The sequence below is a fragment of the Lysinibacillus sp. UBA6686 genome (assembly GCF_002455205.1).
In the GTDB taxonomy this organism is placed as follows: domain Bacteria; phylum Bacillota; class Bacilli; order Bacillales_A; family Planococcaceae; genus Lysinibacillus; species Lysinibacillus pakistanensis.
This window is the reverse complement of the sequence record NZ_DKJS01000023.1, coordinates 1-57,671: the sequence shown is the minus strand read 5'-3', so window position 1 is coordinate 57,671 and position 57,671 is coordinate 1. Positions and strand designations below refer to the sequence as shown.

At 38.3% G+C, this 57,671-nt stretch carries 62 protein-coding genes (1 of these 62 running past the window's edge); 55 read left to right on the top strand and 7 right to left on the bottom strand.

The annotated features are described in order from the left end of the window. Nucleotides 1–366 carry the 3' portion of a Tet(L)/Tet(K)/Tet(45) family tetracycline efflux MFS transporter gene (gene tet / locus B2R82_RS06110; protein WP_286924007.1) on the top strand. It extends 1,011 nt beyond the left edge of the window, so only the last 366 of its 1,377 coding nucleotides appear in the window; its start codon lies off the left edge, out of view; its stop codon occupies nucleotides 364–366. A 138-nt stretch (nucleotides 367–504) separates the two neighbouring features. Here the strand turns inward: tet and B2R82_RS06105 are convergent, their stop codons facing one another. Beyond that, on the bottom strand, nucleotides 505–1,050 hold the full coding sequence (locus tag B2R82_RS06105) for a GNAT family N-acetyltransferase (protein WP_286924006.1): 546 nt from the start codon (nucleotides 1,048–1,050) through the stop codon (nucleotides 505–507). Between the two features lie 17 nt (nucleotides 1,051–1,067). Then, on the bottom strand, nucleotides 1,068–1,892 hold the full coding sequence (locus B2R82_RS06100) for a methyl-accepting chemotaxis protein (protein ID WP_283871501.1): 825 nt from the start codon (nucleotides 1,890–1,892) through the stop codon (nucleotides 1,068–1,070). Nucleotides 1,893–2,190: 298 nt separating this feature from the next. On the opposite strand from B2R82_RS06100, the gene B2R82_RS06095 reads away from it, so the two are divergent. The 3 genes from B2R82_RS06095 (at nucleotide 2,191) to B2R82_RS06085 (ending at nucleotide 4,894) form a co-directional block, all read left to right on the top strand. Next, entirely contained in the window at nucleotides 2,191–3,396 is a 1,206-nt protein-coding gene (locus tag B2R82_RS06095; RefSeq protein ID WP_286924005.1) for an MFS transporter, read from the top strand. 25 nt (nucleotides 3,397–3,421) lie between these two features. After that, nucleotides 3,422–4,150 carry a sulfite exporter TauE/SafE family protein gene (locus B2R82_RS06090; protein ID WP_286924004.1) on the top strand — a complete coding sequence of 243 codons (729 nt, stop codon included), beginning with the start codon at nucleotides 3,422–3,424 and terminating at the stop codon, nucleotides 4,148–4,150. A gap of 72 nt (nucleotides 4,151–4,222) precedes the next feature. Beyond that, nucleotides 4,223–4,894, top strand: coding sequence for a peptidylprolyl isomerase (locus tag B2R82_RS06085; RefSeq protein ID WP_286924003.1), 672 nt, complete (start codon nucleotides 4,223–4,225; stop codon nucleotides 4,892–4,894). Between the two features lie 66 nt (nucleotides 4,895–4,960). Here the strand turns inward: B2R82_RS06085 and B2R82_RS06080 are convergent, their stop codons facing one another. The 3 genes from B2R82_RS06080 to B2R82_RS06070 all read right to left on the bottom strand — a co-directional run bounded on the left by B2R82_RS06080 (nucleotide 4,961) and on the right by B2R82_RS06070 (nucleotide 6,633). After that, nucleotides 4,961–5,278 (bottom strand): BRCT domain-containing protein, encoded by a 318-nt coding sequence (locus tag B2R82_RS06080; protein ID WP_283871505.1) that lies wholly within the window; start codon nucleotides 5,276–5,278, stop codon nucleotides 4,961–4,963. Between the two features lie 103 nt (nucleotides 5,279–5,381). Further along, nucleotides 5,382–6,164 carry an enoyl-ACP reductase FabI gene (locus tag B2R82_RS06075; RefSeq protein ID WP_283871506.1) on the bottom strand — a complete coding sequence of 261 codons (783 nt, stop codon included), beginning with the start codon at nucleotides 6,162–6,164 and terminating at the stop codon, nucleotides 5,382–5,384. A 220-nt stretch (nucleotides 6,165–6,384) separates the two neighbouring features. After that, nucleotides 6,385–6,633: a ferredoxin gene (locus B2R82_RS06070; RefSeq protein ID WP_054771236.1), complete on the bottom strand. Its 249-nt coding sequence runs from the start codon at nucleotides 6,631–6,633 to the stop codon at nucleotides 6,385–6,387. Between the two features lie 107 nt (nucleotides 6,634–6,740). Here B2R82_RS06070 and B2R82_RS06065 point away from each other — a divergent pair, with 107 nt between their 5' ends. The 7 genes from B2R82_RS06065 to B2R82_RS06035 all read left to right on the top strand — a co-directional run bounded on the left by B2R82_RS06065 (nucleotide 6,741) and on the right by B2R82_RS06035 (nucleotide 14,232). After that, nucleotides 6,741–7,766 (top strand): helix-turn-helix domain-containing protein, encoded by a 1,026-nt coding sequence (locus tag B2R82_RS06065; protein WP_286924002.1) that lies wholly within the window; start codon nucleotides 6,741–6,743, stop codon nucleotides 7,764–7,766. Then, nucleotides 7,767–9,209, top strand: coding sequence for a RecQ family ATP-dependent DNA helicase (locus B2R82_RS06060; RefSeq protein ID WP_286924001.1), 1,443 nt, complete (start codon nucleotides 7,767–7,769; stop codon nucleotides 9,207–9,209). Between the two features lie 85 nt (nucleotides 9,210–9,294). Continuing rightward, the gene (locus B2R82_RS06055; RefSeq protein WP_286924000.1) at nucleotides 9,295–10,047 is read left to right on the top strand and encodes a LysM peptidoglycan-binding domain-containing protein; all 753 of its coding nucleotides are present in this window, start codon (nucleotides 9,295–9,297) and stop codon (nucleotides 10,045–10,047) included. 158 nt (nucleotides 10,048–10,205) lie between these two features. Continuing rightward, nucleotides 10,206–10,961, top strand: a complete 756-nt coding sequence (locus B2R82_RS06050; protein ID WP_286923999.1) for a metallophosphoesterase — start codon at nucleotides 10,206–10,208, stop codon at nucleotides 10,959–10,961. Nucleotides 10,962–11,070: 109 nt separating this feature from the next. Continuing rightward, the gene (locus B2R82_RS06045) at nucleotides 11,071–12,036 is read left to right on the top strand and encodes a YpdA family putative bacillithiol disulfide reductase (protein ID WP_286923998.1); all 966 of its coding nucleotides are present in this window, start codon (nucleotides 11,071–11,073) and stop codon (nucleotides 12,034–12,036) included. Nucleotides 12,037–12,110: 74 nt separating this feature from the next. Further along, on the top strand, nucleotides 12,111–12,686 hold the full coding sequence (locus B2R82_RS06040) for a glycerol-3-phosphate acyltransferase (RefSeq protein ID WP_286923997.1): 576 nt from the start codon (nucleotides 12,111–12,113) through the stop codon (nucleotides 12,684–12,686). Between the two features lie 4 nt (nucleotides 12,687–12,690). After that, nucleotides 12,691–14,232 carry an aminotransferase class V-fold PLP-dependent enzyme gene (locus B2R82_RS06035; RefSeq protein WP_286923996.1) on the top strand — a complete coding sequence of 514 codons (1,542 nt, stop codon included), beginning with the start codon at nucleotides 12,691–12,693 and terminating at the stop codon, nucleotides 14,230–14,232. 27 nt (nucleotides 14,233–14,259) lie between these two features. Here the strand turns inward: B2R82_RS06035 and B2R82_RS06030 are convergent, their stop codons facing one another. Continuing rightward, nucleotides 14,260–15,228 (bottom strand): asparaginase, encoded by a 969-nt coding sequence (locus tag B2R82_RS06030; protein WP_286923995.1) that lies wholly within the window; start codon nucleotides 15,226–15,228, stop codon nucleotides 14,260–14,262. 313 nt (nucleotides 15,229–15,541) lie between these two features. On the opposite strand from B2R82_RS06030, the gene prsW reads away from it, so the two are divergent. From prsW to B2R82_RS05840, 38 genes are all read left to right on the top strand, one after another. Continuing rightward, nucleotides 15,542–16,216: a glutamic-type intramembrane protease PrsW gene (prsW, locus tag B2R82_RS06025; RefSeq protein ID WP_283871515.1), complete on the top strand. Its 675-nt coding sequence runs from the start codon at nucleotides 15,542–15,544 to the stop codon at nucleotides 16,214–16,216. 98 nt (nucleotides 16,217–16,314) lie between these two features. Next, complete coding sequence (gene sleB, locus B2R82_RS06020; protein WP_286923994.1) at nucleotides 16,315–17,139, top strand: spore cortex-lytic enzyme; 825 nt, start codon at nucleotides 16,315–16,317, stop codon at nucleotides 17,137–17,139. A 15-nt stretch (nucleotides 17,140–17,154) separates the two neighbouring features. Next, nucleotides 17,155–18,438 carry a PepSY1/2 domain-containing protein gene (locus B2R82_RS06015; RefSeq protein WP_286923993.1) on the top strand — a complete coding sequence of 428 codons (1,284 nt, stop codon included), beginning with the start codon at nucleotides 17,155–17,157 and terminating at the stop codon, nucleotides 18,436–18,438. An 84-nt stretch (nucleotides 18,439–18,522) separates the two neighbouring features. Beyond that, nucleotides 18,523–19,182, top strand: a complete 660-nt coding sequence (locus tag B2R82_RS06010) for a flagellar brake protein (protein WP_286923992.1) — start codon at nucleotides 18,523–18,525, stop codon at nucleotides 19,180–19,182. Nucleotides 19,183–19,311: 129 nt separating this feature from the next. Next, on the top strand, nucleotides 19,312–19,986 hold the full coding sequence (gene cmk / locus B2R82_RS06005) for a (d)CMP kinase (RefSeq protein ID WP_286923991.1): 675 nt from the start codon (nucleotides 19,312–19,314) through the stop codon (nucleotides 19,984–19,986). Between the two features lie 102 nt (nucleotides 19,987–20,088). After that, entirely contained in the window at nucleotides 20,089–21,225 is a 1,137-nt protein-coding gene (gene rpsA, locus B2R82_RS06000; RefSeq protein ID WP_286923990.1) for a 30S ribosomal protein S1, read from the top strand. A 604-nt stretch (nucleotides 21,226–21,829) separates the two neighbouring features. Then, entirely contained in the window at nucleotides 21,830–23,140 is a 1,311-nt protein-coding gene (gene der / locus B2R82_RS05995; RefSeq protein WP_286923989.1) for a ribosome biogenesis GTPase Der, read from the top strand. A 120-nt stretch (nucleotides 23,141–23,260) separates the two neighbouring features. Continuing rightward, nucleotides 23,261–24,274 carry an NAD(P)H-dependent glycerol-3-phosphate dehydrogenase gene (locus tag B2R82_RS05990; RefSeq protein ID WP_286923988.1) on the top strand — a complete coding sequence of 338 codons (1,014 nt, stop codon included), beginning with the start codon at nucleotides 23,261–23,263 and terminating at the stop codon, nucleotides 24,272–24,274. A gap of 201 nt (nucleotides 24,275–24,475) precedes the next feature. After that, complete coding sequence (locus B2R82_RS05985) at nucleotides 24,476–24,688, top strand: DUF2768 domain-containing protein (protein ID WP_286923987.1); 213 nt, start codon at nucleotides 24,476–24,478, stop codon at nucleotides 24,686–24,688. Between the two features lie 22 nt (nucleotides 24,689–24,710). Next, on the top strand, nucleotides 24,711–25,502 hold the full coding sequence (locus B2R82_RS05980) for a hypothetical protein (RefSeq protein ID WP_286923986.1): 792 nt from the start codon (nucleotides 24,711–24,713) through the stop codon (nucleotides 25,500–25,502). Between the two features lie 94 nt (nucleotides 25,503–25,596). Then, nucleotides 25,597–27,075, top strand: a complete 1,479-nt coding sequence (gene spoIVA, locus B2R82_RS05975; RefSeq protein ID WP_286923985.1) for a stage IV sporulation protein A — start codon at nucleotides 25,597–25,599, stop codon at nucleotides 27,073–27,075. 199 nt (nucleotides 27,076–27,274) lie between these two features. Then, entirely contained in the window at nucleotides 27,275–27,547 is a 273-nt protein-coding gene (locus B2R82_RS05970) for an HU family DNA-binding protein (RefSeq protein WP_054770292.1), read from the top strand. Between the two features lie 332 nt (nucleotides 27,548–27,879). Then, nucleotides 27,880–28,449 (top strand): GTP cyclohydrolase I FolE, encoded by a 570-nt coding sequence (folE, locus tag B2R82_RS05965; protein WP_286923984.1) that lies wholly within the window; start codon nucleotides 27,880–27,882, stop codon nucleotides 28,447–28,449. Nucleotides 28,450–28,512: 63 nt separating this feature from the next. Further along, nucleotides 28,513–28,731 carry a trp RNA-binding attenuation protein MtrB gene (gene mtrB / locus B2R82_RS05960; RefSeq protein ID WP_008180408.1) on the top strand — a complete coding sequence of 73 codons (219 nt, stop codon included), beginning with the start codon at nucleotides 28,513–28,515 and terminating at the stop codon, nucleotides 28,729–28,731. A gap of 246 nt (nucleotides 28,732–28,977) precedes the next feature. Then, nucleotides 28,978–29,745 (top strand): heptaprenyl diphosphate synthase component 1, encoded by a 768-nt coding sequence (locus B2R82_RS05955; RefSeq protein ID WP_286923983.1) that lies wholly within the window; start codon nucleotides 28,978–28,980, stop codon nucleotides 29,743–29,745. Nucleotides 29,746–29,760: 15 nt separating this feature from the next. Continuing rightward, entirely contained in the window at nucleotides 29,761–30,465 is a 705-nt protein-coding gene (locus tag B2R82_RS05950) for a demethylmenaquinone methyltransferase (RefSeq protein WP_286923982.1), read from the top strand. Nucleotides 30,466–30,484: 19 nt separating this feature from the next. Continuing rightward, nucleotides 30,485–31,459: a heptaprenyl diphosphate synthase component II gene (gene hepT / locus B2R82_RS05945; protein WP_286923981.1), complete on the top strand. Its 975-nt coding sequence runs from the start codon at nucleotides 30,485–30,487 to the stop codon at nucleotides 31,457–31,459. A gap of 86 nt (nucleotides 31,460–31,545) precedes the next feature. Continuing rightward, complete coding sequence (gene ndk / locus B2R82_RS05940; RefSeq protein ID WP_286923980.1) at nucleotides 31,546–31,962, top strand: nucleoside-diphosphate kinase; 417 nt, start codon at nucleotides 31,546–31,548, stop codon at nucleotides 31,960–31,962. A gap of 428 nt (nucleotides 31,963–32,390) precedes the next feature. Continuing rightward, complete coding sequence (locus B2R82_RS05935; protein WP_286923979.1) at nucleotides 32,391–33,278, top strand: SH3 domain-containing protein; 888 nt, start codon at nucleotides 32,391–32,393, stop codon at nucleotides 33,276–33,278. 342 nt (nucleotides 33,279–33,620) lie between these two features. After that, nucleotides 33,621–34,769, top strand: a complete 1,149-nt coding sequence (locus B2R82_RS05930) for a thiolase family protein (protein ID WP_286923978.1) — start codon at nucleotides 33,621–33,623, stop codon at nucleotides 34,767–34,769. A 15-nt stretch (nucleotides 34,770–34,784) separates the two neighbouring features. Then, on the top strand, nucleotides 34,785–35,552 hold the full coding sequence (locus B2R82_RS05925; protein WP_286923977.1) for a 3-hydroxyacyl-CoA dehydrogenase: 768 nt from the start codon (nucleotides 34,785–34,787) through the stop codon (nucleotides 35,550–35,552). 87 nt (nucleotides 35,553–35,639) lie between these two features. Beyond that, nucleotides 35,640–37,265, top strand: a complete 1,626-nt coding sequence (locus B2R82_RS05920; RefSeq protein ID WP_286923976.1) for a long-chain fatty acid--CoA ligase — start codon at nucleotides 35,640–35,642, stop codon at nucleotides 37,263–37,265. Nucleotides 37,266–37,427: 162 nt separating this feature from the next. Then, nucleotides 37,428–37,658: a hypothetical protein gene (locus tag B2R82_RS05915; protein WP_283871531.1), complete on the top strand. Its 231-nt coding sequence runs from the start codon at nucleotides 37,428–37,430 to the stop codon at nucleotides 37,656–37,658. An 84-nt stretch (nucleotides 37,659–37,742) separates the two neighbouring features. After that, nucleotides 37,743–38,513, top strand: coding sequence for a CheR family methyltransferase (locus B2R82_RS05910; protein WP_283871532.1), 771 nt, complete (start codon nucleotides 37,743–37,745; stop codon nucleotides 38,511–38,513). 409 nt (nucleotides 38,514–38,922) lie between these two features. Continuing rightward, entirely contained in the window at nucleotides 38,923–40,104 is a 1,182-nt protein-coding gene (aroC, locus tag B2R82_RS05905; protein WP_286923975.1) for a chorismate synthase, read from the top strand. A 3-nt stretch (nucleotides 40,105–40,107) separates the two neighbouring features. Beyond that, a complete protein-coding gene (gene aroB, locus B2R82_RS05900; RefSeq protein ID WP_286923974.1) occupies nucleotides 40,108–41,199 on the top strand; it encodes a 3-dehydroquinate synthase in 1,092 nt (363 codons plus the stop codon). Next, a complete protein-coding gene (aroH, locus tag B2R82_RS05895) occupies nucleotides 41,196–41,564 on the top strand; it encodes a chorismate mutase (RefSeq protein ID WP_054770299.1) in 369 nt (122 codons plus the stop codon). The genes aroB and aroH overlap by 4 nt, the downstream gene beginning before the upstream one ends. Before the next feature lie 18 nt (nucleotides 41,565–41,582). Beyond that, the gene (hisC, locus tag B2R82_RS05890) at nucleotides 41,583–42,683 is read left to right on the top strand and encodes a histidinol-phosphate transaminase (protein ID WP_286923973.1); all 1,101 of its coding nucleotides are present in this window, start codon (nucleotides 41,583–41,585) and stop codon (nucleotides 42,681–42,683) included. After that, a complete protein-coding gene (locus tag B2R82_RS05885) occupies nucleotides 42,680–43,777 on the top strand; it encodes a prephenate dehydrogenase (protein ID WP_283871537.1) in 1,098 nt (365 codons plus the stop codon). Before hisC ends, B2R82_RS05885 begins: the two co-directional genes overlap by 4 nt. An 83-nt stretch (nucleotides 43,778–43,860) precedes the next feature. Then, complete coding sequence (gene aroA / locus B2R82_RS05880) at nucleotides 43,861–45,147, top strand: 3-phosphoshikimate 1-carboxyvinyltransferase (protein ID WP_286923972.1); 1,287 nt, start codon at nucleotides 43,861–43,863, stop codon at nucleotides 45,145–45,147. A 96-nt stretch (nucleotides 45,148–45,243) separates the two neighbouring features. Then, nucleotides 45,244–46,512 (top strand): tetratricopeptide repeat protein, encoded by a 1,269-nt coding sequence (locus B2R82_RS05875; RefSeq protein ID WP_286923971.1) that lies wholly within the window; start codon nucleotides 45,244–45,246, stop codon nucleotides 46,510–46,512. A 14-nt stretch (nucleotides 46,513–46,526) separates the two neighbouring features. Beyond that, nucleotides 46,527–47,084 carry a ReoY family proteolytic degradation factor gene (locus B2R82_RS05870; RefSeq protein ID WP_283871540.1) on the top strand — a complete coding sequence of 186 codons (558 nt, stop codon included), beginning with the start codon at nucleotides 46,527–46,529 and terminating at the stop codon, nucleotides 47,082–47,084. Between the two features lie 144 nt (nucleotides 47,085–47,228). After that, complete coding sequence (locus B2R82_RS05865; RefSeq protein ID WP_286923970.1) at nucleotides 47,229–47,678, top strand: DUF2487 family protein; 450 nt, start codon at nucleotides 47,229–47,231, stop codon at nucleotides 47,676–47,678. Between the two features lie 154 nt (nucleotides 47,679–47,832). Then, nucleotides 47,833–48,339 (top strand): ubiquinol-cytochrome c reductase iron-sulfur subunit, encoded by a 507-nt coding sequence (locus tag B2R82_RS05860; protein WP_286923969.1) that lies wholly within the window; start codon nucleotides 47,833–47,835, stop codon nucleotides 48,337–48,339. 14 nt (nucleotides 48,340–48,353) lie between these two features. Next, nucleotides 48,354–49,028, top strand: a complete 675-nt coding sequence (gene qcrB / locus B2R82_RS05855) for a menaquinol-cytochrome c reductase cytochrome b subunit (RefSeq protein WP_054770303.1) — start codon at nucleotides 48,354–48,356, stop codon at nucleotides 49,026–49,028. A gap of 42 nt (nucleotides 49,029–49,070) precedes the next feature. Then, nucleotides 49,071–49,862, top strand: a complete 792-nt coding sequence (locus B2R82_RS05850) for a menaquinol-cytochrome c reductase cytochrome b/c subunit (protein WP_286923968.1) — start codon at nucleotides 49,071–49,073, stop codon at nucleotides 49,860–49,862. Between the two features lie 301 nt (nucleotides 49,863–50,163). After that, nucleotides 50,164–50,760 carry a DUF1405 domain-containing protein gene (locus tag B2R82_RS05845; protein WP_283871544.1) on the top strand — a complete coding sequence of 199 codons (597 nt, stop codon included), beginning with the start codon at nucleotides 50,164–50,166 and terminating at the stop codon, nucleotides 50,758–50,760. A gap of 60 nt (nucleotides 50,761–50,820) precedes the next feature. Beyond that, a complete protein-coding gene (locus B2R82_RS05840; RefSeq protein WP_286924084.1) occupies nucleotides 50,821–51,495 on the top strand; it encodes a zinc metallopeptidase in 675 nt (224 codons plus the stop codon). 134 nt (nucleotides 51,496–51,629) lie between these two features. On the opposite strand, the gene B2R82_RS05835 is transcribed toward B2R82_RS05840, so the two are convergent. Continuing rightward, nucleotides 51,630–52,499, bottom strand: a complete 870-nt coding sequence (locus B2R82_RS05835; protein WP_286923967.1) for a YitT family protein — start codon at nucleotides 52,497–52,499, stop codon at nucleotides 51,630–51,632. A gap of 114 nt (nucleotides 52,500–52,613) precedes the next feature. On the opposite strand from B2R82_RS05835, the gene B2R82_RS05830 reads away from it, so the two are divergent. From B2R82_RS05830 to B2R82_RS05805, 6 genes are read left to right on the top strand one after another with little or no spacing between them, the layout of a single operon-like run. After that, a complete protein-coding gene (locus B2R82_RS05830) occupies nucleotides 52,614–52,949 on the top strand; it encodes a nucleotide pyrophosphohydrolase (protein WP_286923966.1) in 336 nt (111 codons plus the stop codon). Beyond that, a complete protein-coding gene (gene dapB, locus B2R82_RS05825) occupies nucleotides 52,949–53,746 on the top strand; it encodes a 4-hydroxy-tetrahydrodipicolinate reductase (protein ID WP_286923965.1) in 798 nt (265 codons plus the stop codon). Before B2R82_RS05830 ends, dapB begins: the two co-directional genes overlap by 1 nt. 19 nt (nucleotides 53,747–53,765) lie before the next feature. Continuing rightward, nucleotides 53,766–54,170 carry a methylglyoxal synthase gene (mgsA, locus tag B2R82_RS05820; protein ID WP_283871548.1) on the top strand — a complete coding sequence of 135 codons (405 nt, stop codon included), beginning with the start codon at nucleotides 53,766–53,768 and terminating at the stop codon, nucleotides 54,168–54,170. A 33-nt stretch (nucleotides 54,171–54,203) separates the two neighbouring features. Next, complete coding sequence (gene bshA / locus B2R82_RS05815; protein ID WP_286923964.1) at nucleotides 54,204–55,349, top strand: N-acetyl-alpha-D-glucosaminyl L-malate synthase BshA; 1,146 nt, start codon at nucleotides 54,204–54,206, stop codon at nucleotides 55,347–55,349. After that, nucleotides 55,336–56,514 (top strand): CCA tRNA nucleotidyltransferase, encoded by a 1,179-nt coding sequence (locus B2R82_RS05810; RefSeq protein WP_286923963.1) that lies wholly within the window; start codon nucleotides 55,336–55,338, stop codon nucleotides 56,512–56,514. Before bshA ends, B2R82_RS05810 begins: the two co-directional genes overlap by 14 nt. Then, complete coding sequence (locus B2R82_RS05805; RefSeq protein WP_286923962.1) at nucleotides 56,492–57,475, top strand: biotin--[acetyl-CoA-carboxylase] ligase; 984 nt, start codon at nucleotides 56,492–56,494, stop codon at nucleotides 57,473–57,475. Before B2R82_RS05810 ends, B2R82_RS05805 begins: the two co-directional genes overlap by 23 nt. The last annotated feature ends 196 nt before the right edge of the window (nucleotides 57,476–57,671 follow it).

Sequence of the window (57,671 nt, the reverse complement as noted above, 5' to 3'; positions counted from 1 at the left end):
ATAGTAGCTGCCCTTTTTATAGAAACGACACCATTGCTTATCACAAGTATAGTTATTTTTGTTTTTGGGGGGCTTTCTTTTACGAAAACAGTTATATCAACCATTGTTGCAAGCAGTTTGGAACAAAAGGAAGCTGGTGCTGGTATGAGTTTGCTTAATTTCACAAGCTTTTTATCAGAAGGAATAGGCATTGCAATTGTAGGTGGATTATTATCGGTACGTTTGCTAAATCGGAAATTATTACCTCTAAATGCTGAGCCACCTGCCTATTTGTATAGTAATATACTATTGCTGTTTGCTGGGATTATCGTTGTTAGCTATTTTGTTACTATGAATATGTATAAGCGTTCCAGAATAAATATATAAAAGAGTCAAACTATAATTTTTAAATAACTGTATTTTTAACCCCGTCCTAAATGTAGAACGGGGTTATGCTTGTTTGAGCTTTTTAGATTAAGAAGCTTTAAATTTTATGATATACCCTGGTAGTATAAGCTCAAGTGGCTACTTTTTCTCCTGCCATTCACTTGCGAGCATTCCATAAACAACATGGTTTACATAATGATCGTAAAGCCATTCTGCAGCACGAATCGTACCTTCAGCAGTAAAGCCTAGTCGTTCAGGAATAGCGCGGCTTTTGGCATTGCCCTCAGCAGCACGAATTTCAACTTTATTGAGCTGTAAAACAACAAATGCATATTGTAGTAAAGCCTTAACGGTATTCGTCATAATTCCATGTCCTTGCGCCCCTTCACTGAGCCAATAGCCGATTGCCGCAATTTTATTACTAGGATTGATGGTATTAAAGCCTGCAATTCCAACAATTTCATCCTGAAAAACAATAACAAAAGAATGGCTTGTCTGTGCTTCCTGCCCCTTTATACACCCTTCAATATAGGCTGATGTATCAGCGACTTCTTTGGTGAAATCCAGCCATGGTAACCATTCACGTAAATAGGAGCGGGATTTGTCCGTTAATTCGAAAACGACATTTGCATCTTCTAGGGTAATAGTACGTAAGTATAAATTTGGTTTGATTTTGATAATCAATAACTTTCACCTCATTGTTATTTTAAGGCATCGTGCATAAAGTTCTTCATTTCATGACTAAGAACTGATAACTCTTCAATAATTTCACTGAAATCCTGAACAAGCTGGGCCTGCTCATTGGTAGCATCATTGATTTGCCCCATATTTTGTTTCAGATTTTCGAGATTCCGATTGATGTTTCTTAACGATGCTTCTATGTTTTCAGTGGCGCTAGAGGTTTCGAAGGAAAGCTTTCTAACTTCCTGTGCCACAATGTTAAAGCCAGCGCCATGCTGACCAGCACGAGCAGCCTCAATGGATGCATTTAAGCCAAGTAAATTCGTTTGGCGTGAGATGCTCTTTATTAAATCAGTGACTTCATTTGTTTTCTCAGAATCCTCAAGGGCATGCTGTGCTTGTTTGTTAATTTCTTCGCTTGTAGCAGCTAACTCTTCAGAATGTGAGGCAATTGTATGTACTTTGTCCTGTAAACTGTTCACGATAGTATCCATTGTGCTCATATAATCTTCGAGTTTAAGTTCATTGTCGATTGGCAGCCCAAATGCAAGAGCACCTACGACTTTACCATTTTCACGAATTGGGAATGAAAAAGCATTGATGGCAACGCCGTACACATCCTCTGGTATCACAACATCCGCATTTTGACCATTAAAAGCAATGAAAACATTTTGGTCGTTTGTATTTACTTTTTGACCATCTTTATAGCCTGAATCTACTCGCTTGCCTGCTAAATATTTCACAACTATTTGACTTTCTTTTTCAACAACAGCTACAATTGCTTCTTCTTTTAATGCAAGGTGGATATACGGTACTGAAAGGGATAGTGCTTCAATAATTTTCATAAAAATTCCTCCAAGTCTGTGCAACGAAAATAGTCTAGTCATCGGCTCATTTTGACAATGATAGCTAGATGATTACTTTCACTGTAGCACAATAATTGCCAACTCAAAATACTAAATCCAAATTTTTTATTTAGAAAAATAGAGAAATTATTTATAGTGAAAATGTCAAATAAAATATAACAATAAAAATAAAATTAGAAATAAATTTGTCGATTTTTTGACGGCCTATCGTGTGTTTTAATGAAAATTGTATTAGAATAAATAGTATTATTGGTTTGTATGTTAAGGAGCGAGACACATGGACTTTATTCAAAAGGGGACAAAGGCGTTTCATAAAGCAAATTGGGCTTTATTTTTAGCAGGCTTTATTACCTTTGCCAACCTCTATATAACGCAGCCTTTACTGCCAACGTTTGCAGCGGAGTTTCATGTATCACCAGCCGTTGCGAGCTTATCGCTATCAGTGACTACCTTTGCACTATCTATCAGCATGATTATTGTTGGCTCATTGTCTGAAGCTTGGGGAAGAAAATCACTAATGACTATTTCAATTTTTGCTGCATCGATCCTTACCCTAGCTCTTGCCTTTTCACCTAATTTTGAAATGATTTTAGTGCTCCGAGTATTACAGGGAGTCGTTTTTGCGGGTTTGCCTGCTATTGCCATGGCATATTTAGGAGAGGAAATCGACCCATCTAGTTTAGGTGTGGCTATGGGCTTGTACATAAGTGGAAACTCAGTTGGGGGACTTAGTGGACGGGTTATTATCGGAACATTAACGGATCTTTATAATTGGCAGGTGGGCATGATTGTGCTTGGTATAATTAGTCTACTCATTAGCCTGATATTTGTCTGGATGCTGCCGAATTCCAAGCATTTTACGGCTCGATCATTGCAAATAAAAGCATTAACGATCTCACTTTTACAACATTTAAAGGACCCATCAATGCTTTGTTTGTTCGGCATTAGCTTTGTTTTAATGGGAAGCTTTGTTACGCTGTATAACTATATAGGCTTTAAATTAATGGCATCGCCCTATAATTTAAGTGCTACAATTGTTGGGTGGATATTTATTATTTACTTAGTCGGTACATTCAGTTCTGCTTGGTTCGGTGGTTTAGCTGATCGATATGGACGTCAAAAAATGCTGCTATTGTCAATTGCTATTATGCTGATAGGGGCCATCCTTACATTACATAGCCTTCTGAGTTTGAAGATTATTGGCATTACCATTTTTACATTTGGCTTCTTTGCGGCACACTCGATTGCTAGTGGATGGGTTAGTAAAAGAGCCACTCATGATAAAGCACAAGCCTCCTCACTTTATTTATTTTTCTATTATTTTGGCTCTAGTGTTGGAGGGACAGTGGGAGGCATATTTTGGATGCATTTCGGCTGGATAGGTGTTATTACGATGATTGCTGTATTTTTAGCTGTTGCCTGCTTCCTATCTTTTTTATTAAAGAGCTTTATTAAAAAACAACATATAGCAGTGGGTCACTAGGAATTATTGATTGTGAGGTGCTATTTTGTTCGAACTTATTATCTTTTTTTTAATTATCTTGTTTGCCTCGATTTTGCAAACAAGCTCAGGTTTTGGCTTTTCTATTATCGCCACGCCATTATTGTTAGTGCTATTTTCGCCACAGGAAGCCATACAAATCAATATCCTTTTATCTTTAGTTATTTCATTTACATTAATATGGAAGATCAGACAGGATGTTGATTTTAGTTTATTGAAAAAAATTGTAATAGGTAGTTTAATTGGCGCACCATTTGGTAGTGTGATATTTTCAATTGTCAACATCATCACTTTTAAATTAATTATTGCTATCACTTTAATAGGATTAACAATTCTACTTATTAAAAATTTGTCTATTCAACCAACGACAAAAGGAGATTATGGAGTAGGCTTTTTATCAGGATTGTTAACTACAAGTATTGGGATGGCTGGACCCCCATTATTACTTTATTTTGCAGGTACAATGAAAAGTAAGGAAATGATTAGAGCTACAACTTTAGCCTACTATATTTTTATTTACCTAATTAGTTTACTCTTCCAATTAACAATGACAGGTACAAATAAAACAGTTTGGGTTAACAGTTTGTATGCATTGCCAATTTTACTAATAGGTTTAGTTGTAGGGCAAATTTTCTTTAATAGGCTTGACCAAAAGCTTTTTTCAAGGTTGATTAATATGATGCTATTCGCTGCAGGTGTTATTCTATTAATTCAAACTATATTTGCTATGTTTTAAGAGTTACTATTTGTTATAAGCGAACGAATCGGTATAATAAATAGACGAGCTAAAAAGAGGAGAGGAAATACTATGTTTACGCGTTTTAAAGGAATTTATCTTGTCTTTGCGTTGCTTACAGTGACTTTTATTGTGACAGGTTGCGGAGCAGCTAAAGAACAAGGACAACCTGAGGGTAAGAATGCACAGGAATCGGAAGAAAAAGTAGATTATTCTTCCGAAGTGAAGGAAAATCCAATTGTGACTATTACGATGGAAAATGGCGAAAAAATCGTCATCGAATTAGAGCCTTCTACAGCACCGAACACAGTAGCTAATTTTATTTCTTTAGTTAACAAAGGCTTTTATGATGGTCTTATTTTCCATCGTGTTATTCCTGGTTTTATGATTCAAGGGGGAGATCCTTCAGGTAATGGTACGGGTGGACCAGACTATTCGATAGAAGGTGAGTTTTCTTCTAATAGCTTTAAAAACGACTTGAAGCATGAACGTGGGGTTATTTCAATGGCACGTTCGGATGACCCGAATTCTGCGGGATCACAATTTTTCATTATGGTAGATACAGCATCACATCTTGATGGTCAATATGCTGCTTTTGGGAAAGTGATTGAGGGCATGGAAACAGTGGATGCGATTGTTGCTGTTGAACGAGATGGTGAAAAACCATTGGAAGATCAGCGAATGAAAAAGGTGGAAGTGGATACAAAGGGCTTTGATTACCCAGCTCCAAAAGTTTTAAAATAATAGAAGTGCTGCCCAATTAGTTTTTTGCACTAAATGATTGTGAACTTAATCGGTTTTTTAAGTTCTTTACATCGAAATAAGCCAAATAAAATCATCCTCAACAATCATTTGAATGTCTAGGCCGAGTCTAATCAATTGCTCGGCTTTTAATTGTTTTGTACTGAACCCTCGATGGTTCTTTCCAAGAATAACGAAATCTGTCTCCTTTGTAACAGCACCTTGTACTATCCCTCCACAAGCCCTCACTTTTTTCGCAGCTTCTGCACGAATCATCGTGGAAAGAGCCCCTGTAAAGACAATTTGTTTATTATAAAATGGATGCATGAAGCATTCAGATGGGTCAGAAAGATAAATGATTTCAGTGTTGTTGTTATTTTTGTCCATGTTGATTCTCCTTATGTGAATGCTAAAGGATTTCACTCTCGATCGTGCAAATTAAGAAAAGGAAGCATGAAAAATCAATGACGATTTTCCATGCTTCTTTGTATTATCCCATAATATTATAGCCAGCGTCGATGTAAATTGTTTCGCCTGTAACGCCTCGAGATAGGTGAGAAAGCATCACAATTGTCATATCTGCTACTTCGTCTTGCTGAACATTACGCTTTAATGGAGCTGTTTCTTCGATTTTGTGTAAAATTGTGTTGAAGGAAGGAACGCCTTTTGCTGCAAGTGTACGAATTGCTCCAGCTGAAATCGCATTGACACGAATATTATCCTTCCCGATATCTGCAGCAAGGTAGCGCATAGAAGCCTCTAATGCTGCTTTCGCTACACCCATTACATTGTAACCGTCAAGCACACGTTCTGCGCCTAAATAGCTCATAGTTACTATTGAACCGCCTTCAGTCATATAAGGATGTGCCGCTTTTGCTGCTGAGATAAGGGAATACGCACTAGTATCTTGTGCAAATGCATAGCCATCACGAGTTGTCTCTAAGAAACGATTGTGTAAATCTTCTGCATTGGCAAACGCTACAGAGTGTACAATACCATGAATAATGCCTACTTTTGAACCAATTTCATCAAAGGCAGCCTTTGTGCTATCATCGCTGTTTACGTCACATTGCACAATCAATGAATTAGATTGTCCGATATTTTCTAATTGCTTTTGTAATTTTTTTAATGAACGTTCTTGGCGATAGGTGAAAATAACATTTGCGCCGACATCAAATAAACGTTTTGCGATGCCCCAAGCAATACTACGATCATTTGCCACACCCATTACCACAATATTTTTATCTTTTAATTGTAATAAATTATCCATCATTTATAAGAACCCCTTTATGAAATAATATCTGTTATTAGTACCAACTACTAAAATCTTATCATACATAAAAAATGGTTGCAATAACAAGATGACAGGGAGACACAATTTTACAAAAAGGTACAAAAAAATTCATCTCTTGTTTAGTTAGAGACGAATTGAAGATTTTAAAAGCGTTTTAAAATAAGAAGGCACCCGGTTTTGGATGCCTTCAACGTTTCATCTATTCGAATTTTAATGCGTCACCTTCGAATGTTTCATCTGCAACTTTAATAGAGTCAGTTGGACACCCTTCGAAAGCATCTTGCATGTCTTCTAATAGATCTTCTGGAACTTCAGCAGTTCCCATGTTATCATCTAAAATAACGAAGGCAATACCTTCATCATCATAATCATAAATGTCTGGTGCTGCGGCTCCGCATGCGCCACAAGCGATGCATGTATCTTTATCAACGATTGTGAATTTAGCCATTATTATTCTCTCCTTTTACAATGTTCCTACAAAGCTTCATTCTCATTTTAAAGATGTTTATCTGACATTTCAACATAAATACTATGAAATTGGAGGAATTTGCGTCTATGTTTCATCAAATTCTATTGCAAATCTTTCAAAAGCTCAATAACGAAAGAACAATTTCTGCTGCTTATCATATATTAAGAGGAAAGCGCTCAGGTCAGACGATACAAGACATTGGGCTATTTCAGCTACATCCTTTCTTTGGGTTATTAGCAAAGCTACCGAGACCAACATTTGATAATGCTGTAAAGTTATTTTCGCAATATAGTTGGTTAGATATGCAGGAATCTGGTCACTATTCCCTGAAAAAGCTCGGTTTACAGCGAGCGGAGCAAACGCCTGCTTTTTTATTTGATGGGTGGCATTATCGAGGAAATGAACATATTTTTTTTGCAAGATTGTCTTTGATTGTACAAAGCCTCTCTTATCAAAATGCTGGAGTACGTTCTTTTTCCCCAATCAGTAGAGATGTAACGATTCAGTCATGGGTTCGCTCATTTTTACTAAAGCATAATTATCAGGATCGGCATTTACAGGAACAATTATTAGTAGAATGCGAAAGAGCGCTTGCAGGATTGCCTCAAGCAGATCCCAATAAACAGCTTGTCCTTTATCGATTAAGCGGTCATAATTTACCAGGATGGACGTGGCAGCAGCTTGCTAGTGAACGTAAGGAAGCCGTTTTAGATAGTCAATTGGCATTTATTGAACTTCTACATACATTATTAAATGAAGTGCATCAAAAGGGGTATCCTTTGCTTAGTGAAATTGCTGAAGGATTAAGGGTAAAGGCATTAATCACGGATTCTGCACAACAAACAGCATATTTATATGAGCAGGGCTATTCCATTGAGCAAATTGTGCAAATAAGAAAACTTAAACAAAGTACCATTGAGGATCATTTAGTAGAATTAGCCATGTATGAACCGAATTTTTCGATTGGTTCTTTCGTCTCTTATGAGGAAGCGGAAAAGGTTTGGCAAGCCTCAAAACAATATCAAACGAAGAAGTTAAAAACATTACATGAAGTAGTTGAAGGCATGAGTTATTTCCAGTTAAAACTTATCCTTGCGAAAGGAGAAGTGTAGATGGATCTTGAACAAGCATTGGCGAAATATTTTGGGTATACAACATTCCGTCCCGGACAAAAGGAGGTCATTGAAGCGATTCTGCAAGAAAAAGATGTGATCGCTCTATTGCCGACTGGAATGGGGAAGTCATTATGCTATCAATTATCGGGCTATATTTTGCAAAAACCAGTACTTATTGTTTCTCCCTTGCTTTCGTTAATGCAAGATCAGGTAGAGGAGCTAAAACGTTTTGGTGAAAAGAGAGTTGTTGCCCTAAACTCTTTTTTAACTATCACTGAAAAACGATATGCCCTGCATTTTTTAGAGCAATATCGTTTTATTTTTACTTCACCAGAAATGCTGCTTCAGCCGCAAGTGCAGGAAAAGCTATCGCAAATAAAGCTAGGTCTTATTGTTGTAGACGAAGCTCATTGTATTTCGCAATGGGGATTTGATTTTCGACCGGATTATTTACGGATAGGCCAATGGTTTTCTCAGGTAAATCGTCCCCCAGTTTTAGCCCTGTCGGCAACTGCAACTGAAAAGGTCGTTAAGGATATATCTAAAACATTGTCGTTAGATAACCCATTTGAATTTATGTACGATGTAGATCGTCCTAATATTCATATAGGGCGTGTTACCTTTGAAGATAAAGCGGATAAAGCGCAGTGGATATTGCAGCATATAAAAAAAACAGCAGGGCCAGGTATCTTATATCTGTCCTCAAGGAAGCGTGCAGAACAATACTGTGAGGTGCTGATTCAAGCAGGTATTCGCACAGCAGCTTATCATGCTGGCCACGGTGCAGAGGATCGTCAGTTTATCCAACAACAATTTATTGATGGTGAACTCGATTGGATTGTGGCGACAAATGCCTTTGGGATGGGGATTAATAAACCAGATATTCGACAGATTATTCATGAAACGATGCCTGCGAATGTAGAAAACTATATGCAGGAAATAGGTCGTGCAGGCCGCGATGGTCAGCCAGCGATTGCCATTTTACTGTATAGTGAAGGTGACGAGGAGCTTGCGAAATTTGTTGTAACAGGAGATTTACCGACTTCTGGTCATGTCGAACGCTATCAAGAATTACTAAATCAACGTCTTCAACCATCCCAAATGCTGAAAAATGGTGAGCTAAGTGAAACGGCCTATCGTGTGCTAAATTTTTGGTTACAACAAGAAAGTGTGGAACAGGTTAAGGCACGATTAAATCAATTGGCAGTAGAAAAATATAGGGCCGTTGATGAAATGAAAAAAGTTACTCAGACAAAAGACTGTATTCGCGCGCAACTAGTCGGGTATTTTGGGCAAAAATTGCAGAAAAAACCGGAAAACTGTTGTGAAAATTGTGGAATCCATTATGATGAAATCAATAAAGTACGCTTGGAGGAAGAAAGGAAAATAGAAATGATTTCATGGGAAAGCCGTTTAAAGCTACTCTTAATGGGTATTTAGGCTACAATTGACGGTCATTTACTTTTTTCGCAAAATTCGTCATAATAGAATGATAGAAAGCGTAGTAAGGTTGGGGGAAAGTCGAATGAGTAAAGAAGATTACCGCGATAAAATTGAAGAGCATCGACAATCATTTGAAGATGAGCAAAAGGATCAACAAAATTTATCAAGAGTTTCAAGAATGAATAAAAATGGAAGTCCTAATAAAAAGCCAAAAAAGACAAAACGGAAAATCCCTTTAATGACGATTCTCTTTGTAATCTTTATCTTAATTCCATTTTCAATTTTAATCTATTTTTTAAAATTTTACGAACCAGGTAAATCGATTGAAGAGGCTGAAAAAAATACTTCTGAACAAGTTTTAGAAATTGATAAATCAGGAAATAAAACGGATGCCACTGGGTCGACTGGCAATAAAAAAGAAGATGATAAAGCGAAAAAGGAAGCGGAGAATCAATCTAAAAAGGACGCTGAAAAATTAGCGGCGGAACAAAAGGCTGCTCAGGAAGCAAAGAAGGCTGAGGAAGCTAGAAAGGCTGAAGAAACTAGAAAGGCCGAGGAAGCTAAAAAAGCTGAGCAAGCTAAACTAGCACAACAGCAAGCAGAGGCAGCAAGAAAAGCGGAAGAGGCAAAAAAGGCGGAACAAGCACGTAAGGCTGAAGAGGCAAAGAATGCTGCAAAAGCAAGTACCCATACAGTGAAGGAAAATGAAAATTTATATCGTATTGCCTTGAATCATTACGGTGATGGAAGTGAAGCTACGCTTGCAAAAATTCGTGCAGCGAATGGCATGTCTTCGAATACAGTAATGGTTGGGCAAGTAATTAAATTACCATAAGAAAAATGGGTGTCATTCTTTGGCAATGAAGTTTTTCTAGTATAAAATAATGGACAAACGTTAACAACAAAAAGGTTGATGCGTTCGTCTGATTTAGTAAAAGGCGATTCTTCATATAAACGAATCGTCTTTTTGCTTTCGTAAGGAGATGTGAGAGAATGATTTATATTGGATTATTGATTTTAATAGTCATCGTGTTCCTGCTCTATATGTTGAAGGTAGCACATGAAAACAATGTCTTACATCATCAATTACCATTAAAGGGTAAACAGGAAAAAATTCGACTATTTTTTATTTCGGATACACATTTACGCAAAATTAATCGCCGTATGATTGAACAATTAGATGACCAGTTTGATGCGGTAATAATTGGTGGAGATTTTGCTGATGGACGTACACCGATTAAACGTATTCATGATAATCTAGAATTACTAACCCCTTTAGGACCGACTTATTTTGTCTGGGGAAATAATGATAGAGAAGTAGGTGAGCAACGGCTACGCGATATATTACAGGAGCATGGTGTTCAAATTATTGCGAATGATGCTGTTCTCTTACCGAAAAAAAATCGTTTTTGGTTAAGTGCGATTGAAGACACATCTACAAAAAAATATAGCTTTGATAAAGCATTTGAAAAAGTTGATGAGAATGATTTAGTTGTATTTATTTCTCATAATCCTGGTGTTTTTGCGAGAGTACGAGCAAAATTTAGAGCGGATTTAATGATTGGAGGACATTTACATGGTGGGCAAATTAGAATTGGTCCTTATGGTGCCCATCCAAATGGCTCTTATCGAGAGCGAGAAGGTGTCATGACGTTAGTGAGTAATGGCTATGGGACAACATTATTACCCTTAAGACTTGGTGCAAAACCGCAGTGTCATATTATTGACATTGAAATTTCGGGTAAATAAACAACCAAATTCTGATAGAAGGCGTATAATGAGAATGGATCTAATTTTTATTATGTAAAAGAGAGGATTAGCACCTTTCGCTAATCGAATTTGATAGGAGTGTCAAGAAATGCAGCAAGCAGATGCCATAATTGTTGGAGGCGGCCCATGTGGTTTAGCAGCAGCAATAGCTTTGCAAAATATTGGATTACAGCCAATTGTGATTGAAAAGGGGAATATTGTAAATTCGATTTACAATTATCCTACACATCAAACTTTTTTTAGTACAAGTGAACGTCTAGCTATCGGAGATGTACCTTTTATTATTGAAGGACGCAAGCCAAAACGAAATCAAGCACTTGTGTATTATCGAGAAGTTGTGCGTTTGAAAAATATTCAGGTAAATCGCTTTGAAAAAGTAAATAGCGTGAAGAAAAATGATGCTTTATTTACAGTAACAACAGATAAAGAAGTATATGAAACGCCCTATGTCGTGATAGCAACTGGCTATTATGACCATCCTAATTATTTAAAGATAAAGGGAGAACAATTACCGAAAGTCTTCCATTATTTTAAAGAAGGACATGAATTTTTTGATACAGATGTATTAGTGATAGGTGGAAAAAATTCAGCGGTGGATGCAGCGCTTGAGCTAAATAAAGCTGGTGCTCGAGTGACGGTAGTTTATCGTGGCAATGAGTATTCACCTAGCATCAAACCATGGGTATTACCAGAATTTGATGGGGTAGTACGAAATGGAGAAGTGAAGATGCACTTCAATACAAATGTGCTAGAAATTCGTGAGCATGAGGTGGTTTTAGAGATAGATGGACAAGAAGAAGTTTTACAAAATGATTTTGTATTTGCAATGACTGGCTATCATCCAGATCATTCGTTTATTCGTGCTATGGGTGTAACTATTGATGATGAAACGGGGCGTCCGTTTATTACACCAGAGACGATGGAGACGAATATAGAGGGTTTGTTTATTGCTGGTGTGATTGCAGCAGGAAATAATGCCAATGAGATCTTTATCGAGAATGGCCGCTTCCATGGCGATTGTATTGCACAAACTATTGCTAAAAGAACAAAATAAATGAAAGCTGTATAGGCATGTGGCTTATACAGCTTTTTTTAAGTAAATGAAGGTGAAAGCAACGTGAAAAATGAATGGAGGGTGCGCATTTGAGTGGGGTGTACTGGCTCTTAAGTTATATAATAGGAAACTTTATGACGGCTTTTTTCGTTGGAAAAGCATATGGGGTTAACCTTCAAGATGAAAGAAGTAAAAACTTGGGAGCCCGTAATGCAGGGAGTGTAATTGGCAAAGCTGCATTCGTTTGGACATTTTTTGGCGACTCACTGAAGGGTGTAGCAGTCGTTCTTTTGGGACGTATATGGCACCTTGAAGAGTGGGTTATAAATGTGGGAGCTACCTGTGTTATTTTTGGTCATTTATTCCCTGTTTGGTTGAAATTTAACGGTGGAAAAGGCGTAGCTACATTTGTTGGAGTTGGACTTGCCCTTTCAACAGGTCTATTTTTTTGGATGATCTTAGGAAGCGCACTTGTGTTTGGTCTTACTAGAAGTCTTACTCTAGGTATGGTTGGTGGCTTTGTTTTATATAGTGTGGCTCTTATCCAAACAGGAAATTTTCAGCTATACATACCGATACTCATAGCAATGCTTTGTATGCTAATCAAGCATATGCCAAATATCAAGGAAACATTAGAAAAAAGGAAGTGACAAGATGTACTGGTGCAAAATAGCGCAAACTGATAAAGAGTTTGAAGCGATTGCTCGTTTGAATTATGAAACCTTTGTGGAGGAAATTCCGCAGCATAAGCCTAATCCTACAAAAAAGAAGATCGATCGCTTTCATCAGGAAAATACATATCTCGTTGTCTATAAAGGAATTGAATTAATTGGAATGATAGCCTTTCGAGATCAGCGACCATTTTCCATTGATGAAAAGATTGGAAAGGTGGAACAATATTTATCACAAGAACAATGTGCCAAGCTTTGCGAAATTCGTTTACTTGCTGTAAAGAAGGCTTATCGAACAGGGCGAGTTCTTTTAAGATTATCACAAGCGTTGAATGCCTTTGCCTATGAAAAGGGGTATACGGCAGCTGTCATTTCTGGCACAACTCGTGAAGAGAAGCTTTATAAGCAAATAGGATTCAAGCAATTTGCCCCTGCTATCGGTACGAAGGATGCTATGTTTTTGCCAATGTTATTAACTAGACAGCAATTTGAACAGTCCTTCCAGCATAGACTTGTAACGGGAGGTCATACATTTTATCCAGGTCCAGTAAAGCAGAGGGTGGCGATAGAATATTCAGATTTATCCCATCGTACTGCTACATTTGGATCCCTTTATGGACGTGTGACTTCTAAGCTACTACAACTATCGGAGGCTCACCATGTTGCCCTTGTTGTTGGGACTGGTACGTTAGCAAATGAAGTAATGCTTGGGCAAATAAAGGCACAGCAATTAGGACAAGGCATTATTTTAACAAATGGAGAATTTGGGGAACGTTTACGTAAGCAGGCAGAGCGTTGGGCATTGGATTTTAATGTTGTAGAGCAGAGATGGGGGCAAGCTTTTGATTTTGTGAGTATAGATACAATGCTACAAAAGGGAAGTTATCAGTGGTTGCTTGCTGTGCATGGTGAAACCTCAACAGGCACTTGTAATAACTTAGAGCAGCTTGTGCAGCTAACAAAACGCAACAATATGAAGCTCTGCGTTGATTGTATTAGTACTTTTGGCGCATTGCCATTCTCTTTAAAGGATTGTTATCTAGCAACAGCTGTGAGTGGTAAGGCAATAGGTGCATTAAGCGGTCTAGCATTTGTCTTTTCACAAAAGCTTGCGAAACCATCAACTTCAATACCAGCTTATATGGATTTAGCGAACTATCAGCAAGGAGCCATTCCATTCACATTACCTGCGAGCCTGGTTAGAAATGTAGAGGTGGCACTTCAGGCATATCCAGCCCGCTATGAACTGCTACAGCAGCGCTTTGATACTCTACTGCAGCTACCGTTCATGCACTATAAACTATTAACAACCTATTATCCGATGCTCATCACGTTAAAATGTCCAAAGGCTCTGTCTCAATTACATACGGATTTAACATTAAATCAACTATTTGTCCATGGAGACAGCCGTTATTTACGTGAAAATAATTTCATTCAGCTATCAGTAATACAACCAGATTTTGAACAAGCTATTGTTCGTCTCCAAGAGATTTTGTGCTACTATCAACAGATTGTTGAAGCATAAGATGCTAGGAGAAGGGAATATATTGTTTTACATGAAAAAATCCTTTAAATGAAGTGGAGTACCTGATTTATTGAGCCCTATTAATAATTTTAAACGTGCCTTTTGGCCATTAATACCAGTGGCAAATATTGCACCTAGGTCTTCCAGCATTTTGCCGCCGCCTACATAGCCATAGACACCTTCTGCAATACCGTTAAAACAACGGGAAACGAGTACAACAGGAATACCACGTTCTATTAAACTCTCAATTCCTTTTACAACGGTTGGGGGTACATTGCCCTGTCCAAGTCCTTCTAATACTACGCCATCATATTTACATGCGAGGACAACATCAAGTAAATCGACTTCCATGCCTGCATAGACTTTCAGCATGGCCACTCGTTTTGATAATTCTTTTATGTCAACATATTGCCGGCGGATAGGAGCGTGATGAAATAATATTCTTGATTTTGTAATAAGTCCGATGGGTCCATATTGAGGAGATTGGAAGGTGTTGACTGAACTAGTGCTTGTCTTTGTTGTATTGACAGCAAGATGGACCTCGTCATTCATGACAACAAGCACACCTTTTTCACGCGCTTCTTCATCTACCGCAACACGAACTGCCTCCATTAAATTATATATACCATCTGCTCCAAGTTCATTGGAGGAACGCATTGCACCCGTTAAAACAATAGGAATTGATAAATCCGTTGTTAGCTCTAAAAAATAAGCTGTTTCCTCTAATGTATCTGTTCCATGTGTGATAACAACGCCATCAATTTTTTCCTCTGAAACTTTATCAATTATTAGATTGCGTAACATTAGCATTTCTTTTGGCGTGATATGTGGTGATGGAAGGTTAAAGGCTTCCATTTCAATAATAGTTGCTAATGAGTCGAGCTTGCTACTTTCTTGCATAAGAGGATTTTCCTTATTTGGCATAACAGCACCTTCGTCACTCATAGCCATAGAAATTGTGCCACCTGTATGAATTAATAAAATTGTTTTTTTCATAAAAATAATAGCTCCTTTTAAAAAATTTTGTCATTACATGGTATAATAATAGCAGTTTAACTTTAGTTAAAAGCTATTTTTTTGTCGAAAATGAAAGGTTAATGTCGTAGGTATTTTTCATCTTAGATTTACAAATATATTTTCTCAATAAAAGGTATTTACAGACATATAAAGATTAACATCCTATATCAGCGTTAATGTGCTGTCCCAAAGCCTTAAAAGGATGTCATGCTTTATTAAATTATGCTAACATAATTTTAAAACTGAACACAATTATGTCAATGCGAAATTGATGTTGAAAGGAGCCGGCAACATGATCATTTTATTATCAGCTGCCATTGCTCCCGGTCTAGCGCTTTTTAGTTATTTCTATTTGCGCAATCAGATGGCAACGGAGCCAAGAAAAACCTTACTTCAAACGTTTTTGTATGGTGCATTTTTAACATTTCCTATCTTGTTTTTACAATATGTCTTAACAGAGGAAGGGGTTTTTCAATATCTTTATCTACAGGATGTTATATTTTCTAGTGTAGTTGAAGAATTTTTTAAATGGTTTGTGCTTTTAATTGCAATCTATAATCATGTTGAATTTGATGATCCCTATGATGGCATACTGTATGGTGCAAGTGTATCTCTTGGCTTTGCAACGGTTGAAAATATATTATATTTATTTTCATTCGGTTTAGATACAGCATTTATGCGAGCTTTATTACCTGTATCAAGTCATGCCTTGTTTGGTGTCGTAATGGGCTATTATTATGGACGTGCCAAGTTCTCGAAGCTTGCAAAGACGAATGAAATGATTGCTATGGCGCTTTGTGCACCGGTAGTATTACACATTTTATATAATACAATTTTATCATTTAAAGGTTACTGGGTATATTTAATGATACCGTTTATGCTATTTTTATGGTGGTTTGGACTAAGGAAAGTAAAACTCGCTCACTATCACCTTGTGCAACACTTGCATATGCATAAAAAAATATAAAGCGTAGAAATCAATAAAAGATTTCTGCGCTTTTTCTATTTTTAAAATGTATAAATTGAGTCGTTTGTTTCAAGCTATTAAAAAAAGGAGTGATAATCATGCGTTTAATAAGCATAGTTTTTGCCTTGGTACTAGCGATCAGTATATTTACGATTCCGCAAAATGACGCGATAGCATTTACTGAGCAGCAGATTACCCGTGGTGCTTATGGAGATGACGTCATTGAGTTGCAAGCAAGGCTACAATACTTAGGATTTTATAAAAGTAAAATTGATGGAAAATTTGGTTATAACACATATTGGGCTTTGCGAAATTTTCAAGAAAAATATGGCTTACCAGTAGATGGAATAGCTGGCGCTAAAACGAAAAAAACATTGTCTGGATATTCTGATTACGATGAAGGATGGGTAAAAGCCCAATTAAATGCAGGAAATCAATTTACCTATTATGGCGGCATACCACTAGAACAGCAGGTTAAGAATACTACTGGCAGCAGTGGCGGTGGTGGCGGTAAAAGCAGTGGTAGCAGTAATAATAATGGGACTAAAACACAAGTTCCTCCAAAGTATACAGAGAGAGATTTACAGCTAATGGCGAATGCAGTTTATGGTGAAGCAAGGGGAGAGCCTTATGAGGGACAGGTAGCAGTAGCAGCCGTTATTTTAAATCGTTTGGAGAGTCCTGAATTTCCAAATACGATTTCTGGTATCATATTCCAACCTTTAGCATTTACAGCAGTGGCGGATGGACAAATTTGGCTTGAGCCAAACCAGCGAGCAAAAGAGGCAGTCATTGATGCTATGAATGGCTGGGACCCTTCAGAAAATGCACTTTATTATTTTAACCCGAAAACAGCTACAAGTAAGTGGATTTGGTCACGACCTCAAATTAAACAAATTGGAGAACACATTTTCTGTTCATAGAAAGGAGGAAAATAAATGAGAACCATGCTGGCTATACTTACAGCAGCCGTTATTGGCTTAGGTGCTTACAGCATACATTTACATGGTGAAAAGGCAAGTTTACAACGTACCGTGCTTGCCCAGTATACAGATAAATTAACAGATGCTTCTGAGAAATTATCGCATTTACAACGAGCAGTTTCACAATCATTACTGTTTCAGAATGACCAAGCAATTCACAATGAATTAGATTCCGTTTGGCGATTAAGCTCTGATGTTCGATCGTCCATATCAAATATTCCGATCGGACATGAACTTTCTAATCAATGGCTAAGTTACCTAGGACGTCTAGGAGATGAAGCAAAGAAAACAGCTAAAACGGGTGATTACCAAGCGTGGCGTGAAAAAATGCCGAAAATCTCTACAAATTTACAATCACTCTCGGATGAATGGTCAGCGGCAACAGTCGATTTTTATAAAAATAACGGTAAAATGGATGTCTGGCTGAGACAAGTAGATCAAAAAAATCCAAATACAACATTTGATAATGTTCAAAAGACTCTAAAGGACTACAGTGAAAAGGATTTCCCACTGACATTAAGTGAATCCGATTGGCAGAAAAAAATCGAGCTAAAAGCATTACAGGATTCGGTTATTACGGAAAAAGAGGCATTAGAAAAAGTGAAGAATATGTTCCCTATCATTAAGGATGCCACATTTACAGTGACGAGAAGCAGTGATACAGCACCATATCCGTTTTATCATATCCAATTCCACCAAGGTATTCGTCTAGGATATGTGGATCTTACCGAAAAGGGTGGACATTTATTATCCTATTTAGTTGAGCGACCTGTAGATGAAGCAAGGCTTTCACAAGAAGAGATAATGAACAAAGCTGAGGAACATTTAAAACGACTTGGTATAAATGATGTGGCATTTGTAGAATCTCGTGAAAACCATCAAGCATGGCATGTCACATTTGCACGTGTGCACCCTGGCGATAAAGCAATCATTTATGCAGATGGTATTCAGTTAAAGCTAGCGAAGGATACTGGAGAATTGCTTGGCGCAAATGCAATGGAATATATACAGGAAGAGACAATTAAACAACAAACTGCAAAACCAATTGACTGGAAAACTTTCTTTGACAAGGATGTTAAAGTGGAGGAAGTAAAAAATATTTATACAGATAACGGTCAATTTGAACAGCGCCTTTGTTATGAAGTGATTGCAGTAAGAGATGGTCAATCACCTGAAACCTTTAGGATTGTCATTGATGCTGAAAATCACAATGTATTAAAGGTGGAATATTTAACTTAATCCAAGAAAAAACTACCAGTTCATATAGCCAAAATGAGCATCTCATGCGATAATGAAATTATATTTTTGTTCGGGGAGATGCTCATGGAAATAAAAATTGGTACACTTTTACAACTTGAACCTACTTATACAGAGCGTGTTGAAAAATTCCGCTGTAAAGTTGTAGAACAAAAAGATAATATTCTTTATATTGATTATCCAATAAATATTGCAACAAAGAAAACAGCATTTTTAATAGATGGCTCTGAATTTAGAGCAACTTTTCGCACCGAAGACAAACAATCCTTTGCTTTTAATACAGAAGTGATTGGGCGTAAAGCTGGCAACATACCAATGATTATGTTGCATTGTCCAAAGGCAGAAGAATTTATCAAAATTCAACGTCGTGAATATGTACGTGTGGAAACGCCTGTAGATGTGGCAATACAGTTTAAGGATTATAAATATCAGCTTGTAACAACAGACATTAGTGCTGGTGGTTTAGCAGTTATGTTAAAAGGTGAAGTGGCTTTCAAAGATGATGATGAGGTGAAGCTCACAATCGTATTACCATACGCCAATGGGGATGTAAAATATGTCATTACCGAAGCAACTATTGTGCGAATTTTTGAAAAAGATGACAAAACCATTGCAACAATTCGGTTAATTGATACAGATGATGTTGATCAGCAGCATATTGTACGTTTCTGTTTTGAACGTCAACTAGTCAATCGTCGTAAAGAATTAAATCCCTTTGACCTTTGAAATGTGAGTGACAAACATTGTGAAATTTAAGTGGCGTACTAATTGTCACGATTAAGAAAAGCCCTCTGTGAGTTAGAGGGTTTTTTTATCTTTATATGTTACAATATGGTGTGATAGAAAGTAGGGGAAATGATGAAAAATATTCAAATTGCGATTGATGGCCCTGCTGGTGCAGGAAAAAGTACAATCGCTAAAATAGTTGCAGAAACTCTTGGATTTACCTATATCGATACAGGTGCTATGTATCGTGCAGTTACGTATAAAGCCATGCAACAGAACATACATTTAGATGATGAAACAAAATTAGCAGAAATGCTAGCAGCTAGCACAATCGAATTAAAGCCATCTCCGCAAGGGCAGCTGGTGTTTTTGGATGGTAATAATGTTTCAGCGGAAATCCGATCAAATGAGGTAACTTCCTCTGTGTCACAAGTAGCCGCTCATGCAAAGGTTCGAGAACTGCTAGTAGCACAGCAACAAAAACTGGCTGCTAATGGTGGTGTTGTAATGGATGGGCGTGATATTGCTACACATGTATTAAAAAATGCGGAATTAAAAATCTTTATGTCTGCTACAGTAGAGGAGCGAGCAAGACGCCGTTTAATTGACAATCAAAAACGAGGGATAGCGTCTTCCATTGAAAAGCTTCAGGAAGAAATTGCTCTGCGCGACAAAATGGATAGTGAACGGGAAGCATCTCCACTTATTCAAGCAGAGGATGCTATATTTTTAGATACGACATCATTGTCCATTGATGATGCAGCACAAGCTATTTTAAGATTAGCGCAAGAAAAAATGGTATAAATCCTAAAATTTCAGACATTTTTTGAATTTAAAGGATTTATTTTTGTCTTTGTCTTCAATATCGAATAAAATAGTAAGGGAAGATGCGAAGGAGGGTTACATATGTCTGAAGAAATGAACTATGCAGAACAAACGTTTAACGAAGGTGATATCGTCAAAGGTATTGCTGAGCAGGTTGATGAAAAAGCGGTAACTGTTTCAATTCCAGGAGCACCGTTTGATGGTATCGTACCAATCAGTGAATTATCAAGCTTACACATTGAAAAAGCGTCTGATGTTATCTCTGCTGGAGATGAATTAGAGTTGATGATCACAAAGGTTGAAGAAGAGAACTATGTCTTATCAAAACGTAAAGTAGATGCTTTAAAAGCATGGGATACACTTGAGCAACAATTCGCCGCTGAAGAAGTATTTGAAGCGGAAGTTAAAGATATTGTTAAAGGTGGTCTTGTCGTAGATTTAGGTGTACGTGGCTTCGTACCAGCTTCACTTGTAGAAGATTACTTTGTCGATGATTTTGAAGGCTATAAAGGCAAGACACTAAGCTTTAAAATTGTCGAGCTGGATAAGGAAAAAAATCGTTTAATTTTATCACACCGTGCTGTGGTAGAAGCAGAAAAAGCTTCGCAAAAGAAACAAGTCATTAACGAAATTCAAGCAGGCGATGTATTAAACGGAAAAGTTCAACGAATTGCATCATTTGGAGCATTCATTGATCTTGGAGGTATTGATGGCCTTGTGCATATTTCACAAGTGTCGCATGAGCATGTAAGCGATGTGAGTGAGGTTTTATCAGAGGGACAAGAAGTAACGGTAAAAGTTCTTTCTGTTGATCCAGAAAATGAGCGTATTTCGCTGTCCATTAAGGAAACACTTCCTGGACCTTGGTCGAATATCGAGGAGCGTGCAGCTAAAGGAACGGTATTAGATGGTAGAGTAAAACGCCTAACATCATTTGGTGCGTTTGTGGAGGTTTTCCCGGGCGTAGAAGGGTTAGTGCATATTTCGCAAATCGCCCATAAGCATATTAATACACCTCATGAAGCCTTAAAGGAAGGACAAGAGGTACAAGTAAAAGTGCTTGACGTCAATGGTGAGGAAGGTCGCCTAGCTCTAAGCATTAAAGATTTACTTGAAAATCCTGAGGCAGAAGAAGTAATCGACTATGAATTACCAGAAGAAAACACAGGCTTCTCTTTCGGTGATGTCATTGGTGATAAATTAAAAAACTTTAAATAAACAAGTTGAGCGAGGATGCATGTTGTATCCTCGCTTTTTTTATGGGATTTCTGATAGAAAAGTTTTTAAGTGGTGGATAAAACGCAGAAAGTAGCGGATAAAACTCTCGAAGTGAAGGATAGCACGTTGAAAGTAGCGGATAGAAGCTTCAAAGTGAAGGATATGATTAAAAGTAGCGGATAAAACTCTCGAAGCGAAGGAAAGCACGAAGAAAGTAGCGGATAGAAACTTCGAAGAGAAGGATAGAATTTAAAGAGCGGATAGAACTCTCGAAGCGAAGGAAAGCACGAAGAAAGTAGCGGATAGAAGCTTCAAAGTGAAGGATAGCATGCTAAAAGTAGCGGATAGAAGCTTCAAAGAGAAGGATAGGATTTAAAATAGCGGATAGAACTCCTAAAGTGCAGGATAGAACCTTCGAAACGATGGATAGAATTCATAAAGTATAGGATGGGATCTACAATTTGACAGAGTTATCCCGTGTAAAATAAATCGAATGAGACGTTATAGCGATACATAGCGCTCTATTTAATGGATATGATATGATATAATGGCATTTTTCGTGTATAATAGCGAAAGACAAGAAGTTTGGAAGGATGAAGTACAGATGACGAAACCAGTAGTAGCCATCGTAGGTCGTCCGAACGTAGGTAAGTCGACGATTTTTAATCGTATCGTTGGGGAACGTGTTTCGATTGTGGAGGATATCCCAGGGGTTACACGTGACCGTATTTATAGTTCGGCAGAGTGGTTAACACATGACTTTAATATTATTGATACAGGTGGTATCGAGATAGGAGACGAGCCGTTTTTAGAGCAAATTCGTCAACAGGCTGAAATTGCGATTGAAGAAGCTGATGTTATTATTTTTATGACAAACGGTCGTGAGGGTGTAACAGCTGCAGACGAACAAGTGGCTAAAATTTTATACAAAACAAAGAAACCAGTCGTTTTAGCAGTGAATAAAATCGATAATCCGGATATGCGCGAGATGATCTATGATTTCTATGCACTTGGCTTTGGTGAGCCTTGGCCGATTTCAGGTTCTCATGGCTTAGGCTTAGGGGATTTATTAGATGAATGTGCTAAACATTTCCCAAAAGAGGATGAAGAGCAATATGGGGATGATGTTATTAAATTCTCGCTTATTGGTCGTCCTAATGTAGGGAAATCCTCGTTAGTGAATGCATTTTTAGGACAGGAACGTGTTATAGTTAGTAATATTGCTGGTACAACGCGCGATGCAATTGATACTCCGTATGAGTACGATGGACAAGAATATGTCATTATTGATACAGCAGGTATGCGTAAAAAGGGGAAGGTCTATGAAACGACTGAGAAATATTCAGTGTTGCGTGCCCTACGTGCCATTGAACGCTCCGATGTTGTGCTAGTTGTGCTAAACGCTGAAGAGGGTATTCAAGAGCAGGACAAAAAAATTGCTGGCTATGCACATGAGGCAGGGAAAGCTGTTGTCATTGTTGTGAATAAATGGGACGCGATTGAAAAAGATGAGAAAACAATGAACGTCTTTACACAACAAATTCGAGAGCACTTCTTATTCTTAGACTATGCACCGATTATTTTTGTATCAGCAAATACCAAACAACGGGTACATCAAATTTTACCGATTATTCAGCGTGTAAGCGAAAATCATTCAATGCGCATTCAATCATCCATTTTAAACGAAGTAATTGAAGATGCTGTGGCACGTAATCCAGCGCCGACTGATAAAGGTCGTCGATTACGTATTTACTATGCAACACAGGTTGCGATACAGCCACCAACGTTTGTGATTTTTGTAAATGAACCTGAATTGATGCATTTCTCTTATGAACGTTTTTTAGAAAATCGTATTCGAGAAACATTTGATTTTGAAGGGACGCCAATACGTTTAATTACTCGTGCTCGTGCCTAGGAAAATGATACACAGACAGTACGCCTATCCGACGTTTTTTGTTGGATGGCGTCTTTTTACAAAAAAGGTCAAGCATCATTGAAAACCTATTACAGGCGCTATGAAAAGGGAGGATTTTGAATGGAAAAAGTTTGTGTGTTAGGTGCAGGCTCATGGGGAACTGCATTAGCAATGGTACTTGCAGAGAATGGACATGATACACTTGTCTGGACTCATCGAGCTGATCAAGCTGAAGAAATAAACAGCCTGCATACGAATAAAAAGTATTTACCAGAAACAATATTACCAATAAATTTGCATGCTACAAGTGATATTGCTCAGGCAGTTGCTCATTCAGAAATAATTATTGTTGCTGTACCAACAAAGGCCATTCGAGAAGTGTGTGAAAAAATGGTAGTATCTCTCGATAAAAAAATCCTATTTGTTCATGTTTCAAAGGGAATAGAGCCAGATTCACTAAAAAGAATTTCAGAAATTCTAGCAGAGAGTCTCCCAGCTGAATTTATAGAGGAAATTGTAGTGCTTTCTGGTCCGAGCCATGCGGAGGAGGTTGTCTTACATCATCCAACAACCGTGACAGCGGCCTGCGCTAATATTGAGGCTGCTGAAAAAGTACAGGACCTATTTATGAATCAATTTTTCCGTGTTTACACAAATGAAGATGTTATCGGCGTAGAAATTGGTGGCGCACTAAAAAATGTTATTGCATTAGCTGCTGGAATTACAGATGGCTTAAATTATGGTGATAATGCTAAAGCAGCTTTGATTACTCGAGGATTAGCCGAAATTACACGTCTTGGTGTTAAAATGGGAGGGAATCCTTTTACATTCGCAGGACTAACAGGTATGGGTGATTTGATTGTAACATGTACAAGTGTACATTCTCGAAATTGGCGTGCAGGTCATCTGCTTGGAAAAGGGATGAAGCTACAAGAGGTCCTTGATCAAATGGGTATGGTGGTAGAAGGTGTGCGTACGACGAAGGCAGCCTTTCAATTAGCAGAAAAATATAATGTCGCTATGCCAATATCAACAGAGCTTTATAGTGTGCTCTTTAATGATGTAGAACCGAAAATAGCTGTTGATGCATTAATGATGCGTATGAAAAAGCGAGAAATTGATGAGATTTCATAGATTCAATCGTTGATTAGTTTTGTCATAATATGGACATAAATAAGGTGTTCTAGCGGTAATGCTGGGACACTTTTATTGTATACCTATTAAAAGGTTGTCCATTTGATGATAGTTACTGGACAACTATTTCTTTTTAGCGAAAGCACATAGTATAATATTCTTTGATTGTTTTGTGACATTGAAGAAAGGTGGTTGTCTTAAATGGGTCCGTTAGCACATATGCCTGCTCTAGACGTAATGTGGGTATCGTTTTATTGTATCGGCTTTATGATTATCTCAGTCGGTTTAATTTATTTAGCGCGAAATAAGATTTCAAATGTTTTTTTACGTACAATCGTAAATTTATCAGCATACATATTGTTTGGGCTTGGTACTTTCTTAATGGTACTGATTGTTGCCACATGGCCAGCATAAAAATTAATGAGGTGGAAGTGACATGAAGAAATTAAGTGCTATTGTAATGGTACTTGCAACCGCGATATTTCTAGTAGGGTGTGTAACTCCTGAAGATGAGAAGAGGGCTAAAGTAGTCCCTGATGTAGACCAATTAGCAGCGGTTCAGCGGGCGGTGGATGAATATCGTGAAGCCACTGGTGGGCTAGTTCCTATTAAAAATAGTGAGCTAGATACTGATATTTATATAAAATATTTAATTGATTTTGAGAAGCTTATGCCGAAACATCTTGCCCAAATACCTGGGAATGCCTATGAAAAAGGTGGTATTTTCCAATATATTATTTGGGATCCTGAGAATAAGGCACAAGTTAAATTAGTTGATTTAAATGCAGCGGAGCGTATCCGTGAAATTAATATTCGTAAATTGTCAACCCAATATTTACCGATAAAAGGAAACACTGCAGATAATGTGTTCCAAATTGACTTTGAGAAATTAGGCTATAAAAAAGATGTTACTGTCAAAAGTCCTTATTCTGGTGCCGAATTACCTTTATTTATGACAGGTGATGGTGAAATACATGTCGACTACTCAATTGATTTAGGCCAATTGCTAAAAGGAGACAATCCTGATGTGAAACCAGGAGAAGATATCCGTCAGCTACTTATTGATAAATATCCAGTGGTACCAGCATATTCTGTGCCATATACAGTCGATGAAAATGGCGAACCAACCTATTTTATGGAAGCCTATGATAGTGATGCAAAAAAAGCTAGAGAAAAAGCGATAGAAAAGGCAAAGAAAGAGGCCGAATCTCAAACGAATAAAAAATAGTGCTCATAAGCTCCTTACATTTGTAGGGGGCTTTTTCATATTTGTCTGAGGACTTGCATATAGTGAAAAAGCGTAGATAAAGGAGGCAGAAACCTTGAGTGAAGCAGTATTTAAAGAAATTGCAGAGCGCACAAATGGCGATGTTTATATTGGTGTTGTCGGTCCAGTACGGGTAGGTAAATCTACATTTGTAAAAAAGGTTATGGAAGCAGTTGTGTTACCAAATATTGTGGATGAAACAGAACGAATGCGAGCACAAGATGAATTGCCGCAAAGCTCACCGGGGCCAGTCATTATGACTGCTGAGCCGAAGTTTGTGCCTGCCCAAGCAACACGTATTGCGGTCGGTGAAGATGAAATGACATTCCAAATTCGTTTAGCAGATTGCGTTGGCTATATTATTGATGGGACAAAGGGATATGAGGACGAAAATGGACCAAAATATGTGCATACACCTTGGCACACAGAGCCCATTCCTTTCCAAGAAGCGGCAAAAATAGGGACAGATAAAGTAATTCGAGACCATGCCAATATCGGAATTGTTGTTACAACGGATGGTACAGTGAATGGTATTAGCCGTCGTGCAGCAGAGAAGGCAGAAGAAGAGATTGTAGAACAGCTTACTGAAATTGGAAAACCCTTTGTTGTTGTGTTAAATTGTCAAATGCCAGCAAGAGAGGAAACGGTTCAGCTCAGAAATGAATTATTTGAGCGTTACAATGTCCCTGTCATTGCAATTTCAATTGATCAAATGCGCGCAACAGATGTTCAATATATCCTACAAGAAGCGTTATTTGAATTCCCAATCCGTACAATCGAGGTGGAAAAGCCGGATTGGTTAGATGTTTTAGATGCATCACATCCATTGAATGTGGCACTGATTGATTCGATGGAAGAAGTATTATCTTCAGTGATGCGAATTCGGGATGTACAACAGGCGTCAGATGCCTTTAAAGCCATCGATTATATTGACCAAAGTGAAGTGGTACATGTAGACTCTGGGGCTGGAACCGCAGTTATACGAGTCTCATTACAAGGAGAGCTATATAAATCTGTGTGTAATGAATGGCTAGAAGAACCAATTGAAACAAAGAAAGATTGGCTACTCTTTATTAAAGAAGCGGCTGAGGCAAAGGAAGCACAAAAACGTTTTAAAACAGCTATTAACGATGCTGATTCTACTGGCTATGGTGTGACACTGCCGATGATGCAGGAATTTGAGCCAACAGCACCTGAGCTCATTAAACAAAATAATTTCTTTGGAGTCCGTATGAAAGCAAAGGCACCATCTTATCATATTATTCGAGTAGACATGGAATCTGAATTTGCTCCGTTAATTGGCTCTGAGTTCCATAGTCAACAGTTACTTAAGGATTTAAATCATGCTTATTTACATGATCGTGATGCATTATGGAATACACAGCTTTTCGGAACACCATTGCATGAAGTGTTAAAAGAAGGAATTCGCTATAAAATGGATGCTGTTCCACCTACAGCCAAAAAACGCATGCGTCAAACAATTGAACGAATGGTGAACGAGGGTGACAGAGGTTTAGTTACGTTTATTTTGTAGGAACAAAAAGAAAAATAAAGCGCAAAAAATTAGTACAGGTCTTTTCGTTTTTATGCGAAAAGTCCTGTTATTTTTGTTTTTTGGGTGAAAAACTGACTTTTTGGTTATAATCATGAATGAATACAGTTGCGTCGCGGTTTTCTATGTGTTACTCTTTTTACAGAATTGGTTCATGACCCTTTGAGAGGAGGTGAATGGTGTGAATAAAACAGAATTAGTAAACTCTGTTGCTGAAGCTGCAGGTCTTTCTAAAAAAGACGCTTCTAAAGCAGTTGAAGCTGTATTTGATACAATTCAAGATGCTCTTGCAAAGGGTGACAAAGTACAATTAATTGGTTTTGGTAACTTTGAAGTACGTGAACGTGCGGCTCGTAAAGGTCGTAACCCACAAACTGGTAAAGAAATCGAAATCGCTGCTAGCAAGGTACCTGCTTTCAAACCAGGTAAACAGCTCAAAGACGCTGTAAAATAATACACGTCTAGTAGTTACATAGAGCAGTCTTCATGTAATCGAACATGAAGGCTGCTCTTTTTAGCTCTTATTGAGGGCTTACAATATTTATGCAAGAAAATTATTATACATAGTGGATTTGAAAAGGATGTTTTATTGTTAATGAAGCATTCTAATATAGTATATGCATAATTCGAAAATATGCTCTTGTTCGGAAATTCAGAATGGCTTCATTTGCTCGTAAAGCATTAAAATTTTTTCAATCAGGTAAGTCGTTTTGCGCTAACCTTTTGGATATGCTACGATGCATAGGGAAATGTGTAATGTTTTGATATGCAGGAGGTTTTTTACGAATGTCAAATGTTGATTTAATGAAAATAGAAGAAGCAGTAAAAATGATACTAGAAGCTGTAGGAGAAGATGTAAATCGTGAAGGCTTACTAGACACACCAAAACGAGTTGCTAAAATGTATGCTGAAATGTTTAGTGGCTTACATGAGGATGCAAGAGATTATTTTAAAACAGTTTTCCACGAAGATCATGAGGAATTAGTGCTTGTGAAGGATATTCCATTTTACTCAATGTGTGAGCATCACTTGGTTCCTTTTTACGGAAAAGCGCATGTGGCATACATACCGAACGACGGAATAGTTGCAGGCTTAAGTAAATTAGGGCGTGCAGTAGAAACAATTGCCCGTCGCCCACAATTACAGGAACGTATTACCTCCTCTGTAGCTGATACGATTATGGAAATGCTTTCTCCTAAAGGAGTTTATGTAGTGATTGAAGCGGAACATATGTGTATGACGATGCGAGGATTAAAGAAGCCTGGCTCGAAAACAGTGACATCGGTTGCACGTGGCATTTATGAGGAAGATGAAGTAAAACGAAGAGAAGTATTATCATTTATTCAAATGTCTTAAATTGCATGTCTAATTATGTTATGATGGACTAAGAATTTGTCGGATTTAAGGAGTGTACAAATAATGTCACAAGATTATATTGTTATTCAAGCAGAGGAAGATGGCGTGCATGTAATCGGTTTAACACGTGGGACAGATACAAAATTCCACCATTCTGAAAAATTAGATGCGGGCGAAGTGATGATTGCTCAATTCACTGAACATACATCTGCTATGAAAATTCGTGGAAAAGCACAAATTCATACAGCTCATGGTGTAATTCATAGTGAGGCTAAAAAATAAAAGCGAAATGTCCATTACAATGGTACATAAACTTGCTTAGATGTGTAAAACTTAGTATTGTTTTAATTCGATTTTAAAGGCAGTTGGATTTCAGCCATTTTGATGGTGAAAAATCTACTGCCTATCATGTTGATAGAAGCGAAATTTTTTTATGACAAATCGTCACGTATGCTATAATGACTCAGTAAGCAAACGTTAGGAGATAAAAGCAACTAACGTATTTGAAAGTGAAATGGAGTAAGGTCTATGAATGCAACATACATTCAAAATTCAATTGCACAGTTAAAAAAAGAGATTTTCATGGATGTTCGTCATAGAACTTTGCAAAAATACACAGGGACACCTGTGATTGATGAAAATCAATTGTTTTACTTGTTAGTTCCTTTTTTGAATGGTGAGGAGTGGCAACAAGAGCAAAGAGAAGCTGCAATTACAGTTGGTATTGTGTACGCAGCTCTTTCGGCGCACGATCATATAAAAGAATTAGATGCCACATCTAAAGAGCAGCAGCTAACCGTTTTAGCTGGAGACTTTTATAGTGGACGCTATTATGAGATTTTAGCGATGTCTGGAAATGTTGCTTTGATTCGAAAATTGTCACAAGGCATTGTGGCACGCTGTGAACACCAAATAAAGGTGTATGAGGCAACGAAAAGATCGATTGAGCAATGGATTGCTTCAATGAGCACTATAGAATCAGGGTTAATCGCCAAATTTTTTGAGCTTTATTCATTCGAAAAGTATATTCCAATAGTGGAAAAAAGCTTAATTATTTTACGTTTAGAAAGAGAATGGGTGGCTTATCATCGTGGACAAGTGTCTTTAATGAGCAAGGCGCTTGAAGAGAGTGCAAGGTACGATGGCACAACCTATTACAGTGTCATCCAGGATAAAATTGTGCAATTAAAAAAAGAGCTATTACAGGAGATGACTGAGGCATCGTTTTTACAAGGTGATGTGAAACAAGCTCTACAAGCACGTGTAGAGGCATCTATTGCTTCTACTAATGGATAAGAGAGGTTTTTCAAAATGGCTAAAACGAAAGAAGAGCACGTTCACGAAGTATTTGAAAGTATTTCGGAAAACTACGACAAAATGAATGGCGTTATAAGTTTTCAGATGCATGTTGGCTGGCGTAATGATACGATGAAGCACATGGCTGTAAAACCTGGATCAAAGGCATTGGATGTTTGTTGTGGGACAGCAGATTGGACGATTGCCTTGGCACAGGCAGTGGGTGAAAATGGAGAGGTAAAGGGGCTTGATTTTAGCCAAAACATGCTGAAGGTTGGGGAGCAGAAGGTAAAGTCGTATCCTCAAATTGAGCTTATTCATGGAAATGCCATGGAATTACCTTTTCCCGACAATACATTTGATTATGTAACGATTGGTTTTGGTCTTCGTAATGTTCCAGATTATTTACAGGTGCTAAAAGAAATGAATCGTGTTGTAAAACCAGGAGGAATGGTTGTTTGTTTAGAAACATCACAATCAGAAATTCCGGGCTATCGACAATTATTCCGTTTTTATTTTAAATATATAATGCCGATATTTGGTAAAATATTTGCGAAAAGCTATAAAGAATATTCTTGGCTTCAGGAATCTGCAAATGATTTCCCAGGTATGAAAAAGTTAGCGGCAATGTTTCAGCAAGCAGGTTTAGAAAAAGTAACGTACAAAGCATACAGTGGCGGTGCTGCGGCAATGCATATGGGCTTTAAAAAGATACGTTAATGGGGGAAGGTTTTCACGCGTGGAAAAGATGAAGTTAAAACTACTCTATTCCGATTTGAAATCAGATATCGATATCATTGAACAAGAACTAGAAAAAGCAGTAAACTCTTCTTCCTATTTGATCAATGATGCTTCTCTCCATTTATTACAAGCTGGTGGCAAACGGATACGGCCAATTTTTGCATTGCTTGGTGCAAAATTTGGGGAATATGATATCCAGAAAATGAAGGATGTTGCTGTGCCTTTAGAGCTTATTCATATGGCATCACTTGTGCATGATGATGTTATTGATGATTCCGATATGCGAAGAGGACGCCCGACTGTCAAATCCCAATGGAATAATAGAGTAGCAATGTACACGGGCGATTTTATTTTTGCGCGTGCATTAGAATATATAACGAAGCTTGAGGACCCATTAGTGCATCAAATTTTAGCACGAACAATGGTGGAGATTTGTAACGGTGAGGTCATTCAAATCGAAGATAAATTTAGATTAGATCAGGGTTTAAAGGATTATTTTAGACGAATTAAACGCAAAACTGCATTGCTGATTTCTTCAAGTTGTGAGCTAGGTGCAGTGGCATCAGGTGTCGATGCCAAAACAGTAAGACATTTGAAACGCTTCGGCTATTTTGTAGGCATGAGCTTCCAAATTATAGACGATGTTTTAGATATTATGGCAACGGATAAAGAATTAGGGAAGCCAGCAGGCAGTGACTTACTACAAGGCAATATTACATTACCGATTTTATTATTAAAAGATGATCCACAGATGCAACCATACTTAGTTAAAGTATTTGCTGGTACGCTAACAGAAGCGGAACGGCAAAAAATGTTACAGTATGTGCGTAAATCTCATGCAATTGAGCAAGCTAATCGTATGAGTGATAAATATTTGAAAAAAGCCTTACAAGAAATTGATGCTTTACCAAAACATCCGGTTAAGAAAAAACTACGTGATGTTGCTTTATTTATGGGTAAGCGTAAATTCTAGCTTTTTGTTGTACAAAGGCTCATTTTTTGTTAATATTTATCGGTAGGTGTAAAACCTGTTAGACGAATTTAAGGAGTGTTTTAAACATGGCAATCGAAAAAACTTTTTTAATGGTTAAGCCTGATGGCGTTGAGCGTCAAGTAGTAGGAGATATCGTAGACCGTTTTGAACGTCGCGGTTTTGAAATGAAAGGTGCTAAATTAATGGTAATTCCAAAAGAATTAGCAGAGAAGCACTATGCGGAGCACGCTGAGCGTCCATTCTTTGGTGAATTAGTTGATTTCATCACTTCTGGTCCTGTATTCGCTATGGTATGGGAAGGCGAAAATATCATTAAACTTGCACGTACAATGATGGGTGCTACTAAACCTGAAGATTCAAACCCAGGTACAATCCGTGGTGACTACGCAACAACTGTTTCTCACAACATCATCCACGGTTCTGACTCTCTTGCGTCTGCAGAGCGCGAAATCGGCTTATTCTTCGGTGAGGAGTTAGTTTAATTCGCAATTCTAAGAAGAGTAGCGAAATAACTACGGATAGAACTTAATAAAAAATTCATCTATTTTTCGATGTTACTTTTACCTTCTAACAAAAAAATGTTAGAGGGTTTTTTGTTTGTCAAAATCATTTAATAAAGTTAATGAAAACATTGGTTTAAAACTGAGAAACATGAAATTAATAAATTTTATCAATAAGCTTCGAAAATATGTAAGAGCACTTGTTGTTCATAATGGATATTTATAAATAAATAAAATTTAAGGCATTACAACTTAAAGAGATAAAATCTCTTTTACAATAGTAATTGAAGTTTATATACATATATGGTTATAAATGTAGTAAACTATTTCGTAGATTGCATCATTCGTTTGGGGGGAATCACAATTGCAAAAAAAACTATAAAATCATTATCGGAAAGGGGATAAATCGGATGAATATACTCAAAAAAATATCTGTCGTAGTTTTTTTACTTGTCATGCTATTTAGCATTCAACAACAAGTAGCAGAGGCAACTAATTATCGAATAGTAAAGGTTGTAAATGACTCTAGTTTACTTGTGAGGGATTCGCCAAGTGATGTGGCTAAATCTATCGGAAATCTAACTAAAGGGGAATTTGTAACAGAGTTTTCTTCCTCGAAAGATTGGTCTTATATTCAGGTAGGTGATATAAAAGGATATGTTATTTCTTCTTCTTTAAGCATACCACAATCAACGATTAAAATTGCAAATTCTAAAAGTGGTCTAGTTGTAAAATCAAAACCATCTACTTCAGCATCCACATTGGCTACGTTAAAATATAACATGATTGTTGAAGACTATGGCTCAGTAGAAAATGGTTGGTCATTTGTGCAATATGGTAATGTGGTGGGTTATGTAAAATCAGATTTTATTGGAAATGCTAAAACAACAACAAAATACGTTAATACACGAAGTGGCGTCATCGTCCGAAATATTGCCAGTCCATCGGGAGCTTCGGTAGGTTCATTAAGTAATGGTACACAAGTAACGGTACATGCTACATTAGTAGGCTGGTCTTATGTTACTGCTGATAATGTAAGGGGTTATGTTGAAGCAGCTTATTTAGGGACGAAAAAACCAGCTGAATCAACCTCCACTTCACAAAAATCAACTTATAACACATTTTCAGAAGAAGAACTTGAATATGCTTTATTAGAACTTGAATATAAAAAGAGGATGTACCCTACGCATGCTAACGAGTATCGTGATGCACTTGAAGAGCAGCTCAAAATTGAGAAAGAGAAACTGAACCGACTCCTACAAAAGGAAAAAGAGTTACGAAAAAAAATCGGTAGATAATATGTTAACTAACTGAAATTAAAGGTAGAGCTGTTTGCTCTATCTTTTTTATTGAAAGTAACTGAGGGATAGCAGCCACGAACTGACGGATAGAATCATCAAAGTGCAGGATAGGTATCCAAAACTAACAGATGGAACGATCAAAATAATGGATAGAATCCTTCAATTTAAATAAGGTAATCTCAAAATACATATAGAATTGTTAAAAACTTCTTCCTCATGTACAATAAATGCTATAATATTCTGATAATTAAGGTTTTTAATAGTTTAATAATCGAGAATATATTTCATAACTTCCAAATACACTTTAGGGTGATGGATAATGTAAAGGGGTTTTTCATGATGAGAGAAGTGGTGATTGTAGCGGCTGTTCGTACAGCGGTTGGTAGAAGAAAAGGGGCATTAAGCAATGTACGAGCGGATGATTTAGCCGCAGATATTTTACAAGAGGTGGTACAACGCGCAGGCATCGAAAAGCATCAAGTTGAGGATGTTATTTTAGGCTGTGTGACACAAACAGCTGAGCAGGGGGCTAACATTGCTCGAACAGCCTTATTAATGGCAGGCTTTCCTGAGACTGTTCCAGGTGTAACGATTGATCGACAATGTGGTTCAAGTCAGCAGGCCGTGCATTTTGCAGCACAAGCTATTTTAGCGGGTGATATGGACATTGCTATTGCTGGTGGGGTTGAGAGTATGACAAGAGTGTCAATGGGTGCTAATATGCAGAATGCACATGAAGGTAAACGCTTACAGGATAACTATGCCATTATTCACCAAGGTTTATCAGCAGAAAAAATGGCAGAAAAATGGAGCCTTTCAAAGGAGCAGCTAAATAACTATGCCTATAATAGTCATAGGCGAGCATTAGCCGCGATGGAGGCTGGCTATTTTACAGATGAAATATTACCGATTCAAGTTACACAAGAGGATGGCTCTGTTTCAACTTTTTCCATGGATGAGGGACCACGAGCTGAGACATCAGTTGATCAATTAAATGGTTTGAAAACAGTTTTTCAGGAGGATGGTGTAATTACGGCTGGTAATGCGAGTCAAATGAGTGACGGTGCATCGGCAGTGGTCATTATGTCCTTAGAGAAGGCACAGGAACTTGGTTTACAGCCTCTTGCTAAAATTACCACAAGAGTAGTTGTTGGCTCAGATCCGACCCTTATGTTAACTGGTCCTATAGAGGCAACTAGAAGAGCATTAGAACGTTCGGGTCTAAAGATTGAAGATATCGATACGTATGAAGTGAACGAAGCTTTTGCGCCTGTGCCACTTGCTTGGCTGCATGAAATTGGAGCAGATCCTGAGAAGCTCAATCCAGATGGGGGAGCAATTGCTTTAGGTCATCCATTAGGAGCAACGGGTACAAAACTACTAACTACGATGCTCTACCGAATGAAGCGGGAAAATTTACGCTATGGATTACTTGCTATCTGTGAAGGTATGGGCATGGCAAATGCCACTATTATTGAAAAAATGTAAAAGGGGTTGTAATGGATGAAGTGTCATGAGGTAATAGCTATTGTAACAGGGGGCGCGTCTGGATTAGGAGAAGCCACTGTCCGTAAAATCGTTGAAGAGGGTGGTAGGGCAGTAATTTTTGATGTCAATGATGAGCGAGGACATGCTCTAGCAGAGGAATTAGGGGACAATGTTGGATATACACGCGTTGACGTTACAAAAGAAGCAGATGTAATCGCAGGGCTAGAGCAAGCATTAGCAAAATTCGGTTCCATTAACGTAACCGTTAACTGTGCGGGTATTGCTGATGCAAGTAAAGTAATTTCAAAGCGTGGTGTGCATACGCTTGCTTTATTTGAAAAGGTCATTGCTGTCAATTTAATCGGTACCTTCAATGTTATTCGTCTTGCAGCTGAGAAAATGCAGCATAATGAGCCGGATGAGGATGGTCAACGTGGCGTTATTATCAATACTGCATCGGTAGCGGCATTTGATGGGCAAATAGGACAAGCAGCCTATAGTGCATCAAAGGGCGGTGTAGCAGCGATGACATTGCCAATTGCTCGAGAACTAGCAGAGATAGGTGTACGTGTGATGACTATTGCACCAGGGTTGATTGAGACACCTATGTTTGCATCACTGCCAGAGCCAGCACGAGAGGCACTGGCAAAAATGACACCATTTCCTAAACGTCTTGGGAAACCATCTGAATATGCACTATTAGTGGAAAGTATTATCCAAAATGGTTTGCTAAATGGTGAGGTAATACGCTTAGACGGCGCTATTCGTATGCAGCCGAAGTAAGGCATATCATGGAAAAGCTAGTATTGTGCTTGTAGCAGTTGCCTTGGATGTTTCAAAAATTTTGTGAACAAAGGGGAGAGTATGGTTATGCATATGATGGATACACCTTTAGTATTAACAAGTTTTTTGAATCGAGCAGAACGTTTTTTCCATGCAAAAAAAATATATTCCCGGACAAGCCCTACTACTATTCATGAGTTTACCTATAAAGACTATGTAAAAAGAACTCGTCAATTAGCTGATGCCCTTACAAAACTTGGGATGGAACGTGGTACAAAGGTGGGGACCTTTGCTTGGAACCACCATCGACATTTAGAAGCCTATTTTGCAGTTCCATGTGCAGGAGCTGTGTTGCATATGATTAATATTCGTTTAGCCCCTGAACATCTTGTCTATGTTATCAATCATGCGGAGGATGAAATACTACTCATTGATGATAACTTGTTGCCGCTTATTGCACCAATTGTCTCACAGTTGAAAACCGTGAAGCATTTTATCGTAATGGGGGATGCAGTTCTACTGGAAACCATCCCCTTACCAAATGCGCTTTCCTACGAAGCATTGCTGAAAGAAGCAAATGATTGTTTTACATTTCCTGAGGATTTAGATGAAAATACACCCGCTGGCATGTGCTACACAAGTGCAACTACAGGAATGCCAAAGGGTGTCGTTTATACGCATCGCAGTATAGTTCTTCATAGTATTGCTGCTGGACTCTCTGATAGTATTGCAATTGGTGAAGCAGATGTAGTATTACCTGTTGTCCCGATGTTTCATGCAAATGCATGGGGATTCCCATTCGCTAGCGTTTTATTTGGTGCCACGCAGGTGCTACCTGGACCTATGTTTACCCCGCAGTTACTTTTGGATTTATTTGAAACATATAAGGTTACGCTCACTGCTGGTGTGCCAACAATTTGGCTTGGTGTATTACAGGAGCAACGAAAAAATTCACGTGATTTATCCTCATTACGTTTAATTGTTTGTGGAGGGTCTGCATCACCTCAAGGGCTCGTTCGTGGTTTTGAGCAGGAGCTTAAAATTCCTTACATTACGGGCTATGGTATGACGGAGACATCTCCGTTAGTTAGCTTATCAACATATTTAACACATATGCAGGACTATACGTTGGATGAAAAAATGGATGTACGAATTACCCAGGGCATCACAGTGCCACTTATTGAAACACGTGTTGTTAATGAAAATGGTGAAGTGCCTTGGGACAGCAAAACAATGGGGGAACTGACAATAAGAGGTCCATGGGTTGCTGGAGAGTACTACAAGGATGAACGCACAGCAGAAGCCTTTAAAGATGGCTGGCTTTATACAGGGGATATTGCGGTCATGACAGCTGATGGTTATATAAAAATTACAGACCGAACTAAGGATTTAATTAAGAGTGGTGGGGAATGGATTTCGTCAGTGGAGCTTGAAAATGCTTTAATGTCACATCCTAAAGTATTTGAGGCAGCAGTAATCGCAATTCCTCATGAAAAATGGATTGAACGACCTTTAGCGTGTGTTGTACCGAAGCCCGAATATAAAGACACTATCACGAAGGCAGAGCTACTAACTGATTTAGAAAATCAATTCCATAAAACATGGATACCAGATGATGTTGTATTTTTAGATGAAGTACCGAAGACCTCTGTCGGTAAATTCTTAAAAGCAAAGTTACGAGAAGACTTGAAGGATTATCGAGTAGAGGTATAATAGACTAAGACTTTGAAGGTGGTGGTCAACTACCTTCATTTTTTATGGAAATTTTTCAGCCCCAAAAAATATTCATAAATTGATGGAAGAATGAACAGAAAAAATGAAACTATTTTTTCCATTTTGCCGTATAATCATTATTAATGAAAGGATGTGGACGTATTGTCAATTGCAATTGTTGCGATTATTGGAGGAGTCATAATTTCTTTAGCCGGCATTTTTACGGACGCCCGCACAAGACAGCAAAAAATTAAACTAAAGTCTATCGATAAGGAGCTTGAGTTGGAAAAGCTCAGATTAGAGACATATACGATGGAGACAGAAAAAATGCGTCTAGAACTAGAACAGTCGAAAGTGTTATTACTAGAGGAAAAACAAAATTCGAATAAGTAACTTGGATTACAGCTGAAAGACTATTTCAGGATTGGCACTTTTCCGCTATAATGGAAATACGACGCTAGAGGGGAAGATAACCGTATGTCTGATTATGAACAATTTATAGAAGGTATCAAGCGCAAAACAGGAATAGATTTAGCGTTATATAAAGAAGCGCAAATGAAAAGACGATTAACCTCTCTCTATGAGAAAAAAGGATATCGTAATTTTGTAGACTTTCTAAGGGCACTTGAACAAGATCGTGATTTAATGAATGAGTTTTTAGATCGCATGACGATTAATGTTTCTGAATTTTATAGAAATGGTAAACGCTGGGAAGTGTTGCAGAAGAAAATATTTCCGAAATTATTGCAATCAAATAAGCGTTTGAAAATTTGGAGTGCTGCTTGTTCAACAGGTGAAGAACCGTATTCACTAGTGATGGTATTATCTCAATTAGTACCCTTATCTCAAATCCAAATTATTGCCACAGATTTGGATGAGAATGTCATTCAAAAGGCAAAGTTAGGTGTATATCCAGAGCGTTCTTTAGCAGAGGTGCCAAACGATATTAAAGCCAAGTATTTTGAACAAGAAGGCTCCTTTTTTAGAGTCAAAGATGAAATTAAACGCTGTGTGACCTTTAAAAAGCATAACCTTCTGAATGATTCCTACGACTCAAATTATGATTTAATTGTGTGTCGCAATGTGATGATTTACTTTACAGAAGATGCTAAGGATCAGATTTATGGGAATTTTAGTAAAGCATTGCGGAAAGATGGAGTATTGTTTGTTGGTTCAACAGAGCAAATCTTTAATCCATCACGCTATGAATTTGATGTAGAGGATACATTCTTCTATAGAAGGAAATAATAAATAATATGAGAAAAGCACTGGTACAATAGACAACATGAATGTCATGTACATATTTGAAGGCATAGATATAGATAAATCATACGCTTTTCGCTTGTCATAAGCAAAAGGCGTATTTTTTATCTAGTTAGATGAGCGAATGAAAAATCACAAAAATAGCTTCGTGAATAATTACTAAATAGATGAAATTGAATTGTGATGTATGTTAATCGTTCAGAATATTCGCATTTAAAATAATGTTTTTCGGTCTGGGTATAATTGATTTACATTCATATGTTGATAGAGTAGTTTGAAATTTGTAAACAATGAACGAGAGACTGAAAGACATTTGCAAAAGGACTGTTTTTTTAGAGAATATATGTTATAGTGAAAAATACATACTTTAGCGAGTTGAAGGGAGAAAGCGTTTATGCGTTACTTAACAGCGGGAGAGTCTCACGGCCCCCAATTAACAACAATTATTGAGGGGTTACCATCACTCTTGCCCATTACAGCAGAAAAAATTAACCATGATTTAAAGCGCCGCCAAGGAGGACATGGTCGCGGACGACGTATGCAAATCGAAACAGATACAGTGGAAATAGTTGCTGGTGTTCGTCATGGACAAACACTTGGTTCTCCCGTAGCACTTGTAGTCACAAATGATGACTGGAAGCATTGGACTAAAATTATGGGAGCAGAGCCATTAGCAGAAGATGTGAACCCGGAAGACATCAAACGTCAAATTTCACGCCCACGCCCAGGACATGCTGACTTAGTAGGAGGCATGAAATACGGACATCGTGATTTAAGGAATGTGCTAGAACGTTCCTCTGCACGTGAGACAACTGTTCGTGTAGCTGTAGGTTCAGTGGCTAAAGCTTTATTAAATGAATTAGGCATCTCTATTGTGTCTCATGTAACAGAAATTATTGGAATTAAGGCAGATACTTCATTAGTGGAGGGGAAATCTGCTGATGAAATTCGTGCAATTGTTGAAGCAGACCCATGTTACTGTGTAGATCCAAAGGCTTCTGCCAAAATGGTAGAGGCGATTGATGAAGCGAAAAAAGCTGGTGATTCAATTGGTGGTATTGTAGAGGTCATCGTTGAAGGAATGCCAGCAGGTGTTGGATCCTATGTTCATTATGATCGTAAACTTGATGCCAAGTTAGCAGCCGCAATGCTATCTATTAATGCATTTAAAGGCGTTGAATTTGGAATTGGCTTTGAAATGGCACATCGCAAGGGTTCTGAAGTGCATGATGAGATTATTTGGTCTGAAGAACAAGGCTATAGTCGTGCAACGAATCGCCTTGGAGGCTTAGAAGGTGGCATGTCTACTGGAATGCCAATTGTAGTACGTGGTGTTATGAAGCCAATTCCTACATTATATAAACCTTTGCAAAGCGTTGATATTGAAACAAAAGAACCGTTTAAAGCAAGTGTAGAGCGCTCAGATAGCTGTGCAGTACCAGCAGCATCAGTTGTAGCAGAACACGTTATTGCCTGGGAAATTGCCAATGCAATTTTGGAGCAATTCCATAGTGATCAATTACCACAACTAAAAGCTCAAATCGAAGAACAACGTCGTTATACAAAGGGGTTCTGATGTATGCGAGTACCAGTAACAACGAAATCACACCAATATGAGGTTGTTCTTGGCCATAATTTTTTAGCAAATGCAGTAAAATCATTTGAGGATAAACTTCAAAAAGCTGATAAACTCATTGTTTTTACAGATGTCAATGTATGGGCAGCTCAAGGGGATTATTTCAAGGCAAATTTTCCATATGAGTTTGAGGTATTTATCTTACCAAGTGGTGAGACATGCAAAACCTTTGAACAATACAATGCAGCACAGACGTTTTTATTACAAAAAAAATGCTCTCGCAAATCCTTTATTTTTGCATTTGGTGGAGGTGCTGTGGGAGATTTAACTGGCTTTGTTGCTGCTACATTTATGCGTGGGGTACCATTTATCCAAATTCCAACAACAATTTTAGCACATGACTCAGCAGTAGGTGGTAAAACAGCCATCAATCATCCACTAGGAAAGAATATGATTGGTGCGTTTTACCAACCTGAGGGAGTTATTTACGATACTGTATTTATTGAGAGTTTACCTGAACGTGAGGTACGTTCGGGGACTGCAGAAGTGATAAAGCATGCCATGATTTCGAATCCAGCATGGTTAGAGGAGTTAATGGCAGCAGATACCGTCATTCATTTTAGTGCAGAAGAATTAGCAATACAGCTACGAAAGGGTATTGAAGTGAAGGCGCAAATTGTTGCAGAAGATGAAACAGAACAATCTGTACGAAAGTTTTTAAACTTAGGTCACACGTATGGACATGCCATTGAAGCAGCAGCGGGTTATGGGAAAGTTGCGCATGGTGAAGCAGTTATGATTGGGATTGTCTATTGCTTATTATTAAGTGAGCGATATGGTGAGCTGGATCGTCATTTTACGAAATCATTTTTACATTTTGCAATGAAGAATGGCTATCCATTTAAAGCAGTAAATGATTATACTTTTGAACAATTAACAGAGTATTTAATGAAAGATAAAAAAGCAGAGTATGGAATTTTGCAATTTGTTTTATTGGATAAAATTGGCAAACCATTTATACAGCCGATTGATCTAGTAGAGTGCAAAGAGGTAGATGCAGAATTTCGACAGCTATTAGCGGAGGTGCTTGTATGATTCGTGGACTTAGAGGAGCAATTACAATTGAATCTGACAAGCCGGAGCTTGTATGGGATGAGACAGCAAGATTAGTGCGAGAGGTAGTAGCAGCAAATCATGTAGAGGTGGATAATATCGCTTCAATTCTTATTTCCACAACACCTGATATTACGTCTGCTTTTCCAGCACGTGCTGTACGATTAATGGATGGGTGGCAATATGTCCCTGTTATGTGCACACATGAAATGGATGTACCAAATGCATTACCATTATGTATTCGTGTATTAATTCATGCAGAGGTAGATGTAGCACAAAAAGATGTGAAGCATTTGTATCTGAATGATGCAGTGAAATTAAGACCAGATTTAACCCAAGCTAAATAAGTAGAGGAGATGTTTGAGATGAAATGGAAACAACAATTGGACGGTATGCAAGCATATAAACCAGGGAAACCAATTGAAGAAGTACAACGGGAATATGGCTTAAAGGAAGTCATTAAATTAGCATCGAATGAAAACCCGTTTGGATGCTCACCTAAGGTGACAGCTTATTTACAAAATAATGCAGTGAATCATGCACTCTATCCAGATGGCTATGCACAAAATTTACGTACGGCTGTTGCGAATTTTCTAGGTGTGAAAGAGACACAGCTTCTTTTTGGTAATGGCTCTGACGATATCATTGCTATTATTACACGTGCTTTGTTGTATCCAGGGGTAAATACAGTTATGGCTGACCCATCCTTCTCCCAATACTGGCATAATGCTGAAATAGAAGGTGCAGAAGTACGAAAAATTCCATGTATGGAAGGTGCACATGATTTAGATGCAATGGCAGCGGCAATTGATGAGCAAACATCAATTGTTTGGGTGTGTAGTCCAAATAATCCAACAGGTGTTGTTATTCCGGATACTGACTTACGTGCTTTTCTTGCAAAGGTACCAAATGATGTCCTAGTCGTATTAGATGAAGCCTATATCGAATATGTGACACATCCTGGACACAAAGATACGCTACCATTAATTAACGAGTATCCAAATGTACTATTATTGCGCACATTCTCAAAAGCATATGGTCTTGCTTCATTTCGGGTTGGCTATGCGATTGGACAACCAGATGTCATTGCTAAGCTTGACCCGGTAAGAGCGCCATTTAACAATACTATTTTAAGCCAAGCGGTGGCGGCAATCGCTTTAAGTGATCAAGACTATATACAGGCATGCCGTGATGCAAATGAAAAAGGTAAAAAGCAATATATTGAATTCTGTGAAAAACATAATTTAAAATACTTCCCTACTGATACAAACTTTATTTTCTTTAATATCAATGCTGATAGTGATGTTGTATTCCAAGAGCTAATGAAACGAGGCTTTATAGTCCGAAGTGGAAAAGCTTTAGGCTTACCTGGATTTATCCGTGTAACAATTGGTACAGAGTCTCAAAATGAAGCGTTACTCAATCACCTTGAGAGTGTCCTTAAAGAGCAAGGGGTTTTTGCATGACACGCAAAGTACTCGTTATTGGGCTTGGCCTAATTGGAGGCTCAATTGCTTTGGCATTACAGAAGGCACCAGAAACAAAAATTATTGGCTATGATATGGATGCTAAAACGCGTGAGCATGCTCAAACGTTAAATATCGTTCATGATATTGTAGTAGATCCCAAATCAGTAGCTGCTGACATAGATGTCATTATTTTTGGCACACCTGTTAATGCAACGCTAGAGTGGATGGAACAATTAAAAACATGGCCATTAAAGAAAAAAGTTATTGTTACAGATACAGGAAGTACAAAAAAAATGATTATGCAAAAGGCTGGGGAATTACGGGAGCTAGGCATTACCTTTATTGGGGGTCATCCGATGGCAGGCTCTCATAAAAGTGGTGTATTAGCTGCGAAAGCTCATCTTTTTGAAAATGCTTATTATATGCTTACACCACTAGCTGGTGAAGAAATTATCAATATGGCACAACTTGAAAGTTTATTAAAATTCACACATGCAAAGGTAGTCAGTGTTTCGGCTCGTGAGCATGATCATATGACAGCTGTTGTTAGTCACTTTCCACATGTAGTAGCTGCTTCTCTTGTGCATCAATTAGGCGGTGAAAATGGGGAATATCCGATGACACGTTCACTTGCAGCAGGGGGCTTCCGTGATGTAACACGTATTGCCTCATCCAATCCGATTTTATGGCGAGATATTACATTACAAAACCGTGATGAACTCATTGCACAGCTAGAGGGCTGGGAAAAGGAAATGGGGCGTGTGAAGGAGCTCCTCTTACACGGAAGTTCGAAGGATATTGAAAGCTATTTTGCGGTAGCGAAAGAGCTTAGAGACGAATTACCGATAAGTGCAGGCGCAATGTTTACATCATTTGACTTATATGTTGATGTTCCTGACTATCCAGGGGTCATTTCTGAAGTCACAGGCCTGCTTGCAGAGGAAGCGATTAGTATTACGAATTTACGTATCGTAGAATCACGAGAGGATGTTTTCGGGATTCTTGTGATAAGTTTACAAAATGAAAGTGACCGGGAACGTGCAGCCGCATGCATCCAAAAGCGTGCAAAATTTGAAACATATATTTCATAGGCGTTTCTTAGTAAGGGAAATGCATGTTTACAGGAAAGCGTCGAATTACGGCGCTTTCTATCTTCATATTGGAGGAAAAAACAATGAGTGAAAAAATATTACAATATAATAAACCTACCTTGCGAGGAACTTTAACGATCCCTGGTGACAAATCTGTTTCTCACCGCTCTGTTATGTTTGGAGCAATTGCTACAGGTAAAACGACAGTAGATGGCTTTTTATTAGGAGAGGATTGTTTAAGTACAATTGATTGCTTTCGAAAACTCGGTGTAAAAATAGATGTGGAAGGCACTTCTGTCTCCATAGACAGTCCAGGAATCGACGGATGGCAAGAGCCTACAGAGATTTTATATACAGGTAACTCCGGGACCACGACACGCCTAATGTTAGGAATCCTAGCTGGTTCTAATGTCCATTCAGTAATGACAGGGGATGCGTCAATCGGCAAGAGACCAATGCGTCGTGTTATCGATCCATTACGTCAAATGGGTGCATACATTACAGGAAGAGCCAATGGTCAATACACCCCATTAGCTATCCAGGGGACAGCATTACAGGCGATTGATTATCATATGCCAGTTGCTAGTGCACAGGTGAAATCCGCTGTTTTACTGGCAGGCTTACGTGCAGCAGGTACTACGATCGTACGAGAAACAGAAATTTCTCGAGATCATACTGAACGTATGCTCCGTCAATTTGGGGCAGAAATTGATGTAAGGGATGGTGTTATATCATTTGAAGGAGGTCAAACACTGACGGGAACACATGTGTCTGTACCCGGTGATATTTCGTCAGCAGCCTTTTTCTTAGTGGCTGGTGCTATCTGTCATAATAGTAAGATTACGCTTGAAAATGTCGGAATTAATCCGACACGCGACGGTATCATTGAAGTTCTTCAAAATATGGGTGCATCAATGACAGTGATTCCAAATGAAGATAGTCAGTCAGAGCCGACTGCAACCATTACAATAGAAACCTCATCATTAAAAGCCACTACAATTGAGGGGGAGATTATTCCTCGACTTATCGATGAAATTCCGATTCTTGCTTTATTAGCCACTCAGGCAGATGGCAAAACGGTCATTAAGGATGCTGAGGAGCTAAAAGTCAAGGAAACAGACCGAATAGCGGCTGTTGTAGATGAACTGAGAAAACTTGGTGCAAAAATTGAAGCTACAGAAGATGGTATGATAATTGAAGGACCAACACCATTACAAGGTGCTAGCCTCCAAACATATGGGGATCATCGTATCGGTATGATGGGCGCTATAGCAGCACTTATAACAGATGGAGCAGTTACGTTAGACGACGCTGATTGTATCGCAGTGTCTTATCCAACATTTTTTGAACATATTGAGTCTGTAAAGTAAAAAATGATGAAAGACTTCCCAAGTAATTGGGGAGTTTTTTCTTGTTTCGAAAGAAAATGTTTTGTAGCATAAAGATATCAATGAAAGAATAGGTGAATGACTGTGAACAATGCGATGACTGAAATGATGCAAGCACTTGAACAAGGGGACTTAGCATTAATTGATCAGCTACTGGAATCTTTTTTAATGAAGGAGCTACCCGAGGAAATTTATGCACTAGCTGAGGTTTTTATGCAGTATGGGTATATGAAAGAAGCTGACCGTGTACTGGAGCATTTGCAATTTTTATTCCCAGATGAGGCGCAGTTAAAAATCGATCGTGCAACTGTCTTAATGGAGCTTGGTGATGAGGATGATGCATTAGATTTATTATTAGAAATTGAGGAGACTTCACCAGAATATCCGCAAGCTTTAGTAGTATTAGCGGATTATTACCAAATGCAAGGACTGTTTGAGGTGGCGGAAAAGCGTATCAATGAGGCGTTAGCTATTTTACCAGATGAGCCTTTATTGCATTTTGCCAAAGCAGAATTATTATTTGAAACAGGCCGTTTTTTAGAGGCTGCAAGACTATATGAAGAGTTAAATGAACAACAAGGCGAATTTGCAGGTGTAAATCTTCTTGAACGCCTTGCTGAGGTATATCGGGCTGGAGCTGCCTATGAAACAGCTTTAGATTACTATTTAGCAGCTCTTGAGGATGAAGTAAAGCCAGATATTTTATTTGGTGCAGCCTATTCTGCATTCCAATCACAAAAATATGAAATGGCGATTAAACAATTGGAAGAGTTAAAAGAATTAGATCCTGATTATTTCTCTGCCTATTTATTACTTGCCGAGAGCTATGCCATGACAGAGGATAATAAAAAAGCGTATAGCGCCATTCTTGAAGGTTTAAAGCGTGACGAATATGATAAAACTTTATATTTGTTTGCAGGCAAAATGGCACTAAAAAATGGACTACCAGCTGAGGCAGAACAGTATTTACGTGAGGCAGTAGCATTAGATCCTGAATACATGGAGGCAGTATTAGCCTTAATCTCTATTTTGGCACAGCAAGAACGTTTCGAAGATGTCATCGAATTATTTGAAACCTTGCAGCAAAATGATTTTGAATGGAGCGCTTTATATCCGTTTGCTGCAGAGGCATATGAAAATTTAGAATTGTACGACCGTGCATACGAATTTTACAGTTTGGCATATAATGATTTTAAGGAAGACGCAGCATTTTTAGAAAAATATGTTTATTTCTTATTAGAGGAAGGAAAGCGTTCAGAAGCGAAGGAAGTACTCGGTCAATTAATAGCTATTCAACCAGGTGAAACAGAGTGGCAAGAGAAGTTAGAATCCTTAGAATTTGAGTAAAGGAGGGAGTGGGTATGACTGCTTCTGTATCAGTTGTCGATAAAAAAGCATTTGTTCGATGGTTTTTAAAAAATTATCAATTGAAACGTCGTGAGTGTGTATGGATTTTAAATTACCTTTTAAGTAATGACGAACTATTAAAACGAATCCGATTTGTTGAAGAAGCACATTATTGCCCAAGAGCAATGGTGATGTCGACTGTTGACTCAACGGGTGTGCCATTTCGTTTTTATAAAGGCAATGTAATGACAGCAGATGCTGAGAAATCCTTTCATGATTTACGCTTACATGAACACGAAGATATGTATATACAATTGAATTTTCCGAATACACCACCAAGTGCACAATACTTAGCAGTTCTTGAAGAAAACCCTTATATGCCAGAAACACTGATTGTTAGTGAAAAAGACCGTTTACTGGCAGAAGAGCTGCTTTCCAACAGCTTACTCGTATTCCAAGAAGAAAAATTACTCGCACAAATTGATGAAGCCCTCGATCAGGGAGACGAAGAGCGCTTTTATGAATTGTCAAATTTGTTACAAGCTTTAAAGGAAACGGCTAATTTACAATAGTAATAGTTAAAAATTGAATGTCCTTTATCCACCTTGATATGGTAACATAACTAGTGAATGATTGTTTTCACTTTTTATTGGCTATCCTATTTTAAAGAGTGGAAAAGGGCATTTTATGTTGGTAAGAATAAGGAGGTTTAATGAATGTATTTTAATGCGAACGATGTGACATCGTTTATGGCGCAGAAGGAATTTATCGATACAGCAATTGTCCCACTCGTATCCATTGATTTAACTTCTGAAAAAATAAAACAGAGCGGAGCAGAGGCAGATTTTTTGTTATCGCTGACGTCTTTTATTGAGCAACAATTTAAAGGACGGTTATTACTATTGCCACCATTTTCGTACAGTACAATTTTGAAAAACGAAGAAATGCCCCAGCAATTAGAATCACAATTACATAATGCTGGTTTTAAGCATGTGTTCTTCATTACTTGTGATCATTTTTGGACAAATATTGGAGATGTAGTAAATGTTATTTGGCTACCAGCAATTCCATTAGAAAGCATGGATAAAGGTGTGAAAAACTCTATTCTCGAGGATCAACTACGACAAGTGATTCCGACTTTTTCGACCAAATGGGCACAGATTTAACAATTTGTTTCAATAAATGTTCACATTCTCCAGCTTTCCACAGAATGCTATATTGACCAAGCTATGGACTTGATATATCATAGATATGTCCTAGTATTACTATTTGTAAAAGTATGTCCGTTGGACTGACCTTTAAGTTAGAGGGGGGAAAAAAATGAGTAATAATCGAGTTTCACGTCGTCAATTCCTAAGCTATACACTTACTGGTGTAGGTGGCTTTATGGCGGCGGGTATGCTGATGCCGATGGTTCGCTTTGCGATTGACCCAGTGCTACAAAATCATGGTGGTGGGAATTTCATAAAAACGGAGCATAAAATCGCTGATATTACTGAAGAACCTGTTAAAGTTGATTTGAAATTTGAACAAGTTGATGCATGGTACAAATCAGAAGTAACGAATATGGCATGGGTTTACAAAAGTGGCGATCAAATTATAGCCTTATCTCCTGTTTGTAAGCATTTAGGATGTATGGTGAACTGGGGAGGAGATTCAGGACACCCAGATCAATTCTTCTGTCCTTGTCATGCTGGACGTTACGAGAAAAATGGTAAAAACGTACCAGGAACACCACCTACAGGTCCGTTGGATGAATATGAAGTTAAAGAAGAAGATGGTTACTTATCACTTGGTCCAACTAAAGCAAACACTCTAGTTAAGTAAGGGGGTACAAAACAGTGCTAAATAAAATTTATGATTGGGTCGATGAACGCTTAGATATTACACCGATTTGGCGTGATATTGCCGACCACGAAGTGCCTGAGCACGTAAACCCTGCACATCATTTTTCAGCATTCGTTTACTGTTTTGGTGGATTAACGTTCTTCATTACAGTTATACAAATTCTATCTGGTATGTTTTTAACAATGTACTATGTACCAGACGTAGTGAATGCATGGAAGTCAGTTTATTATTTACAAAACGAAGTAGCATTTGGTGAAATCGTACGCGGTATGCACCACTGGGGAGCTTCATTAGTAATCGTAATGATGTTCTTACATACGCTTCGTGTATTCTTTACAGGTTCTTATAAGAAACCTCGTGAATTAAACTGGATGGTTGGTGTAGGTATTTTTGGTGTAATGATGGGTCTTGGCTTTACAGGATACTTATTACCTTGGGATATGAAAGCATTATTCGCTACAAAAGTAGGTATCGAAATTGCTGCGTCTGTACCGTTTATCGGTGGGATGATTAAAGTCTTATTAGCGGGTGACTCAACGATTCTTGGAGCTCAAACGTTAACACGATTCTTTGCGATTCATGTGTTCTTCTTACCTGCAGTATTGTTTGGGTTACTTGCAGCACACTTTATCATGATTCGTCGTCAAGGAATTTCAGGGCCGTTGTAATAGTTCTTGACGGTTCGATGATTTTTTAAAGGAGGGGAAACAATGCATCGCGGAAAAGGAATGAAATTTGTTGGTGATTCTCGTATTAAAGCGAATCATAGAATGCCGAACGTTCCAAAGGATTATTCCGAATATCCAGGTAAGACGGAAGCCTTCTGGCCAAACTTCTTACTAAAAGAATGGATGGTTGGTGCTGTATTCTTAATTGCTTATTTATTATTAACAGTTGCTCATCCATCGCCACTTGAAGGGCCGGCTGATCCAACTAGAGCATATACACCACTACCAGACTGGTACTTCTTATCTATGTATCAACTTTTAAAATACTCATTTGCTTCTGGTCCATACCAAATCATTGGGACTCTTGTAATTCCAGGTCTTGCATTTGGAGCGCTATTATTAATGCCATTTTTAGATAAAGGCCCAGAACGTCGTCCATCTAAACGTCCGTTACCGACTGCGTTTATGTTATTAACTTTGGCTGCTATGTTCTACTTAACTTGGGAGTCAGTTGTGAACCACGACTGGGAAGCTCAAAAAGCTATGGGTGCCATTGTAGAAGAGGTTGAAGTTGATATTGATGAATCTCTACCAGGTTTTGCAATTTGGAATGGTGACACTGGTGAACAAGCTAAATCTTGTATCGGCTGTCATGCTGCTGACTTAAAAGGTGGTCCAGCTGCTCCAGCGTTAGTTGGTAATGAACTAACAGCTGAAGAAGTTGAAGAAATTATGCACAATGGTCGTGGTAATATGCCAAAAGGTGCTTTTGCTGGTACAGATGAAGAAGCGAAGCAATTAGCTGAATTTATTGCAAGCTTAAAAGCTAAATAAGCATAGTTTAAAAGAGTCAGGAAACTGACTCTTTTTTCTCGCTCTATATGGGACTGTTTCAGCATCAAGAAAGTTCCCGTGAAATATATTTTATTACAATAATTTTGTTTCATTTATGCTTGTGCTGAATTTCCTGTTTTATAGCTACCTTCTGTTCCAATAAAGCTGAATAGTTTGTACTTTTTTGTTAGAATAAATACTGTCTCCTCATTACAAATACAGACGATTAAGGACAATAGAATACATAATTACAGTTAAAAAAGGCATCTTAGTAAAGACGCAAGATAAAGGAGTGTTAAACATGCAAATTACACGTGCAAATATCTGGTATCTCCTTACACATAAATCATTTTTAGTTGTATTACTCATTATTAATCTACTTGGAACAATCTACGGCTATTATTGGTATGGCTGGCAGCTAGCAATAACGAAGCCCATTTTTTATATTTTTGTGCCGGATAGCCCAACTGCCAGCCTATTCTTTTGCTTTGTCTTGATAGTCTGGATTATGGGAAAAAGTTGGCCATTGATGGAAGTGCTTGCTCTAGTTACGTTAGTGAAATATGGGATATGGGCTGACGTTATGAATATTTGGACACTGATTGAAACAGGTTCGATCGGCTGGCAAGGATGGATGCTCGTAGGCTCCCATTTTGCAATGGCTGTTCAAGCAATTCTTTATATCGGGAAATATGTTTTTACATATTGGCATATCGCTGTAGCAGCGGTTTGGACATTGCATAATGATGTTATTGATTATGTTTTTGGACAGATGCCCATGTACCGTGACTTAGCAGATTATACTAGCTATATTGGCTATTTTACGTTTTGGTTATCAATTGCATGTATATTTTTAGCTATTTTCTCAATAAGGTGGCGCAAATATTTGCCGAATTAGGGTAATGATTATAGAATTATAGTATCGAGGTAGAAAGGGGTTAGTAAATTGTCAACAGGCATGTATATTGTTTATTTTGCGATTATATTGTTACTGCCGCTATATGCTCAAATGAAGGTTAAGGGCACGTACAATAAGTTTGCGAAAGAACGTACAATGAAGGGACAAACAGGTGCAGAGGTAGCGCGTGCGATTTTAGATGCGAACGGTTTATATGATGTACGAGTTGTCCCAACGCAAGGTGTTTTGTCGGACCATTATAATCCGGCAACAAAAACAGTTGCTTTATCAGAAAGTAACTTTTATGAAGCGAGTGTTGCAGGTGCTGCTGTTGCTGCCCATGAGGTAGGCCACGCCATCCAACATAAAGAAGCTTATTCCATGCTAACATTACGTAGTAAGCTAGTTCCAGTAGCAAATATTTCATCCAATGCATCTTGGATATTTGTAATGATTGGTATTTTTTCTGGCTTGTCCAATATGTTATTACTAGGTATAGTCCTACTGGCAGCAGGCGTAGTTTTCCAATTAGTAACCTTACCCGTTGAATTTGATGCATCTAAGCGTGCGTTAGTGCAAATGAATTCATTAGGTATTATTACAAATGAGGAAGAGCGACCAGCACGAAAAGTGTTAAGTGCAGCAGCATTAACATATGTTGCAGCCGCAGCAGTAGCTGTCTTAGAATTATTACGTTTAGTGTTAATCTTTACAAATATGCGTAGTGATGATTAACGTAAAGGCTTGCTGTAGTGGTGAAATCGCCACTATGGCAAGTTTTTTATCTACAAAGAAAAAAACTGCTCGCCAGATAGCTAGCAGTTTGAATTCTTTGAAGGGGACTTTGTTAATGAAAAGTCCATGCTCGTTTAATGTAAGGGCTGTTTTTGATCGTCAAGGGTAAAGCCCTCTCCTGCAACATCACGAACTTCGATAATGGATACAAAGGCATGTGGATCTACATCATGAATAATTGATTTCAACCGTACTACCTCATTTCGGCCAATCACACAATATATGACTTCCTTTTGCTGCTTTGTAAAATGGCCATGACCCTCCAGAATTGTGATTCCGCGTTCCATACGTAGTGCAATCATTTCAGCAATCGTACTTGATTTCTCAGAGATAATAAGTGCTCCACGTGCAGCATAAGCTCCTTCTTGAACAAAATCAATGACACGAGCTCCAACAAACACCGCAACAAGCGTATACATCATAGAGCGTGCATCTAAAAAAGTTAACCATGATAGAATAATAACGATGGCATCAAAGATGAACATTGTTTTACCCATGCTCCAGCCGAAATATTTATGACCTAGTCGCGCTAAAATATCCACACCACCAGTCGTACCACCAAAACGAAAGACAATGCCAAGTCCTAGTCCAACAAATACACCTGCAAAAAGAGCAACAAGTAGCATATCGTCCTCTAAATGAATTGTGAATTGATATTTTTGGAAAACTTTAAGGAATACGGATACCGATAAGGTTCCCACAAGTGTATAAATAAATGACTTTTTTCCAAGTAAACGATAGCCTATGATAAACATAGGAATATTCAATAGTAAATTCATTAAGGCAGGGTCCCAGCCTAGTGTAAAATAAAGTATAAGAGTGATACCACTTAAGCCACCTTCGCCAAGCTGATTTTGCATGTTAAAGTGGACGAAGCCGAAGCTAAAAATAGCAGCTCCGAGCATAATTGCGATGATATTGCGAATTTTAATCTGTTTTAGCATGTGTCCTCCTGTAGTTCCAACAAATGAAGTAGTGCTATCTATTATCTGACATTTTATTGTTTTTGACAACAATGGTGTAAATTTTATACGATGGTATGTAGGAGTGTGATTATAATGACTGAACAAGTGACAATGCAAGCTTTACAGCAGCGTGTTGATGATTATATAGGACAATTTAAGGAAGGTTATTTCCCACCCTTGGAATTATTGGCACGATTAACAGAGGAGCTTGGTGAATTATCACGAGAGGTACAAGATGTTTACGGACAAAAAAAGAAAAAGAGTACGGAGGGAACAAATAGCATTGAAGAAGAGTTAGGGGACTTTTTCTTTGTGTTAGTTTGCTTTGCCAATGCACAAGGTATTCAATTAGATGAAGCACTTTTACGCGTCATACATAAATTTGAAACGAGAGATAAGGATCGCTGGACTAGAAAGGATGAGGAATAATGTCGATTCGTGTAGCAATTGCAGGACCAAGGGGAAAAATGGGGGCTGAAGCTGTACATACAGTCATGAAACATGACAAAATGGAATTAGTAGCTGTACTAGATTATAAGGAAGTGGGAAAAACATTAGCTGATTTAGACATGTTCCCTGCGAGCTATAGAGTACCTGTATTTACAGAAATGCATGATCTTGTAGAAGCAACGGCACCAGACGTATTAGTGGATTTAACAAACCCTCATGCCGTCTATAAGCATACAAAAGAAGCATTACATTTAAATGTACGACCTGTCATAGGAACGACAGGTTTTACAGATAGAGAACTAGAAGAATTATCCGCAATTGCAAAAGAAAAAGAGCTAGGCTGTATTATTGCCCCAAACTTTGCAATCGGTGCTATATTGATGATGAAATTCGCGAAGGAAGCGGCAAAATACTTACCAGATGTAGAAATTATTGAAATGCACCACGATCAAAAGCTAGATGCACCATCTGGGACGGCTGTTAAAACGGCACAATTGATTCAAGAGGTTCGAGCACCAAAAGGGCAAGGACATCCTGAAGAAAAAGAAACGATTGCTGGTGCTAGAGGGGGAGAGTTTGATGGCATGCGCATACATTCCGTCCGATTACCAGGGCTAGTAGCACACCAGCAAGTTTTATTTGGTGGGGATGGTCAGTTATTAACGGTTCGCCATGATTCTTTAAATCGTAATTCTTTTATGTCAGGGATAGCCTTTTGCGTAGAAGAGGTCATGAAAATGGATCAACTTGTATATGGTTTAGAAAACATCATCTAAAGATGGGGATGGACGCTTTATGAAAATCGCACTAATTGCACATGATCGTAAAAAAGATAATTTAGTACAGTTTGCTATTGCTTACAAAGATATTTTAAATGAGCACCATTTGTATGCTACTGGTACAACAGGGCAGCGCGTAATTGAGGCTACAGGTTTAGAGGTTACCCGTTTTCGTTCAGGTCCACTTGGTGGAGACCAACAAATTGGCGCAATGATTGCCAATAATGATATGGATATGGTTATTTTTTTCCGCGATCCTTTAACCGCACAACCACACGAGCCAGATGTTTCTGCACTTATCCGTCTCTGTGATGTTTACCAAGTACCACTGGCAACAAATATGGGAACTGCAGAAATATTACTTAAAGGCCTACAAGAGGGCTTTGTGGATTGGAGATTGATTCAAGAAAGAAGAAATTAAAAAAAGACGCGATTTAGAAAGGATGATCATCGAATGAGAAAGCTAAAAATAGGCATTACCTGTTACCCAACTGTTGGAGGCTCTGGTGTCATTGCGACAGAATTAGGAAAAATGCTTGCAGAGAGAGGACACGAAATTCATTTCATCACCTCAAGCGTACCATTTCGATTGAATAAAATTTATCCAACCGTCTTTTTCCATGAAGTAGAAGTGAATAACTATTCGGTATTTCAATATTCTCCATACGATATTGCTTTAGCAAGTAAGATGGCTGATGTCATTAAGGATGAAGAGCTGGACGTATTACATGTGCATTATGCTATTCCACATGCAGTATGTGCTGTATTAGCACGTGAAATGAGCGGGCGGGATATTGGCATTGTCACAACCTTACATGGCACTGATATATCGGTGCTTGGGCAGGATTCCACTCTGTCACAGGCGATAAAGTATGGCATTGATAAATCTGATATTGTCACTACAGTATCCCAAGCTTTAAAGGAACAAACTTATGAACTAATAGATACGGTAAAACCTATTGAAACGATTTACAACTTTGTAGATGAGCGTGAATACTTCCCTCGTAATTCAGGTAATTTAAAGGAACAATTTGGTATTCAAGATGATGAAAAAGTCATTATTCACGTCTCTAACTTCCGTAAAATTAAGAATCTTCCGCATATTGTGGATGCATTTATGAAAATACGTGCGAATATGAAGGCAAAATTATTATTAGTAGGGGATGGACCAGAAAAGCATCGTGTAATGGACCAAGTAAAGGAAAGTCCTTATGTAAAAGATGTTTTGTTTTTAGGGAAACAGGAAAACTTGGCTGAATTGTATGCCATTAGTGATCTAAAATTATTACTTTCACAGCAGGAATCTTTCGGATTGGTATTATTGGAAGCAATGGCGTGTGGCGTGCCTTGTATTGGCTCAAATGTTGGAGGAATCCCTGAGGTAATCGAACATGATGTGGATGGTTATATAGTGGAATTAGGGGATACAGATGCTGTAGCAGAGTACGCTGTAAATTTATTGCAGGATGAAGTGAAATTACAACGTTTCCGTGAAGCTGCTATTCGTGCTGTCGATGAAAAATTCCACTCAGCTAAAATTGTAGAGCAATATGAAAAATTGTACGAGAAGGTTGCGGAAAGAAATCATGCAAAACAATAAAGAATGGCAAGCAGCCTATTCAGTTATAGAACAATTAGAAAACGCAGGCTTTGAAGCAGTCATCGTTGGTGGCGCGGTGCGAGATACAATACTCGGTCGCCCTGCCCATGATGTAGATGTGGCGACAAATGCCATGCCAGAAGAAGTAAAGTCCGTCTTTCATCATACGGCGGATATAGGTATTCAGCATGGGACGGTGCTTGTTATCGTGCCTGCCGGTTCTGTAGAGGTAACAACATTTCGTACCGACGGACAATATACGGATCACCGTAGACCTGAGGATGTGCAGTTTGTGCGTTCACTCCAGGATGATTTACAGCGTCGAGATTTTACGATGAATGCCATTGCGATGTGCCGCGATGGCTCTTTCGTTGATTTTTACGGAGGACGTCAAGATATTGAGGCTGGTATTATACGCGCTGTAGGTAATCCACAGATTCGATTTACTGAGGATGCATTACGCATGCTTCGAGCGGTACGATTTTCAGCCCAGCTTGGTTTTGAAATTGAGTCTGCAACATTGTTGGCAATTCAGAATAAGGCCGCTGATATTTCCTGGATTGCAAATGAACGCATAAAGGCAGAGCTTGATAAGATGTGGACAGGGAAAGATGTTTTTAAAGGTATTACAATGCTTGAGAAAAGTAGTTTAGCCAATTATTTGCAAGGTTCTTTTGAGGCTAAGCAATGGTGTGATTTTAAGGCTCATCATAAGCTAATAGGCTGGGCATATTTTGCGGTGTTACAGGGGGAATGCTGGCAAGACGTATTGCGTAGCTATCGATTATCGAATAAGGAAATCGGTTTTGTCAAGGCCGTGATAGCCGCTTTAGATGCCTTAAAAAGAGGTTGGTCCAATATGGATTACTTGATGTTTACGCAGCAAGAACTTGAAACAGCTCGCTATGTTGCAGAGCTTAGAGAACTTAGCGTTCACATACCACAGCAAAGTATACCTGAATTACAGGCTCAGCTTCCTATAAAACATCAGCAGGAATTAGTAGTAAACGGTTCTGATCTATTAACATGGTCTGGAAAAAAGGGTGGGCCATGGGTAAAGGAAGCATTACAGAAGATGCTAGAAGCAGTCGTAAATGGCGAACTTCGAAATGACCGACAACAGATAAAGGAATGGATAGAGCATGAGTATTTCCATGAAGGATGAAATTTTAAAAAGAATATTAGCAGCTGATGGTGAAGCGGTTTCTGGCCAGGAGCTGGCAGATTCTCTTGGTGTATCGCGTACAGCCATTTGGAAGCATATGCAGACACTGCAGGAGGAAGGCTACACATTTGAAACAATTAAGAAAAAAGGTTATGTACTGACAGGAGTACCTAATAGTTTAAATCCAACCCAAATTGAGCTTTTTTTAAATACAAAACAATTTGGACGGGAAATTCATTATTTTGATGTAGTCGATTCAACACAAACAATTGCTCATAAGCTTGCACAGGAGGGAGCACCACAAGGCACGGTTATAATTGGGGAAGAGCAAACTGCTGGCCGTGGCCGTATGGCTCGTATGTGGGAATCTGCAAATGGCACTGGCATTTGGATGACTATTATTGTGAGGCCAGATGTTACACCCCAGCAAGCTTCTTCCTATACGCTTGTCGTGGCAGTTGCAGTGACAATGGCAATTAAGACATTATATAAACAGGTTGAACCGGCTATTAAATGGCCAAATGATCTTCTGATTAACGGAAAAAAATGTACTGGTATTTTAACGGAGATGCAGGCAGAAGCGGATATGGTACAAGCTCTACTTGTAGGTATCGGCATTAATGCAAATCAGGTGGCATCAGATTTTTCACCAGATATAGCTGATATTGCAACATCTCTACGCTTAGAAGCGGGCGAGGAGATTAACCGTGCTGCACTTGTTGCAACAATCTTACAGTACTTAGAGCAATTTACAGAGTTATATGTCAAAGAGGGCTTTATAAGTATAAAAGCGCTGTGGGAGCAAATGTCCTGCACAATTGGCCAACGCATTGAGGTTACAACGATACGTGAACGTTTTGAAGGCATTGCTAGTGGAATTACAGAAGATGGAGTACTACAGCTTACCCAAGATGATGGAACTATTCGTACAATCTATGCAGGCGATATAAAAATCATATAACAATAAGCTGCAAGTTTAATCCTTGCAGCTTATTCATAGTGTTGGAAAACTAAATGGTCAAGGGACCCTTTGTGAATATTTAGTCAAAATGAAGGTGATTTCCGTTCCAGGCTACTCGCTTTTTTTCTGTCGCTTCGCTTTCGCACAGAGCAAAGCTTCCAGTGGGCGAGCGACGAGCCGCTTCCTGCGCTGGAGG

Excerpts from the sequence above, each read along its gene's own strand:
- aroB (WP_286923974.1), top strand. The coding sequence starts at position 40,108 with ATGCGAGTACCAGTAACAACGAAATCACACCAATATGAGGTTGTTCTT.
- aroC (WP_286923975.1), top strand. The coding sequence starts at position 38,923 with ATGCGTTACTTAACAGCGGGAGAGTCTCACGGCCCCCAATTAACAACA.
- B2R82_RS05990 (WP_286923988.1), top strand. The coding sequence starts at position 23,261 with ATGGAAAAAGTTTGTGTGTTAGGTGCAGGCTCATGGGGAACTGCATTA.
- B2R82_RS05985 (WP_286923987.1), top strand. The coding sequence starts at position 24,476 with ATGGGTCCGTTAGCACATATGCCTGCTCTAGACGTAATGTGGGTATCG.
- B2R82_RS05840 (WP_286924084.1), top strand. The coding sequence starts at position 50,821 with ATGTATATTGTTTATTTTGCGATTATATTGTTACTGCCGCTATATGCT.
- B2R82_RS05910 (WP_283871532.1), top strand. The coding sequence starts at position 37,743 with ATGTCTGATTATGAACAATTTATAGAAGGTATCAAGCGCAAAACAGGA.
- B2R82_RS06040 (WP_286923997.1), top strand. The coding sequence starts at position 12,111 with ATGGAGGGTGCGCATTTGAGTGGGGTGTACTGGCTCTTAAGTTATATA.
- B2R82_RS05955 (WP_286923983.1), top strand. The coding sequence starts at position 28,978 with ATGAATGCAACATACATTCAAAATTCAATTGCACAGTTAAAAAAAGAG.
- mgsA (WP_283871548.1), top strand. The coding sequence starts at position 53,766 with ATGAAAATCGCACTAATTGCACATGATCGTAAAAAAGATAATTTAGTA.
- B2R82_RS05810 (WP_286923963.1), top strand. The coding sequence starts at position 55,336 with ATGCAAAACAATAAAGAATGGCAAGCAGCCTATTCAGTTATAGAACAA.
- folE (WP_286923984.1), top strand. The coding sequence starts at position 27,880 with ATGTCAAATGTTGATTTAATGAAAATAGAAGAAGCAGTAAAAATGATA.
- der (WP_286923989.1), top strand. The coding sequence starts at position 21,830 with ATGACGAAACCAGTAGTAGCCATCGTAGGTCGTCCGAACGTAGGTAAG.
- B2R82_RS05950 (WP_286923982.1), top strand. The coding sequence starts at position 29,761 with ATGGCTAAAACGAAAGAAGAGCACGTTCACGAAGTATTTGAAAGTATT.
- B2R82_RS05935 (WP_286923979.1), top strand. The coding sequence starts at position 32,391 with ATGAATATACTCAAAAAAATATCTGTCGTAGTTTTTTTACTTGTCATG.
- dapB (WP_286923965.1), top strand. The coding sequence starts at position 52,949 with ATGTCGATTCGTGTAGCAATTGCAGGACCAAGGGGAAAAATGGGGGCT.
- aroA (WP_286923972.1), top strand. The coding sequence starts at position 43,861 with ATGAGTGAAAAAATATTACAATATAATAAACCTACCTTGCGAGGAACT.
- B2R82_RS06045 (WP_286923998.1), top strand. The coding sequence starts at position 11,071 with ATGCAGCAAGCAGATGCCATAATTGTTGGAGGCGGCCCATGTGGTTTA.
- mtrB (WP_008180408.1), top strand. The coding sequence starts at position 28,513 with ATGTCACAAGATTATATTGTTATTCAAGCAGAGGAAGATGGCGTGCAT.
- hisC (WP_286923973.1), top strand. The coding sequence starts at position 41,583 with ATGAAATGGAAACAACAATTGGACGGTATGCAAGCATATAAACCAGGG.
- sleB (WP_286923994.1), top strand. The coding sequence starts at position 16,315 with ATGCGTTTAATAAGCATAGTTTTTGCCTTGGTACTAGCGATCAGTATA.
- B2R82_RS05920 (WP_286923976.1), top strand. The coding sequence starts at position 35,640 with ATGCATATGATGGATACACCTTTAGTATTAACAAGTTTTTTGAATCGA.
- cmk (WP_286923991.1), top strand. The coding sequence starts at position 19,312 with ATGATGAAAAATATTCAAATTGCGATTGATGGCCCTGCTGGTGCAGGA.
- B2R82_RS06085 (WP_286924003.1), top strand. The coding sequence starts at position 4,223 with ATGTTTACGCGTTTTAAAGGAATTTATCTTGTCTTTGCGTTGCTTACA.
- B2R82_RS06050 (WP_286923999.1), top strand. The coding sequence starts at position 10,206 with ATGATTTATATTGGATTATTGATTTTAATAGTCATCGTGTTCCTGCTC.
- ndk (WP_286923980.1), top strand. The coding sequence starts at position 31,546 with ATGGCAATCGAAAAAACTTTTTTAATGGTTAAGCCTGATGGCGTTGAG.
- B2R82_RS05980 (WP_286923986.1), top strand. The coding sequence starts at position 24,711 with ATGAAGAAATTAAGTGCTATTGTAATGGTACTTGCAACCGCGATATTT.
- B2R82_RS05885 (WP_283871537.1), top strand. The coding sequence starts at position 42,680 with ATGACACGCAAAGTACTCGTTATTGGGCTTGGCCTAATTGGAGGCTCA.
- aroH (WP_054770299.1), top strand. The coding sequence starts at position 41,196 with ATGATTCGTGGACTTAGAGGAGCAATTACAATTGAATCTGACAAGCCG.
- B2R82_RS05870 (WP_283871540.1), top strand. The coding sequence starts at position 46,527 with ATGACTGCTTCTGTATCAGTTGTCGATAAAAAAGCATTTGTTCGATGG.
- B2R82_RS06070 (WP_054771236.1), bottom strand. The coding sequence starts at position 6,633 with ATGGCTAAATTCACAATCGTTGATAAAGATACATGCATCGCTTGTGGC.
- prsW (WP_283871515.1), top strand. The coding sequence starts at position 15,542 with ATGATCATTTTATTATCAGCTGCCATTGCTCCCGGTCTAGCGCTTTTT.
- B2R82_RS05830 (WP_286923966.1), top strand. The coding sequence starts at position 52,614 with ATGACTGAACAAGTGACAATGCAAGCTTTACAGCAGCGTGTTGATGAT.
- B2R82_RS05835 (WP_286923967.1), bottom strand. The coding sequence starts at position 52,499 with ATGCTAAAACAGATTAAAATTCGCAATATCATCGCAATTATGCTCGGA.
- B2R82_RS06055 (WP_286924000.1), top strand. The coding sequence starts at position 9,295 with ATGAGTAAAGAAGATTACCGCGATAAAATTGAAGAGCATCGACAATCA.
- B2R82_RS05925 (WP_286923977.1), top strand. The coding sequence starts at position 34,785 with ATGAAGTGTCATGAGGTAATAGCTATTGTAACAGGGGGCGCGTCTGGA.
- rpsA (WP_286923990.1), top strand. The coding sequence starts at position 20,089 with ATGTCTGAAGAAATGAACTATGCAGAACAAACGTTTAACGAAGGTGAT.
- B2R82_RS06010 (WP_286923992.1), top strand. The coding sequence starts at position 18,523 with ATGGAAATAAAAATTGGTACACTTTTACAACTTGAACCTACTTATACA.
- B2R82_RS06060 (WP_286924001.1), top strand. The coding sequence starts at position 7,767 with ATGGATCTTGAACAAGCATTGGCGAAATATTTTGGGTATACAACATTC.
- B2R82_RS05930 (WP_286923978.1), top strand. The coding sequence starts at position 33,621 with ATGAGAGAAGTGGTGATTGTAGCGGCTGTTCGTACAGCGGTTGGTAGA.
- B2R82_RS06080 (WP_283871505.1), bottom strand. The coding sequence starts at position 5,278 with ATGGACAAAAATAACAACAACACTGAAATCATTTATCTTTCTGACCCA.
- B2R82_RS06095 (WP_286924005.1), top strand. The coding sequence starts at position 2,191 with ATGGACTTTATTCAAAAGGGGACAAAGGCGTTTCATAAAGCAAATTGG.
- B2R82_RS06035 (WP_286923996.1), top strand. The coding sequence starts at position 12,691 with ATGTACTGGTGCAAAATAGCGCAAACTGATAAAGAGTTTGAAGCGATT.
- B2R82_RS05805 (WP_286923962.1), top strand. The coding sequence starts at position 56,492 with ATGAGTATTTCCATGAAGGATGAAATTTTAAAAAGAATATTAGCAGCT.
- B2R82_RS06030 (WP_286923995.1), bottom strand. The coding sequence starts at position 15,228 with ATGAAAAAAACAATTTTATTAATTCATACAGGTGGCACAATTTCTATG.
- B2R82_RS06100 (WP_283871501.1), bottom strand. The coding sequence starts at position 1,892 with ATGAAAATTATTGAAGCACTATCCCTTTCAGTACCGTATATCCACCTT.
- bshA (WP_286923964.1), top strand. The coding sequence starts at position 54,204 with ATGAGAAAGCTAAAAATAGGCATTACCTGTTACCCAACTGTTGGAGGC.
- B2R82_RS05865 (WP_286923970.1), top strand. The coding sequence starts at position 47,229 with ATGTATTTTAATGCGAACGATGTGACATCGTTTATGGCGCAGAAGGAA.
- B2R82_RS05860 (WP_286923969.1), top strand. The coding sequence starts at position 47,833 with ATGAGTAATAATCGAGTTTCACGTCGTCAATTCCTAAGCTATACACTT.
- B2R82_RS06065 (WP_286924002.1), top strand. The coding sequence starts at position 6,741 with ATGTTTCATCAAATTCTATTGCAAATCTTTCAAAAGCTCAATAACGAA.
- B2R82_RS05875 (WP_286923971.1), top strand. The coding sequence starts at position 45,244 with ATGACTGTGAACAATGCGATGACTGAAATGATGCAAGCACTTGAACAA.
- B2R82_RS05850 (WP_286923968.1), top strand. The coding sequence starts at position 49,071 with ATGCATCGCGGAAAAGGAATGAAATTTGTTGGTGATTCTCGTATTAAA.
- B2R82_RS05845 (WP_283871544.1), top strand. The coding sequence starts at position 50,164 with ATGCAAATTACACGTGCAAATATCTGGTATCTCCTTACACATAAATCA.
- B2R82_RS06075 (WP_283871506.1), bottom strand. The coding sequence starts at position 6,164 with ATGATGGATAATTTATTACAATTAAAAGATAAAAATATTGTGGTAATG.
- B2R82_RS06015 (WP_286923993.1), top strand. The coding sequence starts at position 17,155 with ATGAGAACCATGCTGGCTATACTTACAGCAGCCGTTATTGGCTTAGGT.